Origin of the sequence: Pseudomonas sp. Irchel 3E19 (assembly GCF_900187585.1) — a bacterium.
Lineage (GTDB): Bacteria > Pseudomonadota > Gammaproteobacteria > Pseudomonadales > Pseudomonadaceae > Aquipseudomonas > Aquipseudomonas baetica.
This window is the reverse complement of sequence record NZ_FYDT01000003.1, coordinates 1-57,671: the sequence shown is the minus strand read 5'-3', so window position 1 is coordinate 57,671 and position 57,671 is coordinate 1. Positions and strand designations below refer to the sequence as shown.

50 protein-coding genes and 2 tRNA genes (1 of these 52 running past the window's edge) are annotated in these 57,671 nt (G+C 59.8%); 31 read left to right on the top strand and 21 right to left on the bottom strand.

The window, feature by feature from the left end; all coding sequences use genetic code 11:
• Window positions 1–125 carry the 5' portion of an AhpA/YtjB family protein gene (locus CKW18_RS02790; RefSeq protein WP_095187351.1) on the bottom strand. 1,381 nt of this gene lie to the left of the window's left edge, so the window shows 125 of its 1,506 coding nt (coding positions 1–125); its start codon is at window positions 123–125; its stop codon lies off the left edge, out of view.
• 134 nt (window positions 126–259) lie between these two features.
• Here CKW18_RS02790 and serB point away from each other — a divergent pair, with 134 nt between their 5' ends.
• Window positions 260–1,474, top strand: a complete 1,215-nt coding sequence (gene serB / locus CKW18_RS02785) for a phosphoserine phosphatase SerB (RefSeq protein WP_095187350.1) — start codon at window positions 260–262, stop codon at window positions 1,472–1,474.
• A gap of 103 nt (window positions 1,475–1,577) precedes the next feature.
• Here serB and CKW18_RS02780 read toward each other — a convergent pair whose 3' ends face one another.
• Entirely contained in the window at window positions 1,578–3,332 is a 1,755-nt protein-coding gene (locus CKW18_RS02780; protein ID WP_095187349.1) for a molecular chaperone, read from the bottom strand.
• Window positions 3,333–3,552: 220 nt separating this feature from the next.
• Between CKW18_RS02780 and CKW18_RS02775 the strand changes: the two genes are divergently transcribed.
• Complete coding sequence (locus CKW18_RS02775) at window positions 3,553–3,954, top strand: lectin OAA (RefSeq protein WP_095187348.1); 402 nt, start codon at window positions 3,553–3,555, stop codon at window positions 3,952–3,954.
• Window positions 3,955–4,014: 60 nt separating this feature from the next.
• Here the strand turns inward: CKW18_RS02775 and asd are convergent, their stop codons facing one another.
• From asd to CKW18_RS02760, 3 genes are read right to left on the bottom strand one after another with little or no spacing between them, the layout of a single operon-like run.
• Window positions 4,015–4,875 (bottom strand): archaetidylserine decarboxylase, encoded by an 861-nt coding sequence (gene asd / locus CKW18_RS02770; protein ID WP_095187347.1) that lies wholly within the window; start codon window positions 4,873–4,875, stop codon window positions 4,015–4,017.
• An 18-nt stretch (window positions 4,876–4,893) separates the two neighbouring features.
• Window positions 4,894–5,709, bottom strand: a complete 816-nt coding sequence (rhdA, locus tag CKW18_RS02765) for a thiosulfate sulfurtransferase (RefSeq protein WP_095187346.1) — start codon at window positions 5,707–5,709, stop codon at window positions 4,894–4,896.
• 42 nt (window positions 5,710–5,751) lie between these two features.
• The gene (locus CKW18_RS02760; protein WP_095187345.1) at window positions 5,752–7,290 is read right to left on the bottom strand and encodes an HDOD domain-containing protein; all 1,539 of its coding nucleotides are present in this window, start codon (window positions 7,288–7,290) and stop codon (window positions 5,752–5,754) included.
• 166 nt (window positions 7,291–7,456) lie between these two features.
• Here CKW18_RS02760 and motA point away from each other — a divergent pair, with 166 nt between their 5' ends.
• Window positions 7,457–8,308 (top strand): flagellar motor stator protein MotA, encoded by an 852-nt coding sequence (gene motA, locus CKW18_RS02755; RefSeq protein WP_095187344.1) that lies wholly within the window; start codon window positions 7,457–7,459, stop codon window positions 8,306–8,308.
• A gap of 3 nt (window positions 8,309–8,311) precedes the next feature.
• A complete protein-coding gene (gene motB, locus CKW18_RS02750) occupies window positions 8,312–9,385 on the top strand; it encodes a flagellar motor protein MotB (RefSeq protein ID WP_095187343.1) in 1,074 nt (357 codons plus the stop codon).
• A gap of 55 nt (window positions 9,386–9,440) precedes the next feature.
• On the opposite strand, the gene CKW18_RS02745 is transcribed toward motB, so the two are convergent.
• From CKW18_RS02745 to rsgA, 4 genes are all read right to left on the bottom strand, one after another.
• The gene (locus CKW18_RS02745; protein WP_095187342.1) at window positions 9,441–9,926 is read right to left on the bottom strand and encodes a toll/interleukin-1 receptor domain-containing protein; all 486 of its coding nucleotides are present in this window, start codon (window positions 9,924–9,926) and stop codon (window positions 9,441–9,443) included.
• Complete coding sequence (locus tag CKW18_RS02740; protein WP_095187341.1) at window positions 9,926–10,885, bottom strand: caspase family protein; 960 nt, start codon at window positions 10,883–10,885, stop codon at window positions 9,926–9,928. The genes CKW18_RS02745 and CKW18_RS02740 overlap by 1 nt, the downstream gene beginning before the upstream one ends.
• 2 nt (window positions 10,886–10,887) lie before the next feature.
• Window positions 10,888–11,031 carry a hypothetical protein gene (locus tag CKW18_RS30500; protein ID WP_167394874.1) on the bottom strand — a complete coding sequence of 48 codons (144 nt, stop codon included), beginning with the start codon at window positions 11,029–11,031 and terminating at the stop codon, window positions 10,888–10,890.
• 212 nt (window positions 11,032–11,243) lie between these two features.
• Complete coding sequence (gene rsgA, locus CKW18_RS02735) at window positions 11,244–12,275, bottom strand: small ribosomal subunit biogenesis GTPase RsgA (RefSeq protein WP_095187340.1); 1,032 nt, start codon at window positions 12,273–12,275, stop codon at window positions 11,244–11,246.
• 107 nt (window positions 12,276–12,382) lie between these two features.
• On the opposite strand from rsgA, the gene orn reads away from it, so the two are divergent.
• Both orn and CKW18_RS02725 read left to right on the top strand, forming a co-directional pair.
• Window positions 12,383–12,925 (top strand): oligoribonuclease, encoded by a 543-nt coding sequence (gene orn / locus CKW18_RS02730; RefSeq protein WP_095187339.1) that lies wholly within the window; start codon window positions 12,383–12,385, stop codon window positions 12,923–12,925.
• Window positions 12,926–13,129: 204 nt separating this feature from the next.
• The gene (locus CKW18_RS02725) at window positions 13,130–13,741 is read left to right on the top strand and encodes a trimeric intracellular cation channel family protein (RefSeq protein WP_003221099.1); all 612 of its coding nucleotides are present in this window, start codon (window positions 13,130–13,132) and stop codon (window positions 13,739–13,741) included.
• Here the strand turns inward: CKW18_RS02725 and queG are convergent.
• A complete protein-coding gene (gene queG / locus CKW18_RS02720; RefSeq protein WP_095187338.1) occupies window positions 13,723–14,802 on the bottom strand; it encodes a tRNA epoxyqueuosine(34) reductase QueG in 1,080 nt (359 codons plus the stop codon). The two genes, CKW18_RS02725 and queG, sit on opposite strands and share 19 nt — an antisense overlap.
• 63 nt (window positions 14,803–14,865) lie before the next feature.
• On the opposite strand from queG, the gene CKW18_RS02715 reads away from it, so the two are divergent.
• From CKW18_RS02715 to CKW18_RS02660, 12 genes are all read left to right on the top strand, one after another.
• Window positions 14,866–16,365 (top strand): NAD(P)H-hydrate dehydratase, encoded by a 1,500-nt coding sequence (locus CKW18_RS02715; protein WP_095187337.1) that lies wholly within the window; start codon window positions 14,866–14,868, stop codon window positions 16,363–16,365.
• Window positions 16,353–16,829: a tRNA (adenosine(37)-N6)-threonylcarbamoyltransferase complex ATPase subunit type 1 TsaE gene (gene tsaE, locus CKW18_RS02710; protein WP_095187336.1), complete on the top strand. Its 477-nt coding sequence runs from the start codon at window positions 16,353–16,355 to the stop codon at window positions 16,827–16,829. Before CKW18_RS02715 ends, tsaE begins: the two co-directional genes overlap by 13 nt.
• 51 nt (window positions 16,830–16,880) lie before the next feature.
• Window positions 16,881–18,260, top strand: coding sequence for an N-acetylmuramoyl-L-alanine amidase (locus CKW18_RS02705; RefSeq protein ID WP_371857604.1), 1,380 nt, complete (start codon window positions 16,881–16,883; stop codon window positions 18,258–18,260).
• Window positions 18,261–18,268: 8 nt separating this feature from the next.
• Complete coding sequence (gene mutL / locus CKW18_RS02700) at window positions 18,269–20,170, top strand: DNA mismatch repair endonuclease MutL (protein WP_170947211.1); 1,902 nt, start codon at window positions 18,269–18,271, stop codon at window positions 20,168–20,170.
• Window positions 20,170–21,141, top strand: a complete 972-nt coding sequence (miaA, locus tag CKW18_RS02695; RefSeq protein ID WP_095187333.1) for a tRNA (adenosine(37)-N6)-dimethylallyltransferase MiaA — start codon at window positions 20,170–20,172, stop codon at window positions 21,139–21,141. Before mutL ends, miaA begins: the two co-directional genes overlap by 1 nt.
• A 95-nt stretch (window positions 21,142–21,236) precedes the next feature.
• On the top strand, window positions 21,237–21,497 hold the full coding sequence (hfq, locus tag CKW18_RS02690) for an RNA chaperone Hfq (RefSeq protein ID WP_007902656.1): 261 nt from the start codon (window positions 21,237–21,239) through the stop codon (window positions 21,495–21,497).
• A gap of 12 nt (window positions 21,498–21,509) precedes the next feature.
• Entirely contained in the window at window positions 21,510–22,811 is a 1,302-nt protein-coding gene (hflX, locus tag CKW18_RS02685; RefSeq protein WP_095187332.1) for a ribosome rescue GTPase HflX, read from the top strand.
• Between the two features lie 96 nt (window positions 22,812–22,907).
• A complete protein-coding gene (gene hflK, locus CKW18_RS02680; protein WP_095187331.1) occupies window positions 22,908–24,080 on the top strand; it encodes an FtsH protease activity modulator HflK in 1,173 nt (390 codons plus the stop codon).
• Entirely contained in the window at window positions 24,080–24,949 is an 870-nt protein-coding gene (gene hflC / locus CKW18_RS02675; protein ID WP_042557389.1) for a protease modulator HflC, read from the top strand. Before hflK ends, hflC begins: the two co-directional genes overlap by 1 nt.
• 313 nt (window positions 24,950–25,262) lie before the next feature.
• Window positions 25,263–26,450, top strand: coding sequence for an ATP phosphoribosyltransferase regulatory subunit (locus CKW18_RS02670; RefSeq protein ID WP_095187330.1), 1,188 nt, complete (start codon window positions 25,263–25,265; stop codon window positions 26,448–26,450).
• A gap of 54 nt (window positions 26,451–26,504) precedes the next feature.
• Window positions 26,505–27,794 carry an adenylosuccinate synthase gene (locus tag CKW18_RS02665; RefSeq protein ID WP_027921980.1) on the top strand — a complete coding sequence of 430 codons (1,290 nt, stop codon included), beginning with the start codon at window positions 26,505–26,507 and terminating at the stop codon, window positions 27,792–27,794.
• Window positions 27,795–27,933: 139 nt separating this feature from the next.
• A complete protein-coding gene (locus CKW18_RS02660) occupies window positions 27,934–29,868 on the top strand; it encodes a methyl-accepting chemotaxis protein (protein ID WP_095187477.1) in 1,935 nt (644 codons plus the stop codon).
• A gap of 90 nt (window positions 29,869–29,958) precedes the next feature.
• Here the strand turns inward: CKW18_RS02660 and CKW18_RS02655 are convergent, their stop codons facing one another.
• From CKW18_RS02655 to CKW18_RS02640, 4 genes are all read right to left on the bottom strand, one after another.
• The gene (locus CKW18_RS02655; RefSeq protein ID WP_095187329.1) at window positions 29,959–31,524 is read right to left on the bottom strand and encodes an iron ABC transporter permease; all 1,566 of its coding nucleotides are present in this window, start codon (window positions 31,522–31,524) and stop codon (window positions 29,959–29,961) included.
• Window positions 31,524–32,534, bottom strand: coding sequence for an iron ABC transporter substrate-binding protein (locus CKW18_RS02650; protein ID WP_095187328.1), 1,011 nt, complete (start codon window positions 32,532–32,534; stop codon window positions 31,524–31,526). Before CKW18_RS02650 ends, CKW18_RS02655 begins: the two co-directional genes overlap by 1 nt.
• Window positions 32,535–32,721: 187 nt before the next feature.
• Window positions 32,722–32,808 (bottom strand) — tRNA-Leu (locus CKW18_RS02645).
• Between the two features lie 180 nt (window positions 32,809–32,988).
• Window positions 32,989–33,075, bottom strand: a tRNA-Leu gene (locus CKW18_RS02640).
• Window positions 33,076–33,300: 225 nt separating this feature from the next.
• Between CKW18_RS02640 and rnr the strand changes: the two genes are divergently transcribed.
• From rnr to CKW18_RS02585, 11 genes are all read left to right on the top strand, one after another.
• Entirely contained in the window at window positions 33,301–35,931 is a 2,631-nt protein-coding gene (rnr, locus tag CKW18_RS02635; protein WP_095187327.1) for a ribonuclease R, read from the top strand.
• Entirely contained in the window at window positions 35,928–36,695 is a 768-nt protein-coding gene (gene rlmB, locus CKW18_RS02630; RefSeq protein WP_095187326.1) for a 23S rRNA (guanosine(2251)-2'-O)-methyltransferase RlmB, read from the top strand. The genes rnr and rlmB overlap by 4 nt, the downstream gene beginning before the upstream one ends.
• A 307-nt stretch (window positions 36,696–37,002) precedes the next feature.
• On the top strand, window positions 37,003–37,425 hold the full coding sequence (rpsF, locus tag CKW18_RS02625) for a 30S ribosomal protein S6 (protein WP_095187325.1): 423 nt from the start codon (window positions 37,003–37,005) through the stop codon (window positions 37,423–37,425).
• A gap of 28 nt (window positions 37,426–37,453) precedes the next feature.
• Window positions 37,454–37,684 (top strand): 30S ribosomal protein S18, encoded by a 231-nt coding sequence (rpsR, locus tag CKW18_RS02620; protein WP_002551829.1) that lies wholly within the window; start codon window positions 37,454–37,456, stop codon window positions 37,682–37,684.
• A 36-nt stretch (window positions 37,685–37,720) separates the two neighbouring features.
• Entirely contained in the window at window positions 37,721–38,614 is an 894-nt protein-coding gene (locus tag CKW18_RS02615; RefSeq protein WP_095187324.1) for a hypothetical protein, read from the top strand.
• Window positions 38,615–38,633: 19 nt separating this feature from the next.
• On the top strand, window positions 38,634–39,080 hold the full coding sequence (rplI, locus tag CKW18_RS02610; RefSeq protein ID WP_003186385.1) for a 50S ribosomal protein L9: 447 nt from the start codon (window positions 38,634–38,636) through the stop codon (window positions 39,078–39,080).
• Window positions 39,081–39,201: 121 nt separating this feature from the next.
• On the top strand, window positions 39,202–40,599 hold the full coding sequence (dnaB, locus tag CKW18_RS02605; RefSeq protein ID WP_016983781.1) for a replicative DNA helicase: 1,398 nt from the start codon (window positions 39,202–39,204) through the stop codon (window positions 40,597–40,599).
• A gap of 191 nt (window positions 40,600–40,790) precedes the next feature.
• Window positions 40,791–43,103, top strand: coding sequence for a YgiQ family radical SAM protein (locus CKW18_RS02600; RefSeq protein WP_095187323.1), 2,313 nt, complete (start codon window positions 40,791–40,793; stop codon window positions 43,101–43,103).
• A 368-nt stretch (window positions 43,104–43,471) separates the two neighbouring features.
• On the top strand, window positions 43,472–46,747 hold the full coding sequence (locus CKW18_RS02595; protein ID WP_095187322.1) for a DUF2126 domain-containing protein: 3,276 nt from the start codon (window positions 43,472–43,474) through the stop codon (window positions 46,745–46,747).
• Between the two features lie 88 nt (window positions 46,748–46,835).
• On the top strand, window positions 46,836–49,322 hold the full coding sequence (locus CKW18_RS02590) for a circularly permuted type 2 ATP-grasp protein (protein WP_095187321.1): 2,487 nt from the start codon (window positions 46,836–46,838) through the stop codon (window positions 49,320–49,322).
• Window positions 49,322–50,215, top strand: coding sequence for a transglutaminase family protein (locus tag CKW18_RS02585; protein ID WP_095187320.1), 894 nt, complete (start codon window positions 49,322–49,324; stop codon window positions 50,213–50,215). Before CKW18_RS02590 ends, CKW18_RS02585 begins: the two co-directional genes overlap by 1 nt.
• Before the next feature lie 210 nt (window positions 50,216–50,425).
• Here the strand turns inward: CKW18_RS02585 and CKW18_RS02580 are convergent, their stop codons facing one another.
• Window positions 50,426–50,623 (bottom strand): hypothetical protein, encoded by a 198-nt coding sequence (locus CKW18_RS02580; protein WP_095187319.1) that lies wholly within the window; start codon window positions 50,621–50,623, stop codon window positions 50,426–50,428.
• Between the two features lie 68 nt (window positions 50,624–50,691).
• Window positions 50,692–51,279, bottom strand: a complete 588-nt coding sequence (locus CKW18_RS02575) for a TIGR00730 family Rossman fold protein (RefSeq protein WP_095187318.1) — start codon at window positions 51,277–51,279, stop codon at window positions 50,692–50,694.
• Between the two features lie 341 nt (window positions 51,280–51,620).
• Between CKW18_RS02575 and azu the strand changes: the two genes are divergently transcribed.
• Entirely contained in the window at window positions 51,621–52,064 is a 444-nt protein-coding gene (gene azu / locus CKW18_RS02570; RefSeq protein ID WP_095187317.1) for an azurin, read from the top strand.
• Between the two features lie 198 nt (window positions 52,065–52,262).
• Here azu and nadE read toward each other — a convergent pair whose 3' ends face one another.
• The 5 genes from nadE to CKW18_RS02545 all read right to left on the bottom strand — a co-directional run bounded on the left by nadE (window position 52,263) and on the right by CKW18_RS02545 (window position 56,487).
• Complete coding sequence (nadE, locus tag CKW18_RS02565) at window positions 52,263–53,090, bottom strand: ammonia-dependent NAD(+) synthetase (RefSeq protein ID WP_095187316.1); 828 nt, start codon at window positions 53,088–53,090, stop codon at window positions 52,263–52,265.
• Window positions 53,091–53,094: 4 nt separating this feature from the next.
• On the bottom strand, window positions 53,095–54,318 hold the full coding sequence (gene pncB, locus CKW18_RS02560) for a nicotinate phosphoribosyltransferase (RefSeq protein ID WP_095187315.1): 1,224 nt from the start codon (window positions 54,316–54,318) through the stop codon (window positions 53,095–53,097).
• Between the two features lie 50 nt (window positions 54,319–54,368).
• On the bottom strand, window positions 54,369–54,623 hold the full coding sequence (locus tag CKW18_RS02555) for a hypothetical protein (RefSeq protein WP_095187314.1): 255 nt from the start codon (window positions 54,621–54,623) through the stop codon (window positions 54,369–54,371).
• Window positions 54,616–54,885: a hypothetical protein gene (locus CKW18_RS02550; protein WP_095187313.1), complete on the bottom strand. Its 270-nt coding sequence runs from the start codon at window positions 54,883–54,885 to the stop codon at window positions 54,616–54,618. Before CKW18_RS02550 ends, CKW18_RS02555 begins: the two co-directional genes overlap by 8 nt.
• A gap of 135 nt (window positions 54,886–55,020) precedes the next feature.
• Window positions 55,021–56,487 carry a sodium:alanine symporter family protein gene (locus CKW18_RS02545; RefSeq protein ID WP_256586886.1) on the bottom strand — a complete coding sequence of 489 codons (1,467 nt, stop codon included), beginning with the start codon at window positions 56,485–56,487 and terminating at the stop codon, window positions 55,021–55,023.
• A 174-nt stretch (window positions 56,488–56,661) separates the two neighbouring features.
• Between CKW18_RS02545 and CKW18_RS02540 the strand changes: the two genes are divergently transcribed.
• Window positions 56,662–57,471 carry a helix-turn-helix transcriptional regulator gene (locus tag CKW18_RS02540; protein ID WP_095187312.1) on the top strand — a complete coding sequence of 270 codons (810 nt, stop codon included), beginning with the start codon at window positions 56,662–56,664 and terminating at the stop codon, window positions 57,469–57,471.
• Window positions 57,472–57,671: the final 200 nt, after the last annotated feature.

Below are 57,671 nucleotides of genomic sequence, written 5' to 3'. Positions count from 1 at the left end.
GCCAGAGCGACCAGGATCACGTTATGGCTGGCAATGCGCAATGCAATCGGTACACGGCGGTGGCGCAGTGCACGGAAGATCAGCAGGAAGAAGTTATCGGTTTTAACTGGCGTGGGCCGGTTCACTGAGCTCGGCTCTTTTGTCCGTGAAGTTGACGCGCAGTATAGCGACAGGCCCTAGACCGGCAAAGCGCTCACGGTGCCCGATGGTCACTGAAAGTGGGTAGAATGCGTTTTTTTTCCAGTTGCGGGGGTGCGCGTTGCGCGAAATCGTCCTGATTAACATCACGGGTGTCGACCGTCCGGGTCTGACGGCAGCCATTACCGGCGTTCTGGCACAAGGTGGTGTGAACATTCTCGACATCGGGCAAGCGGTGATCCACGACACCCTGTCGTTCGGCATCCTGGTGGAAATTCCCGACTCCGAGCAAGGCAAGTCCGTGCTCAAGGACATCCTGTTCAAGGGCTACGAGCTCGATCAGCAGGTGCGCTTCACCCCGGTGTCCGAAGAGGATTACCAGCAGTGGGTGGGCAATCAGGGCAAAAAACGTCATATCGTCACCCTGCTGACCCGCAAAGTAACGGCCGGCCAGTTGCAGTCGGTCAGTTCGATCACCGCCAAATACGGCCTGAACATCGACCATATCGACCGTCTGTCGGGTCGCATGCCGTTGGACACGCCAGCGGACAAGGGCAAGGGCTGCATCGAGTTCTCCGTGCGTGGCGAAGCGGCTGATCCGCAAGCGCTGCGTGCCGAATTCCTCGCCGTTGCCCAAGAACTGAATGTCGACATCGCCTTCCAGGAAGATTCGCTGTTCCGGCGCAACCGTCGTCTGGCGGTGTTCGACATGGACTCGACGCTAATCGAGGCTGAAGTCATCGATGAACTGGCCAAGGCTGCCGGCGTTGGTGAGCAGGTTTCGGCGATCACCGAACGGGCGATGGCTGGCGAACTGGATTTCCGGGCCTCTTTCAAGGAACGTCTGGCGCTGCTTAAAGGCCTGGACGTCAGCGTGCTTGATTCCATCGGCGCGTCGCTGCGTTTGACCGAAGGTGCTGAAACCCTGTTCGCTGAACTCAAGCGTCTGGGCTACAAGACCGCGATCCTGTCCGGCGGCTTCACTTATTTCGCCAAGCAGTTGCAAGCCAGGCTAGGCATTGATTACGTGTTCGCCAACGAGCTGGAAGTGGTCGACGGCAAGTGCACTGGCGTTGCGATCGAGCCGATTGTCGATGCGCAGCGCAAGGCTGATCTGTTGAAAGAGCTGGCGCACAAGGAAGGTTTGCGTCTGGAGCAGACCATTGCGGTGGGCGACGGTGCGAATGATTTGCCGATGCTGGCGATTGCCGGGCTGGGCGTGGCGTTCCGCGCCAAGCCGCTGGTCAAACAGTCGGCGAAGCAGGCGATTTCCACGTTGGGTCTGGATGGCGTGCTGTATCTGCTGGGTTTCCGTGATCGTGATGGACAGCTCTGAGATCTTTATCGCCTGACTGGCCTCTTCGCGAGCAGGCTCGCTCCCACATTTGAAATGCATTTCAATGTGGGAGCGAGCCTGCTCGCGAAGGTAGCGCCTCGGTCTATAGCGACTTCCACAACGAATCAAAATCCTCCTCGCTCCCGCCATTCTGCGCGGCCTCCAGCGAGCGATAGGCAAACTGATTGAAACTGTGTGTACTCGCCACCCGCCGATCCAGCCCGGCGCGGTGCTCCTCGCCGAGGGTGTTGATCAGCACCTTATTGCCTTCCTGAAACGGCAGTCGCGGCGCCAGCAAAGTCGCGGGTAAGTCGATCGCGCTGATCTCAGGCAGCAGCAATCCGCGTAAATAGTGACTGTGATCGTCTCGCGAACGCACCAGTTGCAGGCCGCAAGGCTGCGCATGCGGCGCCACCAGTTCGATGCCCATCTGCGTGCCGGCGCCACGCACCTGACGAATCCAGCGAATCACCGCGATGCTCCAGCCCTGACTTGCACTGTCTTGAATGCCGAGCATTTCGCCGGCCTGCAACTCGGCGGGCACCTCTGTGGGCCAGCCCAGGCAATAACCACCGGGGCTGTGATTGATAACCGGCAACGCGTAAGTCGGATAGTGTGGCGTGTTGTCCGTGCTGTTTTCGTCCTCGATCAGTTGGTCGTACTGGATTTCTTCGTAAGGCAGAAACTCATCCGCCTTGCTCTGCGGCGCGGCGTCGAATGCCTGGCTCCAGCTGTCCCTCTCCCCTTGGGCCACAGCGCTGCTGAAGTTCGCCGCGCGGGCGCCCGGGTGCTTGAGCATTTCGCTGAAGCTGCGTTCGCCACCGAGATAGAAGTGCAGGGCGCTCATGCCCACGCACACGGTCAGGTGGCCCTGACCCACAGTGCGCTGAAAGCTGCGCTCGGCGGCTTGGCCCCAAGTTGCGTGCAAGTGTTGCAAGGTATCGAAGCTCATTCCGGACGGGACTGGCAGCTGTGTGGAGGTGTCCTTGCGCAGCAAATGCGCTTCGATGACATTCACCAATGGCTGCGGATTGAACCCAAGCAATCCGGCCTTTTGCTCGCTGCGAAACATGTTGCGGTAGCGCGGCCCGGCATCGAGTTCGGCGCTGATCGCAAACAAGCCGTCGTCGGTGCTGCCAGGATGGAGTTTGAGTAATCCGCTCCATGGATCCAGCACTTCGGCGAGCCGGGCGATCTGGTTCTGGCGCAGTTGATTGCAGCGGGCACTGCCCAGCAGCAGGGCTGCGAGGTAAGTCTGTTCAAGGCTCAACTCGTTGGTCAGGCTGGCGAGATCGTCGCGCACCCGCCGCTGTTGCAGCTGCAATTGACCAGCGATGCGATACAGCTGATGCAACTCGAACCACAGCTGTTCCGGCGGCGAACTGTACAACTGCGTGGCGCGTACCAATTGGCCTTTGAGCGCGTGGGCCGCGCGTTGCAGGGCCTGACTGACCAGCGTCGCGCGATCCTTGCTGTACTTGGATGCAATCCGCAAGACGATCTGCTTGTAGCCGATGGCCAGATGGCTCTGCAGTGCCTGACACAAGTTACTGATCTTGCGCGAACGCTCATCGAGCATGATCGCCTGATGCAGAAAGTGTCGCTCCAGATGCTGGCAGACGAAATAAACCTCGGGCCGCATCAGCTCCAGCAGTTGCAGGCGATTGTCGCTGGGGGTGAGCAGTTGGTTGAGCTCGCCCAGGCCTTGGTACAACTGGCGGGCGGTTTCGCCGATGTTGGCCTTGGGCAGGCCGGCGATCCAGCGTTTGAGGTCGCGCGGGGAGGCTTCGCAGAACGACAGCCGCGACTGCGTCGGGATCGGCGCACGCAGGGAGGATTGGGGGCGTGACTCACTCATGCCGTGACGGGCTCCAGCGGCGAAATAGACAACTCCCAGAACTCTAGCAGTTGTGGTCTGTTTCGCCGTGTGGCGTCAGACTTTTTGACCGCTGGTCTGCTGGCTGGATGCCATTCAACAAGCCCTACTAGTCTCTCACTCGTGCGATCGGAAACGCACGGTTGCACGGCCTGCCGTCAACCTCGGGCAGGTCTCCCGAAACTTCAAGGAGATGAGGTTCATGTCTAAATATGCAGTGGCAAATCAATGGGGTGGCAGTTCTGCACCGTGGCATCCGGGTGGAACCTGGGTGCTGGGCGGGCGGGACAACCAGAATGTCGTCGCTATCGAGATCAAGTCGCACGATGACGGCAAAAGTTTCACCGGCACCATGACCTATGCCGGGGAAGGTCCCATTGGCTTCAAAGCGCAGCGCACCGGTCAGAATCAATACAACGTCGAGAACCAGTGGGGTGGCAATGATGCCCCATGGCATCCGGGCGGCAAGTGGGTGATCGGTGGTCGGGACAATCAGAACGTTGTCGCGTTGAGCGTCACGTCCAGTGACGGAGGGAAAAACCTCAGTGGCACCAATACCTACGCCAACGAAGGGCCGATTGGCTTCCGTGGGCAGATAGAGTAACGGCGCCTCCCAGGTCGTGTCCGCCCCTTCACAGACGTGTGAAAGGGCGGATCAGCCGACTCAGGCAGTCGGCAGGGCCAGGGCCTGACCCATTTGCACTGGCGAACCCGCCACCAGTTCTTGCGCCCACTTCACTTGATCCGGGCCAAACAGCACGATCGCCGTCGAACCCAGCTTGAAGCGACCCAGCTCCGCGCCTTTTTCCAGATGAATCGGCGCACGGGCGGCTTCGTCGTAGCGGAAGGTTTTCAGTTCGCGCTTCGGCGGCGTGACCAGACCGGCCCACACGGTTTCGATCGAAGCGACGATCATCGCGCCGACCAGCACCACGGCCATCGGGCCGCGTTCAGTGTCGAAAATGCACGCCACACGCTCGTTGCGGGCGAACAGTTCCGGAACGTTTTCAGCCGTGGTCTGGTTGACCGAGAAGATCCGGCCCGGGATGTAGACCATTTCGCGCAGGGTACCGGCCAGCGGCATGTGCACGCGGTGGTAATCCTTCGGCGACAGGTAAATAGTCGCGAAGTCGCCACCCATGAACGGTGCAGCATTCGCCGCGTCGCCACCTAACAGTTCCAGCACGCTGAAGCTGTGCCCCTTGGCCTGGAACACGCGACCGTGTTCGATCGGGCCGAGCTGGCTGACCGCACCGTCGGCCGGGCTGAGGATCGCGCCCGGGGTTTCGTCCAGCGGACGTGCGCCGTCTTTCAGGGCGCGGGTGAAGAAGGCGTTGAAGTGCTCGTAAGCGGTCAGGTCTTCAACCAGCGCTTGCGACATGTCCACCTGATAACGCTTGGCGAACCACTGGGTGAAGGCATTCTTGAACCAGCGCACACGACACTCGGCGATGCAGCCGGCCAGGCGCGACAGCAAGTGGTGAGGCAGCAGGTACTGGCTGAGGATAAACAGACGCTCTTTCATTAGTTGTCCTTAAAAACCTTAAATCTCGACAGGCGTGTCAGGGTGATTGCCCCACTCGCCCCAGGAACCAGCGTAGCCCTTGACCCGCGGATAACCGAGGGATTTGGCCAGCAGATAAGTGAAGCCCGACCGGTGATGGGTCTGGCAGTGGGTAATGATTTCTTTGTCCTTGGTGATCCCGAGGTCTTCGAGGATCTGCGGCATGTCCGTGCGGATGCGCAGGTTACGCGCCTTGTCCATACCTGCCGTCCATTCGAAATTGACCGCACCGGGAATATGCCCGCCCTTGGCTGCCAGCACTTTCTCGGCGCAATATTCCAGCGGCCCGCGCGCATCCCAGATCGCCAGATCGGCGGCGCCGAGACGGCTTTGCAGGTATTCGCGGGTGGCGGTCGGTTCATCGTGCAGCGTCAACGGCACCGGGCCACCGGCTGCCGGCGGCACCTGGATCGACATCGGCATGCCATCGGCCAGCCACGCCGGCAGACCGCCGTCGACATAGTGGTACTTGTCGTGACCAATCACGTCGAGCAGCCAGATGAAGCGCCCGGCCCAGCCACCGCCCTCATCGTCATAGACCACGTAGACCGCGTCTTTGCGATGGCCGAGTTCCCCGAACAACGCTTCCAGATCGGCTTTCGCCGGCAGCAGCCCCGGTGCCGGCGGCTGGCCGAGCTGGGTGCGCTTGGGGTCGACAAACCGCGCCCCGGGCAAATGACCCTCGGTATAGCGGGCGGTACTGGTCAGGTCCACCAGAATCAGTTCGCTGGACTCGAGCCGAGGGAGCAGGTCGCTCGGTTCGATAACGAGCGGCAAGCCAGAGAAGTCAGACATGTGAGGTCTCCAGAGCACAAAGGGGGGGATTGTAGCGCAGCCTCATCGGCCACGGCTGCTAAAGCTGTGCAGGGCTTTTTCGATGCACTGCGCGGTTTTGCCGAAGGCTTGCACAGTGATGTCGGCGAAGGGGCCGCCGCCCTGATCGGCGACGACGATCATGATCACCCGGCCATTGTTGACCAATGAGCGCAGGAACAGATGCTCGCCACGGAACAACGTTCTCAGGCTCGGCGGTAGCAGCGCGGAGAATTGCGCGTTGTTTTCCGGGGTGATCCGCACCTGCGCCTGCTGCGCGAGCAGCCGTTGCAGGACTTTGCTCTGACTGACGACAAAGTTCAGCGCCGCCGCTTCTTTCGGTAAACCAAAAGTTTGATGCACACGCAGATTGGACTGCGTGCGGTCGGCCATCAGAATCATCCCCCGGCGCAGGCCGCTGGCGACCAGCGCATCGCGGGCGGCAACGGTCAGGCTCATGGCATTGGTGAAGCGACTGGGTTCGGCCAGCAGTTCGGCGCACTGCCGGCGCCACTGGGTCAAATCCTCTGCATTCGGTGCCGCGGCCGGCAGCATTCCGGCCGGTAAACGAAGGGTGCCCCACGGCCACAGCAATGAAACCGCCGGGTGCCACAAGTCAGGCATCGCATGCTGGCGCGCACTGTTGGCGGCTTGCTGGTGCAACTGTTGCTGCACTTCGTCCATGGAAATCTGCAGATAAAGGCTGGTCAGGTACTGCCAGCGTTCACTGTGTGGACTGTCCCACGCCTGTTGCGCCGACAGCGCCAGCCCATTGGCCAGCAACACGGTATTGGCCGGCTGATTGAGCCAGCGGCGCAGGGTCGGGTCATCGTCGAGGCGGTTTTGCTGGCGCAATGGATGTTCGCTGTCGCGGGCGATGCGCAGCACTTTCACCAGTTCGCGCTGCTCGCTGAGCAACAATTTATAGCCTTGCTGCACCCAGATCGGCAGGTGCCAGACTTGCACCAGCGCCTCGGCGATTTTCAGCAGGCGCACGCCGAACAATTGCTTTTCGACGGTGCGCGCCGATTCGCCCTTGTGGATAACCCGCAGTTCCCACTCTTCAAGCAGTTGTGGGTAAGTCAGCGCCAACGGCCACAGCGGCGAAAGAAACAGCAAACTGCCCCAATGAATGTCCTGCCACAGCCGCGCCAGGCGACTGGCGAAAAAACCGTTGGCCTGTTGCGTGGCGTGCTGGCTGATCATTTGCAGTTGGCGCAGGGCCTTGGGGATCTGCATCTGCGGTTGGGCCGGCAGGCGCGCCAGTAGCTCTTCGGTGCGGGCCAGGCCCAGGCGGTTGATCGCGACTTCCAGATTCTCGGCCGGCGTGGCCATGGTGCCGTGGGTGTGACGATTTGCCTCACGAATGATGCTCAAGGCCAGCGCCGGGCTGTCCTGCATCAGGTCGGCGATGTCGCGCAGGGAACTGCGGTTGTCACGGATCGCCCGACAAACCTTGTCGTGAGCCTCTTGCGGCACGGGCAGGCGGACGCTGTCGAGCAGCTTGATCCAGCCCTCGAGTGTGGTCGGTTGTGCGTGTGGGACGTTCGTTTCATTAGCCATGTCTGGACGAGATCTTCACTGACTGTAGACGCGCCCGGCATGGGCTAAATTGGCTTTTCGCCTGAACTGGCTATAGTCTGGCGCAGTTTTGCCGATAAGTAGAAGAAGAGATTTTTTAACTTCCGAATATGACCTTGAACCCGACTTAAATAAGTACTTTCTACCTATGGCTAAAATTATCGGCATCATCGTCGTATTCGCGAGCGTGCTCGGCGGATACGTGCTCTCCCACGGCAAGATTGCCGCCCTGATCCAGCCCTTCGAGGTGTTGATCATCGGTGGTGCGGCACTGGGCGCTTTCCTCCAGGCCAACCCCAGCTATATGACGATGCACGTGCTCAAGAAATCCCTGAGCATGTTCAGTTCGCGTTTCAGCCACACGTTCTATCTGGAAGTGCTGGGGCTGATCTACGAGATCCTCAACAAGAGCCGCCGCGAAGGCATGATGGCCATCGAGGGCGACATCGAAGATGCCGCCGCGAGCCCGATCTTCGCCAAGTACCCGGCGGTGCTTAAAGATGAACGCATGACCGCGTTTATCTGTGATTACCTGCGCATCATGTCCTCCGGCAACATGGCGCCGCACGAGCTGGAAGGCTTGTTCGACATGGAGCTGTACAGCCTGAAAGAAGACCTCGAGCATCCATCCCATGCGGTGAACGGCATTGCCGACGCCATGCCCGGTTTCGGTATCGTCGCGGCGGTACTGGGTATCGTGGTGACCATGGCGTCCTTGGGTGAAGGCGATCAGAAGTCCATCGGTCTGCACGTCGGTGCGGCACTGGTCGGTACCTTCTTTGGTATTCTCGCAGCCTACGGTTTCTTCGGCCCATTGGCGCATTCCCTGGCCCACGATGCCAAAGAAGAGCTGAACGTCTACGAAGCCATCAAGGCCTCGCTGGTGGCTTCGGCTTCCGGCATGCCGCCATCGCTGGCGGTGGAGTTTGGTCGCAAAGTGCTGTACCCGGCTCACCGTCCAAGCTTTGCCGAGCTGGAACAAGCCGTTCGCGGTCGCTAAGACATGGAAAATAATCAGCCGATTATCATCAAGCGCGTCAAGCGCATAGCCGGCGGGCATCACGGCGGGGCGTGGAAAATCGCCTTCGCCGACTTCGCCACGGCGATGATGGCGTTCTTCCTGGTGCTGTGGCTGCTGTCCACCGCAACGCCTGAGCAGAAGATCGCCATCGCCGGCTATTTCAAAGACCCGGTCGGCTTCTCCGAAAGCGGCACGCCGTACATTATCGACTTGGGCGGTACGCCGACCCTGGCGCCGGAAAATACCCTCAACCCTGAGGTGAAATCCCAGCCACAACCGGACAAGGTTACCGTCGACACCGAACAGGTCGAAGGCATGGCCGAGCAGGTCGAGAAGGAACGTCTGGAACTGCTCCTGCAAGAATTGCAGAACAAGGTCGACGAGAATCCGCAACTGCAGAAATTCAAGGACCAGATCCTCTTCGAAATCACGCCGAACGGCTTGCGCATCCAGATCATGGACGCCGAGAACCGGCCGATGTTCGACTCCGGTTCTGCGCGTCTGAAGCCGTACTTCGAAGACATTCTGCTGGCCATGGCCGACACCATCAAAGCGGTGCCGAACAAGATCAGCATCAGCGGCCACACCGATGCCAAGCCCTATATCGGCACCGGTGATTACGGTAACTGGGAGCTTTCGGCCAACCGTGCCAACGCTGCCCGCCGTGCCTTGATTGCCGGCAGCTATCCGGATGCGCAAGTGGCGCGGGTCGTGGGCTACGCCTCGTCGGCACTGTTTGACAAGGAAACCCCGTTCAACCCGGTCAACCGCCGCATCGACATTGTGGTGCTGACCAAGAAGGCTCAAGCCGCCATCGAAGGTTCGCAAGGCGCCGATCCGTCGAAGCCGGCCGATGAAAGTCAGAACGGTGCTGCGCCGGCAACGCCGGTCGACCCGAACGCACTGCCGGCGGATCAGCAACCGGTACCGGCACATGAGCTGCGTGAACGGCTGAACCTGTTCGATGACGCGGTGCCCAAACCGGCCGCGCCGGGCAGTGCGCCGCCGGCGCCGACAGCTCCTCCGGCCACTGCCCCGGCCCCCGCGCCGAAGTAGTGATCCACAAAAAAGCCGCGAGATGATCGCGGCTTTTTTTATGTCTGACGAAGTTTCAGAACCCGCGCCGAATACGGTTTTTCAGTTGTTCATGGAAAATCTCGGCGTTGCGTTTGTAAGTGCCGCTAAAGGATTCATTACTCGAACCCAGCGCCATTGAGCGTTTGTTCGACACCTCCTCACGATACGCATCGATGAAGAAATTCAGATCACTGTCCGTGCTCAACTTCGGCCACTTGTCCAGATACAACGGCAACTCCGCCGGCCCGGTCTTGAACGAACAGATCCGTCGATTGCTGATCGTCGCTTCACCGATTTCAAACGGCACCCACCACGACAACGCGGTTTTCTCCGAGACCACCGCCAGCAGGTGCGTGCATTCGGTGATGTTGCGGGTGATGACGCCGGTGATGTCGTCGGTGGTCTGCGATTCGGGGTCCAGCACGTCGAGGTAGGTCTTGATGTTGGCCTGCATCAGGCGGGTGTTGATGGCCATGGCGTGGGCGCGATCCATGTGGCGGTAGCTGATAAAGACTGGCATCAGAAGTGTCCTTTGATAGCGAGTTCGCGGTAGTAGGCGCCGAGGGCGGTGAGGCGGCAGCCGGTGGAGTTGATGGCTGCGTAATACATGTGTTCGGCGTTCACCGGTTCGATCAGGCTGTGGCGGTTGCACTTTTGCAGTTGAGCGAAGACTTCGCCGTGTTCCGGGTTAAAGGAGGATTCGGTGGGTTCGTAGCTGGGATCGAGCGGGAATGTTGACTCGGCTTCGGCAAACCATTCCGGCAGTTTGCGCAGAATTTCCTTGGGGATCAGCGGCGAGACTTCGCGTAGGGAAATGAACTGCGAAACATTGGTCTTGAACACAGGGCGCTGCTCCCAGGCGTCGAGTGCGTTGTCGACGAAGGAATAAAGACTGCCGGGGGTAATCTTGCCGAGAATATTGGCTGCGCCACCATGCAACGCCTGCAACAGCAGCCCGGTGAATACACCGTGTTGCGCGCCCTCCATGGCCGGCTCTTCCTTTTTGCACGCGGTCAGGATTGTCATGCCTTCGCCGACCACGCTGCTTTCACTGCGCAAGGCGCGCACCTCGCCGGCCGCGCCGCTTTGGCAGCAGTCGAGGATGATCACCTTGTTCTTTATCTTGGTCGCTTTGGCGGCCCAGTTGAGGATGTCGCTGATGCGGATGCCGTCCTTGGGGTTACGGAAATCCTGAGGCAGCAGCATGCCTTCATCATTGTCAGTGTCGAAGCCGCCATGCCCGGCGAAGTACAGCAGCGCGACGTTGCAGTCGCCGGAAAACAGTTCGCGAATCTGGTCTTCGAGTTTCTCCCTGCTCAAGTGATCCTCGGCGGACGTCAGCACCACGTTCTTGAAGTTGGGGTCGCCATTGGCGTCGGTTTTCAGTACGGACGCCATGGCCATGGCGTCATTGCTGCACCCGCTCAAGCGCGAGATGTGTTTGTAGTCGTTGATCCCGATAAACAGTCCCTTGCGCATGATTACACCGCCGTATGCAGGCGAATGGCGCTGACGATGCTGTTGGTGTTCCACGCACACTCGGCATGTGCGGCGTTGCGCACCAGATTGTCGTGGGCGTGGGAGTAGTTCCACGAATGGCTGATGAACAAATGATAGGTTTGCATGGGGTTCCTCGGAGGTCGCGAACGTGCGAAGGAGGAACCGAATGTAGGCATCTGCGCGATGCCTACAAGATGTGCGCGGCAAAAGAGAAATATCCTGCAAGCAGGGGTGCGCAGGCCTTACAGAAAAATCTGATGTTTAAAAAAACAGGGGATTTGTAAGGGCCGATCCGACAACCGGCAGCACCTGAGACAGGCGCTGCCGGCTTGGCTGTTTAATAGCCGTTTTCAGGCAGACTGGCGATGATCGAGCGGTAGCTGTTCATCCGTTGCTGCTGCACACGGCCATCTTCCAGGGCCTTGAGCAGTGCGCAACCCGGTTCGCGATCGTGCTTGCAGTCGCGGAAACGGCAGGTGCCGAGCAGGTCGTTGAATTCGATGAAACCGGCTTCGACGTCGGCGCGGCTGACGTGGCCGAGGCCGAATTCGCGGATGCCCGGGGAGTCGATCAGCTCACCGCCGCCGGGGAAGTGGAACAGCCGTGCGGTCGTCGTCGTGTGCGTGCCCTGGCCGGACAGTTCGGACAACGGCCCGACGCGGGTTTCAACCTCAGGCAGCAAGCTGTTGACCAGCGACGATTTGCCGACACCGGACTGGCCGACGAACACGCTGATGCGTCCGTCGAGCTGCTTTTGCAGTTGCTCCATGCCGTCACCGTGGTGCGCCGACACTTCCAGCACCGGATAACCGAGCGTGCGGTAGACCGCCAGCAGGGCGTTGAGCGCCGGGGCGTTCTGCTCGTCGATCAGGTCGAATTTGTTCAGCAGCAACAGCGGACGGATGCCGGCGTGTTCGGCGGCTACAAGGTAGCGGTCGATCAGGTTGGCATGCGGCTCGGGCAGCGGGGCGAAGACGATGACGATCATGTCAACGTTGGCGGCCACAGGCTTGAGCTGGCCGCGGCTGTCCGGACGGCACAGTTCGGTGGTGCGCGGCAATTGCGCGACGATCACACCGATGCCCTGGTTGCCGGCGCGCCAGACAACCTGATCACCGGTCACCAGTGCTGGCAGGTTGGCGCGCAAGTGACAGCGGAACACTTGGCCGGCGAGTTCGCCGTCCTTGGCTTCAACCTCGACCTGCACACCGAAGTGAGCGATGACCAGACCGTGTTGCTCAGGGCCGAGGTCGCCGCCCTCCAGGGCTTCGACAGCCGAGGACTCGCGTTTGGCGGCGCGTGCGGCGCGCTCGCCTTGAATCTTTTCGATGCGCCAGTTTTGACGACGATTGAGTTGGCGTTTGGCCATGGGTGTTCCGTCTGAAGAATGCAGCGATTAGGTAAAACGGCCGCGAGTTTAGCACGCCCCGGCCCCGGCCTAGGCTAAACTGCGCAGCATTGCCTAGGAGCCCAAATATGCAAAACCCGCAGAACTTGATCTGGATCGACCTGGAAATGACCGGTCTTGATCCGGATAACGACGTCATCATCGAAATGGCCACTATCGTCACCGACAGTGACCTCAATACGCTGGCCGAAGGCCCGGTGATCGCCATCCACCACAGCGACGAAGTGCTCGCGCGCATGGACGAGTGGAACACCCGCACCCACGGCAACTCCGGCCTGACCCAGCGCGTGCGCGACAGTCGTGTCAGCATGGCCGAAGCTGAAGCCGAAACCATCGCCTTCCTGGAACAGTGGGTGCCGAAGGGCAAGTCGCCGATCTGCGGCAACAGCATCTGCCAGGATCGTCGCTTCCTTTATACCCACATGAAAGCGCTGGAAAGCTACTTCCTCTACCGCAACCTTGATGTCTCCACGCTCAAGGAGCTGGCCGCACGCTGGGCACCGGACGTGCGCGACAGCTTCAAGAAGGGCAGCACCCACCTGGCGCTGGACGACATTCGCGAATCCATCGCCGAACTGCAGCACTACCGCAAGCATTTCATCAAGTTCTGATTGAGGGGTGTCTGCCCTGACGTCTTCGCGAGCATGCCCGCCCCCACAATTTGGAATGCGTTCCCCCTGTGGGAGCGGGCTTGCTCGCGAAGAGGGCGTCAGAGTCGCGTAAGATTCAAGTCAGAAATGCATCCCGGAGCGCGCGCCCTTCTGGTGCGGCGCTGAAATGGCTAGACTGCGCGCCTTCCTGCCAGGATCGCCACCATGCTGCTGATGCTCTATCTGATCGCCATTACCGCTGAAGCCATGACTGGCGCCCTGTCTGCCGGACGGCGAGGCATGGACTGGTTTGGCGTGGTGCTGATCGCCTGCGTCACGGCGTTGGGCGGCGGGTCGGTGCGCGATGTGTTGCTCGGGCATTACCCGCTGACCTGGGTCAAACACCCTGAATACCTGGTGCTGACATCGGCGGCGGCAATGCTCACCGTCTTCACCGCGCGCTGGATGCGGCATTTGCGTTCATTGTTTCTGGTGCTCGACGCCGTCGGCCTGGTGGCGTTCACCCTGATCGGCTGCATGACGGCTCTGGAAATGGGCCACGGCATGCTGGTGGCTTCGGTCAGCGGGGTAATTACCGGCGTGTTCGGCGGCATTCTGCGCGATATCTTCTGCAACGACATCCCGCTGATCTTCCGCCGTGAGCTCTACGCCAGCGTGTCGTTCGCGGCGGCGTGGTGCTACATGCTGTGCCTGTATCTCAATGTGCCGAGTGAGCAGGCGATTTTGATCACTCTGTTCGGCGGCTTTCTATTGCGTCTGCTGGCGATCCGGTTTCATTGGGAAATGCCCAAGTTCGTCTATAACGACGCGCCTTGACGCTCGGCATGTTGTTTCAGCGCCCACTCGACATGTTCGCGTACCAGCTCTGAAGGGTAGTCACGGCGCGCCTTCAAGGCTTCCAGCACCGGAATGCTCGACGGCGCATTTCCCAGCCCTACCGCCAGATTGCGCAACCAGCGCTCATAACCGGCGCGGCGCAGCGGGGAACCTTCGGTGCTGCTGAGAAACTTGTCCTCGTCCCACAGGAACAGTTCGGCCAGTTCGGCGTTGTCCAGATTGTGCCGTGGCTTGAAGTCGCTTTCCCCGGTCGGCCGGGCGAAGCGGTTCCATGGGCAGACGATCTGGCAGTCATCACAGCCGAATACTCGGTTGCCGATCAGCGGACGCAGGTCTTCGGGAATCGCATTTTTCAGCTCGATGGTCAGGTAGGAGATGCAGCGCCGCGCGTCCAGCACATAGGGGCCGACGAAGGCGTTGGTCGGGCAGATATCCAGGCACGCCGTACAGCGGCCGCAATGTTCGGTGCTGTGCGGTTCATCCACCGGCAGCGGCAGGTCGACGAACAGTTCGCTGAGAAAGAAGTAGCTGCCGGCCTTGCGGTTCAACACCAGGGTGTTTTTACCGATCCAGCCCAGCCCGGCCTGTTCGGCGATGGCTTTTTCCAGCACCGGGGCGCTGTCGACGAACGCGCGAAAACCGAACGGACCGATCTCGGCTTGAATCCTGTCGGCCAATTGTTGAACACGTTTACGGATCAATTTGTGGTAATCGCGGCCCAAGGCATAACGCGACACGTATGCTTTTTCCGGTTCGGCCAGACGTTTGGCCATTTCGGTGTCGCCTGGCAGGTAGTCCATGCGCAGGGACACCACGCGCAACGTGCCCGGCACCAGTTCATCCGGATGCGAGCGTTTGCTGCCATGGGCGCCCATGTAATCCATTTCGCCGTGGTAGCCGGCGGCGAGCCAGCGCTCCAGGTGCTGCTCATGCTCGGCCAGATCGAGGCCGCTGATGCCGACTTGCTGAAAGCCCAGCTCGCGGCCCCAATCCTTGATCGATTGGGCGAGGGCGGGCAGGTCTGTGGTAATGGCGGACATGAGGCGAGAGAAACCGGAGCTGAGGTGCGTATAATTCTGCCAGACATCGGAGCCCGAAGACGCATGCCGCACACGAAAGATGAATTACCCGACGCGCTGTACGGCGCCGCGCAGGTGCGTGAGCTCGACGCGCGGCTGATTGCCGCCGGTACGCCGGGCTTCGAATTGATGCAGCGCGCCGCACACGCGACGTGGCGAGCGTTGGTGCGGCAATGGCCTGCGGCGAATGAAATGACGGTGTTCGCCGGGCATGGCAACAATGCGGGCGATGGTTATCTGGTTGCGGCGTTGGCGCAGCGTGCGGGTTGGACTGTGCGCGTCTTGGCCGTCGGCGATCCGCAGCGTTTGCAGGGGGATGCGACGCTGGCCCATGCCGAGGCACTGGCGGAAAAAGTTGTCGTCCAGACCTGGAATGCCGCCAGTGAGCTGCGCGGTGTGATCCTCGACGCCTTGCTCGGCACCGGCCTGAGCGGCGATGTGCGCGAGCCCTATGCCGCTGCCATCGATGCGATCAACGCCAGCGGCTTGCCGGTGGCGGCGGTGGATATCCCTTCCGGACTGTGCGCCGACACCGGGCGCGTGTTGGGAGTTGCGGTTCATGCCGATCTGACCGTGACCTTTATTGCACTGAAAGTCGGCCTGTTCACTGGCGACGCGGCGGATCACGTCGGCGACCTGGTATTCAACGAGTTGCAAGCCACTGCCGAAACCGGTCACGACATTTCCGTCCGCGCTCGGCGCCTCAATGCGGCCAATCTGCCGCGGCCTGCCCCGCGTGCCCCGGCGTCCCACAAGGGATGCTTGGGGCATGTATTGCTGATCGGCGGCGATCACGGTTTTGGCGGGGCGATTCTGCTCGGCAGCGAAAGCGCGCTACGCTGCGGCGCGGGAATGGTTTCGCTGGCGACGCGCCCGGAGCACGTGCCGGCGGCGCTGACCCGAGTGCCGGAAGTCATGGCGCTGGGCACTTCCTCGGCCAACCAACTGATGGGGCTGCTGGAAAAAGTCTCGGTGCTGATCGTCGGGCCGGGGCTGGGGCAGGCGAGTTGGGGGCGGGCGCTGTTGTCGGCTGCGGCCAATGCGCCGTTGCCGCAGGTGTGGGACGCCGATGCCTTGAATCTGCTGGCCAGCGGTTTTGTCAGCTTGCCCAAGGATTGCGTAATCACCCCGCATCCGGGCGAAGCCGCGCGTTTGCTGGGTATCAGCACCGCTGAAGTTCAAGCCGATCGTCCAGCGGCCGCTTTGGCTTTGAGCGAAAAATATACAGCGGTGGTGGTGCTCAAAGGGTCCGGCAGCCTGATCGCGCATCCCGACGGACGTCTGGCGCTGTGTCATCAGGGCCATCCGGCCATGGCCACCGCTGGGCTCGGCGATGTGCTTGCTGGCTTGACCGGCGCGCTGTTGGCGCAAGGTATGGACGCATTCGATGCAGCGTGCCTGGCGGTCTGGCTGCACGCCAATGCCGGGGCGCAACAAGGCAAATTTGGCCGTGGGCTGGCGGCCAGTGATTTGATTCCAGCCATTCGTCAGTTGTTGGAGGAGCATGCACCGTGTCTGAAGTAACCCTGTACCTGGCCGATGAGCAGGCGATGAGCGACTTTGGCGCACGGATCGCCCGCATTACCCAAGGCCACGGCCTGATTTTTCTCGAAGGCAACCTGGGCATGGGCAAAACCACGCTTTCCCGGGGGATCATTCGTGGTCTGGGCCACGTCGGCGCGGTGAAAAGTCCGACCTTCACCTTGGTCGAGCCCTACGAGATCGGTGATGTTCGCGCCTTCCACTTTGACCTGTACCGACTGGTCGATCCGGAAGAACTGGAGTTTCTCGGCATCCGCGACTATTTCGAAGACGACGCCCTGTGCCTGATCGAATGGCCCGATAAAGGTGCAGGCTTTTTGCCAAAGCCTGACCTGACCATTACCATTACCATTAGCCCGCAAGACAGCGGGCGTTCGCTGAAAATTTTATCCCAGGGCTCGCGTGGCGAGGCCTGGTGTGCCGCTTTGGCATTGGAATCCAATTAAATGATGGGGTTAGGTATGCGCTTTCGCGCGTTGGTGGCTGCCGCTGGACTGATGTTGATGGCAGTAACCGTCAACGCTGTGGCCGATTCGAAGGTCAACAGCGTGCGCCTGTGGCGCGCACCGGACAACACGCGACTGGTCTTCGACCTGAGCGGCCCGGTGCAGCACAGCGTCTTCACCCTGACCGCGCCGGATCGGCTGGTGATCGACATCAATGGCGCCACCTTGGGCGCGCCGTTGAATGTGCAGACTGCGAACACGCCGATCACGGCGATGCGTTCGGCTCAGCGCACGCCGACCGACTTGCGTGTGGTCATCGACCTGAAAAAAGCCGTCACCCCGAAAAGCTTCTCGCTGGCGCCGAACGCGCAGTACGGCAATCGTCTGGTGGTTGACCTGTTCGATAACCCGGCCGATGCCGCACCGCCACCTGCACCGACACCGAAAGTTGCGACCATGCCCGCGGTGCCGGTCACACCTTCCGAACCTGCGATCAAGCTGCCGCCAGCGCCGGCCGGCAAGCGCGACATCATTGTCGTGATCGACGCCGGCCACGGTGGTGAGGACCCGGGCGCGTCCGGCTCGCGCGGCCAGCGTGAGAAAGACGTGGTATTGCAGATCGCTCGTGAGCTGCAACGTCAGGTCAACGGCATGAAAGGCTTCCGCGCCGAGTTGACCCGCACCGGCGACTACTTCATCCCGCTACGCGGCCGTACCGAAATCGCCCGCAAGAAGGGCGCCGACCTGTTCGTCTCGATCCACGCCGACGCCGCGCCGTCTGCGGCGGCATTCGGGGCTTCGGTGTTCGCCCTGTCTGATCGCGGCGCTACGTCGGAGACCGCCCGTTGGCTGGCCGACAGCGAAAACCGTTCCGACCTGATCGGTGGTGCCGGCAACGTCAGCCTCGATGACAAGGACCGTATGCTCGCCGGCGTACTGCTCGACCTGTCGATGACCGCCTCGCTGACCTCCAGCCTCAACGTCGGCCAGAAAGTCCTGACCAACATCGGCCGGGTCACGCCGTTGCACAAACAGCGCGTGGAACAGGCCGGCTTCATGGTGCTGAAGTCGCCGGACATCCCGTCGATCCTGGTCGAAACCGGCTTCATCTCCAACGCCAACGAAGCGAACAAACTCTCGGCGTCGAGCCACCAGCAAGCGCTGGCGCGGTCGATCAGCAGTGGCGTGCGCCAGTTCTTCCAGCAGAACCCGCCACCGGGCACCTACATTGCCTGGCTGCGTGATTCCGGCAAAATCGCCCAAGGCCCGCGCGATCACCGCGTCGGCCCGGGTGAGACGCTGGCGATGATCGGCGTGCGCTATCAAGTGTCCCCGGCGACGTTGCGCAGCGCGAATAACCTGAAAAGTGATGAGCTGAAAGTCGGCCAGCACCTGACCATTCCAGGCACCGAACTGGCGTCCAAAGAATGAACGAAGTGCTGAACGCCGCTGCCCGCATCGAACTGCTCAGCCCACGGCTGGCGAACCAGATTGCCGCCGGTGAGGTGGTTGAACGCCCGGCCTCGGTGATCAAGGAGTTGCTGGAAAACAGCCTCGACTCTGGCGCCAAGCGCATTGATGTCGATGTCGAACAGGGCGGGGTCAAGCTGCTGCGCGTGCGTGACGACGGCAGCGGGATTTCCGCCGATGACCTGCCGCTGGCGCTGGCCCGTCACGCCACCAGCAAGATTCGCAACCTCGAAGACCTTGAGCAAGTGATGAGCCTCGGTTTCCGTGGTGAAGCACTGGCGTCGATCAGTTCCGTGGCGCGCTTGACCCTGACCTCGCGCACGCGCGATGCCGATCAAGCCTGGCAAGTTGAAACCGAAGGCCGTGACATGGCGCCTCGGGTTCAACCGGCAGCGCATCCGGTTGGCACCTCGGTGGAAGTCCGCGACCTGTTCTTCAACACCCCGGCGCGGCGCAAATTCCTCAAGACCGAAAAAACCGAATTCGACCACCTGCAAGAAGTGATCAAGCGTCTGGCATTGGCGCGTTTCGATGTCGCCTTCCATCTGCGTCACAACGGCAAGACCATCCTGAGCCTGCACGAGGCCCACGATGACGCGGCTCGTGCCCGGCGTGTGGCGGCCATCTGTGGATCGGGATTCCTTGAGCAGGCGCTGCCGATCGAGATCGAGCGAAACGGCTTGCACCTGTGGGGCTGGGTCGGCTTGCCGACCTTCAACCGCAGCCAGGCGGACTTGCAGTATTTCTTTGTGAACGGCCGTGCGGTGCGCGACAAACTGGTGGCTCATGCGGTGCGCCAGGCCTATCGCGACGTGCTGTTCAATGGCCGCCACCCGACCTTTGCGCTGTTTTTCGAGGTTGATCCGGCAGCCGTAGACGTCAACGTTCACCCGACCAAACACGAAGTACGCTTCCGTGACGGGCGCATGGTGCATGACTTCCTTTACGGCACGCTGCACCGCGCTTTAGGTGATGTGCGGCCGGAAGACCAACTTGCCGGTTCGGTCACTACCGCCATCGTCCGCCCGACCGGCCTTGATGCCGGTGAGTTCGGCCCGCAGGGTGAAATGCGTCTGGCGGCCAATGCGTTGCTTGAGCAACCACAGGCACAGCCGGCGTTCAATACGTCGTCGGGTGCCAGCGCGGGCGGTGCTTATCAGTATCAATACACGCCGCGTCCGCAATCGGCGATGCCGGCGGCGGCTGAGGCACAGGCTGCGTATCGTGAGTTTTTTGCGCCGCTGCCGGAGGCCAATGCCAACGCGCTGCCGGCGGGTCAGGAAGACATTCCGCCGCTCGGCTACGCGCTCGCGCAGCTTAAGGGTATCTACATTCTGTCCGAGAATGCCCAAGGGCTGGTGCTGGTCGACATGCATGCTGCCCACGAGCGGATCATGTATGAGCGCCTGAAGATCGCCATGGCTAGCGAAGGTCTGAGCGGTCAGCCGCTGTTGGTGCCGGAATCGCTGGCGGTCAGTCAGCGTGAAGCCGATTGCGCGGAAGAACATGCGGCGTGGTTCCAGCGTCTGGGCTTCGAACTTCAACGTCTTGGCCCTGAAACGCTGGCGATCCGACAAATTCCGGCACTATTGAAACAGGCTGAGGCCAACCGGCTGGTCGGCGACGTGTTGTCGGACTTGATGGAATACGGCACCAGCGACCGGATTCAGGCACACCTGAACGAACTGCTCGGCACCATGGCCTGCCACGGCGCGATCCGCGCCAATCGGCGCCTGGCCCTGCCGGAAATGAACGGCCTGCTGCGTGACATGGAAAACACCGAGCGCAGCGGTCAATGCAACCATGGCCGACCGACCTGGACCCAACTGGGCCTGGACGATCTGGACAAACTGTTCCTGCGCGGTCGTTGATGAGCCAGCTCCCTCCAGCGATTTTTCTGATGGGCCCGACCGCTGCGGGCAAGACCGATCTGGCCATCGAGCTGACCAAGGTGCTGCCGTGTGAGCTGATCAGTGTCGATTCGGCGCTGGTCTATCGCGGCATGGACATCGGCACTGCCAAGCCTTCCAAAGAGCTGCTGGCTGAATATCCGCACCGTTTGATCGACATTCTTGACCCGGCTGATGCCTATTCGGCTGCGGATTTCCGTCGCGATGCCCTGCAAGCCATGGCTGAAATCACCGCGCGCGGAAAAATTCCGCTGCTGGTCGGCGGGACGATGCTCTATTACAAGGCTTTGGTTGAAGGTCTGGCGGATATGCCGGCAGCCGATCCCGAGGTGCGCGCGCAGATTGAAGAAGAGGCTGCACGCCTTGGCTGGCAAGCCCTTCACGATCAACTGGCGCTCGTCGACCCGGTGTCGGCAGCGCGGATTCATCCGAACGATCCGCAACGTCTGAGTCGTGCGCTGGAAGTTTATCGCGTCAGCGGTCAGAGCATGACTGCCCTGCGCCAGCAACAATCTGCGCAAAGTACTGAAGCAGCCGCTTCGGGACTGCAACAATTGCCCTATACTGTCGCGAACTTGGCCATTGCCCCGGCGAATCGTCAGGTACTGCACGAGCGCATTAAACAAAGATTCACAAATATGTTGGAACAGGGATTCATCGACGAGGTCGTAGCCCTGCGTAAAAGAAGTGACCTGCATTCAGGGTTGCCGTCTATACGTGCAGTAGGTTACCGCCAAGTCTGGGATTACCTGGATGGCAAGCTGACGTTGGCCGAAATGCAGGAGCGCGGTGTCATCGCCACGCGCCAATTGGCCAAGCGCCAGTTCACCTGGCTGCGCAGCTGGGAAGATTTACACTGGCTGGACAGTCTTGATTGCGACAATCTGCCACGCGCCTTGAAATACCTTGGGACCATCTCCATATTGAGCTGAGTCCTTGCAATTGCCGTCTATCCTTGGGGGTGTGGCGGCTAAAGCCACCTGAATTACCTATTTTTTATTATTGAATCCTTAAAGGAGTGCGGCACATGTCAAAAGGGCATTCGCTACAAGACCCTTACTTGAATACTTTACGTAAAGAGAAAGTTGGGGTTTCCATCTACCTGGTCAACGGTATCAAACTGCAAGGCACGATCGAGTCGTTCGACCAGTTCGTGATCCTGCTGAAAAACACCGTGAGCCAGATGGTTTACAAACACGCTATCTCGACAGTGGTGCCGGTTCGTCCAATTCGTCTGCCTAGCGCAACCGAATCCGAAGCTGGTGACGCTGAGCCAGGTAACGCCTGATAGGAGTCTCCTTTGTTCTTTGAGCGCCACGGTGGTGGTGAGCGAGTCATCCTCGTTCACTTGGATGGACAGGACCCTGAGGCGCGCGAAGATCCGCAGGAGTTTCAGGAACTGGCTAATTCGGCGGGCGCCGAGACCGTTGCGTTTTTTAACGTACCGCGTCATCGGCCAACCGCCAAATTCCTGATTGGCAGTGGCAAGGTCGAGGAGCTGCGCGACCTGGTTCATGCCGAAAAGGCCGATCTGGTGATTTTCAATCACATCCTCACGCCCAGTCAGGAACGTAACCTCGAACGCGTTTTCGAGTGTCGCGTGATCGACCGTACCGGTCTGATCCTCGATATTTTCGCCCAGCGCGCCCGTACCCATGAAGGCAAGCTCCAGGTAGAACTGGCTCAGCTTGACCACATGAGCACCCGGCTGGTTCGCGGCTGGACTCACCTTGAGCGTCAGGGTGGCGGCATCGGCATGCGCGGTCCGGGTGAAACCCAGCTGGAAACCGACCGTCGTTTGCTGCGGGTTCGCCTGCGCCAGATCAAGGGCCGACTGGAAAAAGTACGCAGCCAGCGCGAGCAATCGCGGCGCGGCCGCTCCCGTGCCGATATTCCTACCGTGTCTTTGGTGGGGTATACCAACGCCGGTAAATCCACACTCTTCAATAACGTGACGAAATCCGACGTGTACGCGGCGGATCAGTTGTTCGCCACGCTGGACCCGACCCTGCGCCGTCTGGAGCTGGACGACCTCGGGCCGATTGTCCTGGCCGACACCGTGGGTTTCATCCGCCACTTGCCCCACAAGCTGGTAGAAGCATTTCGGTCTACGCTCGAAGAGTCGAGCAACTCCGATCTGCTGTTGCACGTGATCGATGCGGCTGAACCGGATCGCATGTTGCAGATCGAGCAGGTGATGGTGGTGCTGGGCGAGATTGGGGCCCAGGACTTGCCGATCCTTGAGGTATACAACAAACTCGATTTGCTCGAAGGCGTCGAGCCACAGATCCAGCGCGATGCCGATGGCAAGCCGCAACGGGTCTGGTTATCGGCACGTGATGGCAGCGGTCTGGAGTTGCTTGAGCAAGCCATCGCCGAGTTGCTGGGCAGTGATTTGTTTGTGGGTACCTTGCGCTTGCCGCAACGATTCGCTCGACTGCGTGCGCAGTTTTTCGAACTCGGTGCGGTGCAGAAAGAAGAACACGACGAAGAAGGCATCAGTTTGCTGGCCGTTCGTTTGCCCCGGGTCGAGTTGAATCGACTGGTAAGCCGCGAAGGATTGCAGCCGATGGAATTCATCGAGCAACACACTTTGCAATAAAAGCCTGACAAAGCGGTTGTGCCGCAACGGCAGGCATTCTGTAGCATTGGTCGGCGCGCCGTGGGTGCGTCTTTGCTTTATCAGATGGAGAGCGCTATGGCTTGGAATGAGCCGGGTGGCAACTCGAACAATCAGGATCCTTGGGGTGGCAAGCGCCGCAATAATGGCGACCGCAAGGGGCCACCGGATCTCGACGAGGCCTTCCGAAAGCTGCAGGAAAGCCTGAACGGGTTGTTCGGTGGTGGTAAGAAACGCGGTGGTGATGACGGCGGTGGTTCGGGCAGGAGTGGTGGCGGCTTCGGCGGCCTGCTCGGCATCGGCCTCGTTGTGCTGGCGGCTGTCTGGCTGTACAGCGCGGTCTACGTGGTCGACGAGCAGGAGCAGGCCGTGGTGCTGCGCTTCGGCAAGTACTATGAGACTGTCGGCCCGGGCCTGAACATCTACTTCCCGCCGATCGATAAAAAGTACATGGAAAACGTCACGCGTGAGCGTGCCTACACCAAGCAGGGCCAGATGCTGACCGAGGACGAGAACATCGTCGAAGTGCCGCTGACCGTGCAGTACAAGATCAGCAACCTGCAAGATTTCGTGCTGAACGTCGATCAGCCGGAAATCAGCCTGCAACATGCGACTGAAAGTGCGCTGCGTCACGTCGTAGGTTCGACCGCGATGGATCAGGTGCTGACCGAAGGTCGTGAACTGATGGCCAGCGAAATCAAAGAGCGCCTGCAGCGTTTCCTCGATACCTATCGCACCGGTATCACCGTTACTCAGGTCAACGTACAGAGCGCCGCTGCACCGCGTGAAGTGCAGGAAGCCTTTGACGACGTGATCCGCGCCCGTGAAGACGAGCAGCGTTCGCGCAACCAGGCGGAAACCTACGCCAACGGTGTAGTACCGGAAGCCCGTGGTCAGGCGCAGCGCATCCTTGAGGATGCCAACGGTTACCGCGACGAAACGGTCTCGCGCGCCAAGGGTGAAGCTGACCGCTTTACCAAACTGGTCGCCGAGTATCGCAAGGCGCCTGAAGTCACCCGCCAGCGTCTGTATCTGGACACCATGCAGGAAGTCTTCAGCAACACCAGCAAGGTGCTCGTGACCGGCAACAAGGATGGTCAGAGCAATCTGCTTTACTTGCCGTTGGACAAAATGATCCAGAACAGTTCGGGCAGCGCACCGGTTACCGGTTCGGCCGCCGCCAGCAGTAACACGGACGTCACGCCGCATGTCACTGACGTGCCGCAGTCGCGCACAAGGGAGACCCGCTGATGAGCAATAAATCGCTGATCGCCCTGATCGTTGGCGTTGTCGTGGTACTGGTTGGCTGGAACTGCTTCTACATCGTGGCTCAGACCGAGCGTGCGGTGTTGCTGCAATTCGGTCGTGTGGTTCAAGCCGATGTCCAGCCAGGTCTGCATGTGAAAGTGCCTTACGTCAACCAGGTGCGCAAGTTCGACGCCCGCCTGCTGACGCTGGATGCACCGACGCAGCGCTTCCTGACCCTGGAAAAGAAAGCCGTGATGGTTGATGCCTACGCCAAGTGGCGCGTGAAAGATGCCGAACGCTTCTACACCGCGACTTCCGGCCTCAAGCAAATCGCCGACGAGCGTCTTTCCCGTCGACTGGAATCCGGCCTGCGTGACCAGTTCGGTAAGCGCACCCTGCACGAAGTCGTGTCGGGTGAGCGTGATGCGTTGATGGCTGACATCACCGCGTCGCTGAACAAAATGGCGGAAAAAGAGCTGGGTATCGAAGTGGTCGATGTCCGGGTCAAGGCCATCGATCTGCCCAAAGAAGTGAACCGCAGTGTGTTCGAGCGTATGAGCACCGAGCGTGAGCGTGAAGCTCGCGAGCACCGCGCCAAGGGTAACGAGCTGGCCGAAGGCATCCGTGCCGACGCCGATCGTCAACGCCGCGTGTTGCTGGCCGAAGCCTATCGTGAATCCGAAGAGGTTCGTGGTGATGGTGATGCCCAGGCCGCTGCGATCTACTCCAAGGCCTACGGCCAGGATCAGGAGTTCTACGGTTTCTACCGTAGCCTGCGCGCCTACCGTGAAAGCTTCGCGAACAAATCCGACGTCCTGGTCCTCGACCCAAGCAGCGACTTTTTCCGTTATCTGGAAAAGTCCAAGCCTTGATACGACGTTGACCTGAATCATTCCGCCCGGCGGCTAAAACCTCGGGCGGGGTGATCCTTTGGGAAAACGTGTGTATGATGCGGCAGCCGGGAAATTCCCGGCTTTTTTGCGTCTGCACGTTTGATTGCTGTTTTTGCTGCAGGACATCGGGCCAATGGCTCGAACAGTTTTTCGAGGAAAGTGATGGGCGAAGCCGGTATCAGGCCTTTCGCTGTGTCGTTCATGCGCGTGCGTTTTGAATGGACCGGTCATTTTCTGCTTCACTCAAGGCTCGCCCTAGTGCTGGCCGCCCGGATCAAAGGGGAATGGCGTAATGGCAACGGTAGACCGCTGGCTGCTGCCAGATGGCATCGAAGAAGTACTGCCACCGGAAGCGGCGCGCATTGAAGTCGCGCGTCGTCAGGTGTTGGATCTGTTCCAGAGCTGGGGTTACGAGTTTGTCGTGACTCCCCATATCGAGTACCTGGAATCCCTGCTGACCGGTGCAGGCTCGGACCTCGATCTGCGTACCTTCAAGGTCATTGACCCGCAGTCGGGCCGGCAGATGGGTTTCCGTGCCGACATCACGCCGCAAGTGGCGCGCATTGATGCGCATACCCTGCGTCGCGAAGGTCCGAGCCGTCTGTGTTACGCCGGCAGCGTGCTGCACGCCCAGCCGCGTGCACTGTCGTCCTCGCGCAGCCCGATCCAGCTGGGTGCCGAGTTGTACGGCGATGCCAGCCCGAGCAGCGACGTCGAAGTGATCAGCCTGATGCTGGCCATGCTGCAACTGGCCGATGTGCCGGATGTGCACATGGATCTCGGTCACGTTGGTATCTACCGTGGTCTGGCGCGTGCCGCCGGTCTGTCCGGTGAAGTCGAGCAGCAGTTGTTCGATGCATTGCAACGCAAGGCCATCGATGAGGTCATTACCTTGACCGAAGGCTTGCCGGCGGATCTGTCCGGCATGCTGCGTGCGCTCGTCGATCTGTGTGGCGGTCGCGAAGTGCTGGCGGCTGCCCGCGAGCGTCTGGCCAATGCGCCGGCGCCGGTACTGGCGGCACTGGAAGACTTGCTGGCGATCGCCGAGCGTCTGTCGGCGCGCTTCCCGCAGTTGCCGCTGTACTTTGATCTGGGCGAGCTGCGCGGTTACCACTACCACACCGGTGTGGTGTTCGCGGTGTTCGTACCGGGCGTTGGCCAGTCCATCGCTCAGGGCGGCCGTTACGACGACATCGGCGCCGACTTCGGTCGCGCGCGTCCGGCGACTGGCTTCTCTACCGATTTGAAAACCCTGGTGACCCTGGGGCGTGCTGAGATCGAGCTACCGTCTGGCGGTATCTGGATGCCTGACAGTACGGATGCGGCACTCTGGCAGCAGGTTTGCCAGTTGCGCAGTGAGGGTCAGCGTGTCGTTCAGGCATTGCCTGGGCAACCTTTGGCCGCCGCCCGTGATGCGGACTGCGACCGGCAATTGATTCAGCAGAACGGGCTTTGGCAAGTATCGCCACTGGCTTCTTGAGTTTTCCTGCCGGCCATCGCCGGCACCAAGTTTGCGCGAATGAGGACAAGTGTTATGGGTAAGAATGTCGTAGTCCTGGGCACCCAATGGGGTGATGAGGGCAAAGGCAAGATCGTTGATCTGCTGACCGAACATGCTGCCGCCGTAGTGCGCTACCAAGGTGGCCACAACGCTGGTCACACCCTGGTGATCGACGGCGAAAAAACCGTCTTGCACCTGATCCCGTCGGGCGTGCTGCGCGAAGGCGTGCAGTGCCTGATCGGCAATGGCGTGGTGGTTGCACCTGACGCCCTGCTGCGTGAGATCACCAAGCTGGAAGAGAAAGGCGTACCGGTGCGCGAGCGTCTGCGTATCAGCCCGTCCTGCCCGCTGATCCTGTCCTTCCACGTGGCGCTGGACCAGGCCCGTGAAAAGGCCCGTGGCGAGCTGAAGATCGGTACTACCGGTCGCGGCATCGGCCCGGCGTACGAAGACAAGGTTGCACGTCGTGGCCTGCGTGTGGGCGACCTGCTCAACATGCCGCGCTTTGAAGACAAGCTGCGTGAACTGGTGGATTACCACAACTTCATGCTGGTGGGTTACTACAAAGAGCCTGCCATCGAGTTCGAAAAAACCCTGGCCGAGTGCAAGGAATACGCTGAGCTGCTCAAGCCGCTGATGCTGGACGTGACGGCCGAGCTGCATGATCTGCGCCGCGCTGGCAAAGACATCATGTTCGAAGGCGCCCAGGGTTCGTTGCTCGACATCGACCACGGTACCTACCCGTACGTGACCAGCTCCAACACCACTGCCGGTGGCGTGGCGACCGGTTCGGGCGTTGGCCCGATGTTCCTGGACTACATCCTGGGCATCACCAAGGCTTACACCACTCGCGTAGGTTCGGGTCCATTCCCGACTGAGCTGTTTGACGAAGTGGGTGCGCACCTGGCCAAGCAAGGTCACGAATTCGGCGCTACCACCGGCCGTGCCCGTCGTTGCGGCTGGTTCGACGCCGTTATCCTGCGTCGCGCTATCGATGTGAACAGCATTTCGGGCATCTGCCTGACCAAGCTGGACGTCCTCGACGGTCTGGAAACCATCAACATCTGCGTCGGCTACAAAGATGCGCAAGGCAACGCCGTTGCTCCGACTGACGCTGACAGCTACGTGGGCCTCCAGCCTGTGTACGAAGAAGTGCCGGGCTGGACCGAGTCGACCGTGGGTGCCAAAACCCTGGAAGAGCTGCCAGCTAATGCTCGTGCCTACATCAAGCGCGTTGAAGAGTTGATCGGCGCACCGATCGACATTATTTCGACGGGCCCGGATCGCAACGAAACTATCGTTCTGCGTCATCCGTTCGCTTGATAAGTCGTTGATGTAAAAAACAAAGGCCCCTTAATCGGGGCCTTTGTCGTTTATGCCTGTTGGACGGCATGACCTTTGCTGTGAATCTGTCTACAAGAATGCCATCAAATTAATGGCGTCAGAAGTAGAGGGATTCATCGTGTCAGCCGTTCTCTCACTGTTACAAAGCCGTTTGTTGCGGCCCGTGTTCGTTACCCTTGGTATCGCCCTTTTGGTGCAGGTGCTGGTGGCGGTTGCTCTGACACGGAGCACGGTCACCGCGCTGGAAGCCGATTTGGCGGTGCGCCTGGGTGCCGACAGCCAGAAGCTCTCAGGCGAACTGGAGCAGGCCGGGCGTGAAGTCACGTCGAGCCTCGACGCCTTGTCCGCCAGCACCCGCCAGCGTCTGACGGCCGGTTTGTCCACGCGACTGAAGGACGAGCAGGCGCAACTGCGCGCGACACTGGAAAAGGGTCTGAAGGACTCGGCCAACGACATGGCCCAGTTGCTCGCCTCCGTTGCGCCCCGCGCCATGTGGGACAGCGATGTGCCCACCCTGTCGGAATTTGCCCGTCGCGCCCAGCGCAATCCCAATGTGTTGTTTGTGGTCTACGACGACGCCACCGGCCAGCACCTGACGCGCTATCTCAATCGCGAAAATCCGATCAACAAGGCCTTGCTGGAAAAGGGCCAGGGCGAGCGTGCGCTGGATAAAGTGCTGGATGCGGCGAAGAACGATCCATCGGTCTACTACCTCGAAGCCTCGATCAACCCGAATGGCGTGGAGATCGGCAAAGTGTTGATGGGCGTTTCCACTGCTTCGGTAGAAACTGACCTGGCGGCCCTCGACAAGCGCTTCTCGGCGCTGATCGCCAGCAGTGATCAACTGGTCGGCGACAGCCTCAAAGGCGCCGCAGCCGACAGTGCGACGGCGATGCGCGCGCGCCTGCAATCGGCGCAAACCACCGCCACCGAAATGAAAGCCAACACCGCCAGCACTGTGCAGGACGCCGCCGCGACCTTGCGCTGGCGGATCGGCATGGGTCTGGCGCTGGTCGGCTGCGGCGTGCTGCTGTTGCTCGCCGTTGTCCTCGGCCGTCGCGTGGTCAATCGTTTGAAGATGCTCAATGCTGCCATGGATGATCTGGCGGCGGGCGAGGGCGATCTGACCAAGCGCGTGCAGATCAACAGCAAGGACGAGATCGGCGACATGGCTGCGGCAGTCAATCGCTTTGTGGATAAGTTGCAGCCGATCGTGCGCGAGGCAGGTGATGTGGCTCAGCGTACCGGCGTGGAGATCGGCGCCATGACTTTGCGCAACGCCGGCGCCGATGCGGCGGCGGGGATGCAGCGGGATGAGGTGGCGGAAAGTCTGCGCGCGCTGTCGCAAATGGCTGACGAGGCACAATCAGAAAGTCATGCCATGCAAGCGGCGTTGAAACAGGTTGTGGATATCCGCCAGGCGACGGACGAAAACACCCGTACCTCGGCCAAGGTCGGCAGCTTGATCGAGGCGCTGGCCGGGCAGGTCGATACCGGGGCGAAAGTCATCGAGCGGCTGGCGCAGCAAAGCGAGCAGATTGAAGTGGTGTTGACGGTGATTCACGGGATCGCCGAGCAGACCAACCTGCTGGCACTCAATGCGGCCATCGAGGCGGCGCGGGCCGGTGAAACCGGGCGTGGGTTCGCAGTGGTAGCTGATGAGGTCCGGGCGCTGGCGAGCAAAACGCAAAGCTCTACCGGCGACATTCAGGCGCATATCGTTGCCTTGCAACAGGGTGCGCGTGAGGCGGTGGAGGCGATCGGTCAGGCCGGACGTCAGGCCAGCGAAGGTTTGCTGGTGCTGCGTGACAGCGCGCGGTTGCAGCAGTCAGTGCAGGCTTCGGTCGAGCAGGTGCATGCGGCGATTGGTCTGGCGACGCAGGCGGCGGCGCATCAGGCGCAAGGTGCGCAGGCGGTGCGTGGGCGGGTTGAAACGATTCATGCCCAGGCCGAGAAAGCGGCGCAGGCAGTGGTGGAAACCACGGCTAGCGGCAAGGTGCTGGATGGTTTGGCGGCGCAGTTGAAGGCGAGTCTGGGGCAGTTCCGGGCTTGATGTTGTTTTAGCAGGCCCCTTCGCGAGCAGGCTCGCTCCCACATTGGAATGCATTTCCCTGTGGGAGCGAGCCTGCTCGCGAAAGCTATTTCAGCGGCTCAGATACATCCGCGTCGTCAGCAAATAAACCGGTAGCCCGGATACCAAAATCAACAACGCCGCATAAGGCGCCGCTGCCGCGAACTCGACATTCGCCGTGTGCGCCCACACCTCGGTCGCCAAGGTATTTAGCCCTGTCGGACTCAGCAGCAGCGTCGCTGTCAGCTCCTTCATCGCATCCAGAAACACCAGCGCAAACGCTGCGCCCAGTGCCGGAAAGATGATCGGCAGCGTCACCCGGCAAAACGCCGTGAACGACGATGCGCCCAGCGTGCGTGCAGCCTCTTCCAGCTGCGGCGCAGCCTTGTTCAGCGCTGTGCGAATCGGTGCCTGCGCCAGCGGCAGAAACAGCAGCGCATAGGCGATCAGCAGCAGCCCGGACGTCTGATACAGCACCGGTACGTAATGCAGGGCGAAATACACCAGCGTCAGCGCAATCACCAGCCCCGGCAGCGCATGCAGCAGGTAAGGCAGGCGCTCGGCCCAGATCGCCAGTTGGCCTTTGTAACGCACCACCAACAGTCCGACCGGCACCGCCAGTATCAGGCACAACGCCGCGCCACCCAGCGACAACGCCAGCGACGACAACAAGGCTTCGGTAATCGCTGCAACCGGGAACGCCGCTGACGATCCTACCGCCAGCCAGTACGCCAGCATGCCCAGTGGAATACCGCTGCCGACAATCGCCAGCATCAGGCAATACAGTTGGCCTGCAGTGGCCCACGGCCCGAGACGAACCTGTTCAGCCTGGCGCGCCGCACCTTGCCCGGTGCGCACATGCCGGCCTTTGCCACGCACGCGCAGCTCCAGCCACAACAGCACCAGACATAGCGCCAGCAACACCGCAGAGAGCATCGCCGCATTGGCATTGCTAAACTCCAGTTCGAACTGCTGATAGATCGCCGTGGTGAAGGTTTGCAGGCCGATAATCGACAGTGCGCCGAACTCGACCAGCATGTGCAGGGCAATCAATAGCGATCCGGCAAGCAGTGACGGCCAGAGCAGCGGCAGGGTGACGCGAAAGAACACGCCCCAACGATTCTGCCCAAGCGTACGGGCAGACTCTTCCAGGGAAGGGTCGAGATTGCGCAGGGTCGCCGCAACCGGCAAAAAGATCAGCGGGTATTTTGACAGGCTCATCACCAGAATCGCCCCGCCGAGGCCTTCGAACTGCGCACTCAATGAAACCCAGGTGAAGCTGCTGACAAACGCCGGCACCGCGAACGGCAGGCACAAAATCACGCCCCACAGGCGTCGGCCGGGCAAATTGCTGCGCTCCAGCAACCAGGCCAGCGACAGGCCGATCACGCCGCAAGTGATGGTCACGCCGACCATCAATGCCAGGGTGTTACGCAGTAGCCCGAACACATACGGGCGCCACAGCAAGTGCAGCGCCTCGGCCCAGCCGGCCTGCCAGGCCTTCAGTCCGACATAGGCCAGCGGCAACAGGCTCATGACCACCAGCATTAAAACCGGCAGCACCAGCCAGATCGACGGCCGCTTGCGTCGTGGCACGTAACCCCCGCGCGCGGCGGGGGCGGTTAACGATGCGGCCATCAGTTCAAGCCAACTTCACGTTCCAGATCCAGCGCTTCTTCAGCATTGCCCAGATCGGCCGGGGTGACGTTTGGCGCTTGCAGCTCGCTGAACGGCTTGAGGCCACGATCCGATTGCATGCCGTTGTGCAGTGGGTATTCGGCGGTGGTCTGGGTGATTACGCGCTGACCTTCTTCGCTGGCCATAAAGGCGAGGAATTGCTGGGCTTCTTTAGGGTGTTTGCTGGATTTAAGTACGGCTGCGCTGGACACGGTGATCAAGCCGCCGACGTCGCCGCCGCTGAAGTAATGCAGTTTCGAATCCAGTTGGCCTTTTTCGCGCTGCAGGGCGAACCAGTAGTAGTTGTTCACCAGCACGGTCGCGACTTCGCCGTTTTCCACGGCTTTGAGCGCAACCATGTTGTTGCTGTAGGTTTTGCCGAAAGCGCGCAGGCCGGTCAGCCATTCTTCGGCGGCGTCGCGACCGTGCATCTTGATGATCGCCACGGCCTGCTCCTGGAACGCGCCGCTGGTTGGCACGAAGCCGACCTTGCCTTGCCATTGCGGATCGGAGAACTCCATCACCGATTTCGGCAGGTCTTTTTCATCGATCAGTTTCGGGTTGTAAGCGACCACGCGAACCCGCGCGGTGACGCCGATCCAGGTGCCATTACCTGCCACGTATTTTTTCGGCAGAACCGCCAGGGTGGCGTCATCCGCCTTGGCCAGCAGGCCTTGTTCGCCGAGTTTATTCAGCGGCGGAGATTCTTCGGTGTAAATCACGTCGGCAGGGGAGCGGTCGCCTTCTTCGACGATCTGGCTGGCGAGCTGATTGCTGCTACCTTTGCGAACGTTGACGTGAATACCGGTCTTGGCTTCGAAGGCTTTGGCGATCGCGTCGCCGACTTCCTTGTGTTGGCCGTTGTAGAGAGTCAGGGAAACCGCATCGGCAGCCTGGGTGAGGGGGGTGGCGAGTGCCAGGCCGAGGAGGGTGAAGGTCAGGCTTCGGCGCAGGGTATTTCGAAACGTCATTCGCAGGGTTCCTCACTGTCGCATTGCAAAAACTTGCAACAATGATAAACGATATTGTTTCTCAAGTGCGCCTTGCGGGGCGAGGCAGGGTCTGGTACGGCGGTCGATGTTTTTCGGATGCCAGAAACGCAAAAACCCGCTTTCGCGGGTTTCTGTGAAATACAAGGTCGTGACCTTGCATTTGAATTGGTGCCCAGAAGAAGACTCGAACTTCCACGACCGTAAGGTCACCAGCACCTGAAGCTGGCGTGTCTACCAATTTCACCATCTGGGCAATCATCGCAAGCGTTGCCGCTGTTGATGTGGCGCACTATACGGAGCGCTTTTTGATCTGTAAACCCCTGATTTAATTTTAATAAATCGGTTTTAACAAATGCGTTCCTTAGAATGCAAAAAACCCGCTTTCGCGGGTTTTGTGTGAGTCTTGAAACTGATCTAGTCTCAAACTCGAAATTGGTGCCCAGAAGAAGACTCGAACTTCCACGACCGTAAGGTCACCAGCACCTGAAGCTGGCGTGTCTACCAATTTCACCATCTGGGCAGTATCGGCAGCGCTTGTGCGTCGTCGATGGCGCGCACTATACGGAGCACCTTTTTAACTGTAAACCCCTGCTGCGATTTTTTTTGAGTTTTTTTTACCCGCGGTGCTCAAAAGCCCTGCAAAGCGTCGATACAAGGCTTTAGATGGGCCTTGATAGTCTGAAATTTCCCGTTTGATGGCGCCTATGCCAAACTAACCGTATATAGACAAGGTGAAAACTCTCTAATGGCCGATTGGCAGTCCCTCGATCCCGAGGCCGCTCGTGAAGCGGAAAAATACGAAAACCCTATTCCTAGCCGCGAACTGATCCTAGCGCATCTCGCCGATCGGGGTTCGCCTGCTGCCCGTGAGCAACTGGTCGAAGAGTTTGGTCTGACCACTGAAGACCAGATCGAAGCCCTGCGCCGCCGCCTGCGCGCCATGGAGCGCGACGCTCAACTGATCTACACCCGTCGTGGTACATATGCCCCGGTGGATAAGCTCGACCTGATCCTCGGCCGCATCAGCGGTCACCGTGACGGCTTCGGCTTCCTGGTGCCGGACGACGGCAGCGATGACCTGTTCATGAGCCCGGCGCAAATGCGTCTGGTGTTCGACGGTGACCGTGCGCTGGCCCGAGTTTCCGGTCTCGACCGTCGTGGTCGCCGTGAAGGCGTGATCGTTGAAGTGGTGTCCCGTGCCCACGAAACCATCGTCGGTCGCTACTTTGAAGAAGGCGGTATCGGCTTCGTCGTTGCGGATAACCCGAAGATTCAGCAAGAAGTGCTGGTCACTCCGGGCCGCAACGCCAACGCCCAGATCGGTCAGTTCGTCGAGGTGAAAATCACCCACTGGCCGACACCGCGCTTCCAGCCGCAAGGCGACGTGGTCGAAGTGGTCGGCAACTACATGGCGCCGGGCATGGAAATCGATGTCGCGCTGCGTACTTACGACATTCCGCACGTCTGGCCTGAAGCCGTGCTGAAAGAAGCTGCCAAGCTCAAGCCGGAAGTCGAAGAGAAAGACAAGGAAAAGCGCGTCGATCTGCGCCATCTGCCGTTCGTCACCATCGACGGCGAAGATGCCCGCGACTTCGACGATGCGGTTTATTGCGAAGCCAAGCCGGGCAAGCTGCGCCTGTTCTCCGGCGGCTGGAAGTTGTACGTGGCGATTGCCGACGTTTCCAGCTACGTGAAGATTGGTTCGGCGCTGGACAACGAAGCCCAAGTGCGCGGCAACTCGGTGTACTTCCCTGAGCGCGTCGTGCCGATGCTGCCTGAGCAACTGTCCAACGGCCTGTGCTCGCTGAACCCGCACGTCGATCGTCTGGCCATGGTTTGCGAGATGACCATCTCCAAGTCCGGCGAAATGACCGACTACTGCTTCTATGAAGCGGTTATCCACTCCCACGCCCGTCTGACCTATAACAAGGTCAGTGCGATGCTGGAGACGCCGAAGGTCGCCGAAGCACGCAAACTGCGTGGCGAATACACCGACGTCGTGCCGCATCTCAAGCAGCTTTATTCGCTGTACAAAGTGCTGCTGGCCGCTCGTCACGTGCGTGGCGCGATCGATTTTGAAACGCAGGAAACCCGGATCATCTTCGGCTCCGAGCGCAAGATTGCCGAAATCCGCCCGACCATCCGTAACGATGCGCACAAGCTGATCGAGGAATGCATGCTGGCGGCCAACGTGGCCACTGCCGAATTCCTGAAAAAACACGAAATCCCTGCGCTGTACCGCGTTCACGCCGGTCCGCCGCCGGAGCGCCTGGAAAAACTGCGTGCCTTCCTTGGCGAGCTCGGCCTGTCCCTGCACAAAGGCAAGGACGGCCCGTCGCCGAAGGACTATCAGGCCCTGCTGGCAAGCATCAAGGATCGTCCGGATTTCCACCTGATTCAGACCGTGATGCTGCGTTCGTTGAGCCAGGCGGTGTACAGCGCTGAAAACGATGGCCACTTCGGTCTGAATTACGAAGCCTATACCCACTTCACTTCGCCGATCCGTCGTTACCCGGACTTGCTCACGCACCGCGCTATCCGCAGCGTGATCCATTCGAAACAGGACACCCCGCACGTTCGCCGTGCCGGTGCGATGACCATTCCGAAGGCGCGCATCTATCCGTACGACGAAGCGGCCCTGGAGCAGCTCGGCGAGCAGTGCTCGATGAGCGAGCGTCGTGCCGACGAGGCGACCCGCGACGTAGTGAACTGGCTCAAGTGCGAGTTCATGAAAGATCGCGTGGGCGAGTCGTTCCCCGGCGTGATCACCGCCGTGACCGGTTTCGGCCTGTTCGTCGAGCTGACTGATATCTACGTCGAAGGTCTGGTGCACGTTACTGCGTTGCCGGGCGACTACTACCACTTCGATCCCGTGCATCACCGCTTGGCGGGCGAACGCACCGGTCGTAGCTTCCGTCTCGGCGATACCGTTGAAGTGCGCGTCATGCGCGTTGACCTCGACGAGCGCAAGATTGACTTCGAGATGGCGGAAAAAACCATCAGCGCGCCGATCGGTCGCAAAAAACGCGGTACCGAAACCGCCGCTCCACCGGCCAAGGCTTCGGAAGAAAAGGCTCCGGCAAAAACCGCCAGCCGTCGTCCGGCCAAAGAGAAGGCTGCAGAAGCCTATCGCCCGAGCGATGCCGTGGCGAAAAACGCCGAGCTGCGCAAAAGCCGTGAAATGAAGAAAGCGCTGCTTTCCGACGCTAAAAACGGTGGTAAAGCGGCGTCCGGGGGAAAGACCGGACGGTCGGCGCCTGAAAATGCGACCGGCGGCAAGCCAGCCAAACCGAGCAAACACCGTAAAGGCCCGCCGAAAGCGGGTTCTACTCCAGCCAAAAGTGGCGGGGCGCGTAAACCGAAGGCGAAGTCATGAGTCAGTTGGAAAAAATCTACGGCGTTCACGCGGTAGAAGCGTTGCTGCGTCACCACCCCAAGCGCGTCAAGCAGATCTGGCTGGCTGAAAGCCGCAACGATCCGCGCGTGCAGACCCTGATCGAGCTGGCCAACGAGAATCGTGTCCAGGTCGGTCAGGCCGAGCGCCGTGAAATGGACGCCTGGGTTGAGGGCGTGCACCAGGGCGTGGTCGCGGACGTGAGTCCGAGCCAGGTCTGGGGCGAAGCGATGCTCGACGAGCTGCTTGATCGCACCGAAGGCGCGCCGCTGTTGCTGGTGCTCGACGGCGTGACCGATCCGCATAACCTCGGCGCCTGCCTGCGTTCGGCGGATGCTGCCGGTGCGCTGGCGGTGATCGTGCCGAAGGACAAGTCGGCGACCCTGACACCTGTGGTACGTAAAGTCGCCTGCGGCGCGGCTGAAGTGATTCCGCTGGTGGCCGTGACCAACCTTGCGCGCACCCTGGAAAAGCTTCAGCAGCGCGGTCTGTGGGTTGTCGGTACGGCGGGTGAGGCCGAGGTCAGCATTTATGACCAGGACCTGACTGGCCCGACCATCCTGATCATGGGTGCCGAAGGTAAAGGCATGCGTCGCCTGACCCGCGAGCACTGCGACTATCTGGTGAACCTGCCGATGGCCGGTAGTGTCAGCAGTCTTAACGTGTCCGTGGCGACGGGCGTGTGCCTGTTCGAAGCACAGCGTCAGCGCGGTGCGAAAGCCAAGGCTGCCGCGAAGAAGTCCTGAGTCGAACACGGTGCAAATGTGGGAGCGAGCCTGCTCGCGAAAGGGGAGTGTCAGTCGACGTAAATGTTGCCTGACAGACCGCATTCGCGAGCAAGCCCGCTCCCACAGTGTTTTGTGGGAAGGCGAAGATTGGTGATTGTTCAAATAATCACCAATTGCCTTGCGCCTCTTCAGTCCCTTCTCTACAATTGCGCCCCTTGCTGTGACGGCAGGCACGCATGTGCCCCGCGCCGGCAAGTCCATAAGTGTCATTCACTCCTTGTCTGACCGTTTTTGAGCGGCAGGCTACAACCCGTAAGGAGCATTCATGCGTCATTACGAAATCATCTTTTTGGTCCACCCGGATCAAAGCGAGCAAGTCGGCGGCATGGTTGAGCGTTACACCAAGCTGATCGAAGAAGACGGCGGCAAAATCCACCGTCTGGAAGATTGGGGCCGTCGTCAACTGGCCTACGCAATCAACAATGTTCACAAGGCTCACTACGTGATGCTGAACGTTGAGTGCACTGGCAAGGCCCTGGCCGAGCTGGAAGACAACTTCCGCTACAACGATGCAGTGATCCGTAACCTGGTCATCCGTCGCGAAGAAGCCGTTACCGGCCAATCCGAGATGCTCAAGGCTGAAGAAAACCGCAGTGAGCGCCGTGAGCGTCGCGACCGTCCTGAGCACGAAGGCGCTGAAGGCGCTGATAGTGATGACAGCGACAACAGCGATAACGCTGACGAGTAATCCACGGACCTTTTAAGGAGCCTATCAAATGGCACGTTTCTTCCGTCGTCGTAAATTCTGCCGCTTCACCGCTGAAGACGTGAAAGAGATCGATTACAAAGATCTCAACACTCTGAAAGCCTACGTATCCGAGACCGGCAAAATCGTTCCAAGCCGTATCACTGGTACCAAAGCTCGTTATCAGCGTCAGCTGGCCACCGCTATCAAGCGCGCCCGCTTCCTGGCCCTGCTGGCCTACACCGACAGCCACGGCCGCTGAGACCGGGCAGTCGACAAGTAGCAAAGGATTGAATGCATGCGTGCCTTAGCTGAGTTCATCATGCGAGGCCGTATGCAGGCCACTCTCGTGGTGGCCGGATGTGCAACATTGCCGTTGCTGTATTGGTTGGGTGCTGCCGCCGGGAGCCTTGTGCTTCTGCGGCGCGGATTGACGGACGCCCTTGGCGTTCTGTCCCTGGGGCTGCTGCCGGCATTGATCTGGTGGCTGTATGCCGATGACCCACGGGCACTTCTGGTGCTGCTGGGGTCTTCGGGGCTTGCGTTGGTTTTGCGCGCAAGTGAATCCTGGGTCCGCACGCTGCTGGTCAGCGTAGCAATAGGCGTGGTGTTTTCAGTGGTGCTCGGGGCGGCGTTTGCGGCCCAGATCGAGATGCTCGCGCAGGCCCTTATAAAGGTCATGCCCGCGCTTCTCGGTGAGACCTACAAGCAATTGTCGGTCGATGAGCAAGCGCGTTTCGCGTCCCTGATTGCACCCGTCCTGACCGGACTGATTGCGGCTTTGTTGCAGATCGTCAGCGTGCTGAGCCTGATTGTCGGGCGTCATTGGCAGGCGTTGTTGTACAACCCGGGTGGTTTTGGTCGCGAGTTTCGCGCCATCCGGATCCCGCTGGGGCCGGCGATGTTACTGCTGGCGTTGATGCTTCTGGGCCCGAATCTCGGTGCACAGATGGCCATGTTGACGCCGTTGTGCAGTGTACCGCTGGTGTTCGCCGGACTGGCCCTGATTCATGGGCTGGTCGGGCAGAAGCGACTGGCCGGTTTCTGGCTGGTGGGGTTGTACGTAACGCTGTTGCTGTTCATGCAGCTGATCTATCCGTTGCTCGTGGTTCTGGCCATTGTCGACAGCCTGATTGATTTTCGCGGTCGTCACGTGTCGAAAGACACCGACAGCGCGAACGGTGAAGGTTAAAAGTTAAGAGGATTTCCACATGCAACTGATCCTTCTGGAAAAAATCGCCAACCTGGGCAACCTGGGCGACAAAGTAAACGTTAAGGCCGGTTACGGCCGTAACTACCTGCTGCCTTTCGGCAAAGCTACCGCTGCGACCGCTGCCAACCTGGCTGCGTTCGAAGAGCGTCGTGCTGAGCTGGAAAAAGCCGCTGCAGACCGTAAAGCATCGGCTGAAAGCCGTGCTGCCCAACTGGCCGAGCTGGAAGTGACCATCACTGCCACCGCTGGCGACGAAGGCAAGCTGTTCGGTTCGATCGGTACTCACGACATCGCTGACGCACTGACCGCCTCCGGCGTTGAAGTGGCGAAGAGCGAAGTTCGTCTGCCGAACGGCACCATCCGCAACGTAGGCGAATTCGACGTAGCTGTGCACCTGCACGCCGAAGTTGAAGCCACCGTACGCGTTGTCGTGGTAGCAGCTTAAGCAACACCAGATCGGCTGGCGGCTTGTCCGTCAGACGGTTAACATCGGGCACGATCCTGTTTACAGGTCGTGCCCTTTGTCTTTCTGCAATCCCTGCTTTTACTAAACAACACAAGTGGCCATGAACGATATCTCCGCTCCCGAGCAATACGATCTGCAAACCGCCGCCCTGAAGGTGCCGCCGCATTCCATCGAGGCCGAACAGGCTGTACTCGGTGGTCTGATGCTGGACAACAACGCCTGGGAACGCGTGCTCGATCAAGTCTCCGACGGCGATTTCTATCGACATGACCACCGTCTGATTTTCCGTGCGATCGCCAAACTGGCCGATCAGAACTCGCCGATCGACGTCGTGACCCTTGCCGAGCAATTGGACAAGGAAGGTCAGACGTCCCAGGTCGGCGGCCTCGGTTATCTCGGTGAACTGGCGAAAAACACGCCGTCCGTCGCCAACATCAAGGCCTATGCGCAGATCGTCCGTGAGCGGGCAACCCTGCGCCAACTGATCGGCATCAGCACCGAAATTGCCGACAGCGCCTTCAACCCCGAAGGCCGCACTGCCGCCGAGATTCTTGACGAAGCGGAACGTCAGATCTTCCAGATCGCCGAGGCCCGGCCTAAAACCGGCGGCCCGGTCGGCGTCAACGATTTGCTGACCAAAGCCATCGACCGCATCGACACCTTGTTCAACACCGACAACGCCATCACTGGCCTGTCCACCGGTTATACCGACCTCGACGAGAAGACCAGCGGCCTGCAACCGTCCGACTTGATCATTGTCGCCGGCCGTCCGTCGATGGGTAAAACCACCTTCGCAATGAACCTGGTGGAGAACGCTGTGTTGCGCAGCGAGAAGGCAGTGCTGGTGTACTCCCTCGAGATGCCAGGCGAATCGCTGATCATGCGTATGCTGTCCTCGCTGGGCCGCATCGACCAGACCAAGGTGCGTTCTGGCCAACTGGAAGACGACGACTGGCCACGCCTTACGTCGGCGGTCAACCTGCTCAATGACCGCAAGCTGTTCATCGACGATACAGCGGGCATCAGCCCGTCGGAGATGCGTGCCCGGACTCGACGTCTGGTGCGTGAGCACGGTGACGTCGGCCTGATCATGATCGACTACCTGCAACTGATGCAGATCCCGGGTTCGAGCGGTGACAACCGCACTAACGAAATTTCCGAGATTTCGCGATCCCTGAAAGCCCTGGCCAAGGAATTCAACTGCCCGGTGGTTGCCCTGTCGCAGCTCAACCGTTCCCTGGAGCAGCGCCCGAACAAACGCCCGGTGAACTCCGACTTGCGCGAATCCGGAGCGATCGAGCAGGACGCCGACGTCATCATGTTCGTGTACCGGGACGAGGTGTATCACCCGGAAACCGAGCACAAAGGCATCGCCGAAATCATCATTGGCAAGCAGCGGAACGGCCCGATCGGCTTTATCCGCCTGGCCTTCATCGGCAAGTACACCCGTTTCGAAAACCTTGCGCCGGGCAGTTACAACTTCGACGACGATGAATAATTTTCTCATCGTCTGAGCTGACGCCTTCGCGAGCAGGCTCGCTCCCACTCTGGAATGCGTTCCTTTGTGGGAGCGAGCCTGCTCGCGAATGGGCGTGGCGCAATTTCCGACCATAGCCGTCGGAATTGGTCAAAATTTGTGCTATATTCCGCGGCCGCGAAATTCAATGAAAGCCAACACCGGTTATCGACATGCAAGCAGCCAAGCCGTTATTTGACTATCCAAAGTACTGGGCCGAATGTTTCGGGCCAGCGCCATTCCTGCCGATGAGCAGGGAGGAGATGGATCAGCTCGGCTGGGATTCCTGCGACATCATCATCGTTACCGGTGATGCCTACGTCGATCACCCGTCGTTCGGTATGGCGATCATCGGCCGGCTGCTGGAGTCCCAGGGCTTCCGCGTCGGGATCATTGCCCAGCCAAACTGGCAGTCCAAAGACGACTTCATGAAGCTCGGCGAGCCGAACCTGTTTTTCGGCGTCGCGGCCGGCAACATGGACTCGATGATCAACCGCTACACCGCCGACAAGAAAATCCGTTCCGACGACGCCTACACGCCCGGCGGCATGGCCGGCAAGCGTCCGGATCGCGCGAGCCTGGTTTACAGCCAGCGTTGCAAGGAAGCCTACAAGCACGTGCCGATCGTGCTTGGCGGCATCGAAGCCTCCCTGCGCCGCATTGCGCACTACGATTACTGGCAGGATCGCGTGCGTAACTCGATCCTGATCGACGCCAGCGCTGACATTCTGCTGTACGGCAACGCCGAGCGAGCGATTGTCGAGGTGGCTCAGCGTCTGTCTTATGGCCACAAGATCGAAGACATCACCGATGTGCGCGGCACCGCGTTCATTCGTCGCGATACGCCGAAAGACTGGTATGAAGTCGACTCGACGCGTATCGACCGTCCGGGCAAGGTCGACAAGATCATCAACCCGTACGTGAATACCCAGGACACCCAGGCCTGCGCCATCGAGCAGGAAAAGGGTCCGGTCGAAGATCCGCAGGAAGCCAAGGTCGTGCAGATCCTGGCCAGCCCGCGCATGACCCGCGACAAGACCGTGATTCGTCTGCCGTCGGTTGAAAAGGTCCGTGGCGACGCCGTTCTGTATGCCCACGCCAACCGCGTGCTGCACCTGGAAACCAACCCGGGCAACGCCCGTGCGCTGGTGCAGAAGCATGGCGAAGTCGACGTCTGGTTCAACCCGCCGCCGATTCCGATGACCACTGAAGAAATGGACTACGTGTTCGGGATGCCTTACGCACGTGTTCCGCATCCTGCGTACGGCAAGGAAAAGATCCCGGCCTACGACATGATCCGTTTCTCGGTGAACATCATGCGTGGCTGCTTCGGTGGCTGCACCTTCTGCTCGATCACCGAGCACGAAGGCCGGATCATCCAGAACCGTTCCGAAGAGTCGATCATTCGCGAAATCGAAGAGATCCGCGACAAGGTCCCAGGCTTTACCGGGGTCATTTCCGACCTCGGCGGCCCGACCGCGAACATGTACCGCATCGCCTGCAAAACGCCGGAAATCGAATCCGCGTGCCGCAAGCCGTCCTGCGTATTCCCGGGCATCTGCCCGAACCTGAACACCGACCACTCGTCGCTGATTCAGCTGTACCGCAGCGCCCGTGCATTGCCGGGTGTGAAGAAAATCCTGATTGCCTCCGGCCTGCGTTACGACCTCGCGGTCGAGTCGCCGGAGTACGTCAAAGAGCTGGTGACCCACCACGTTGGCGGTTACCTGAAGATCGCCCCGGAACACACCGAGGAAGGTCCGCTCAACCAGATGATGAAACCGGGCATTGGCAGCTATGACAAGTTCAAGCGCATGTTCGAGAAGTACACCAAGGAAGCGGGCAAAGAGCAGTACCTGATTCCGTACTTCATCGCCGCGCACCCGGGCACCACCGACGAAGACATGATGAACCTGGCCCTGTGGCTCAAGGGCAATGGCTTCCGCGCCGACCAGGTGCAGGCGTTCTACCCGTCGCCGATGGCCACCGCCACCGCGATGTACCACTCGGGCAAGAACCCGCTGCGCAAGGTCACTTACAAGAGTGACGGCGTGACCATCGTCAAGAGCGAGGAGCAGCGTCGTCTGCACAAGGCGTTCCTGCGTTACCACGACCCGAAAGGCTGGCCGATGCTGCGTGAAGCGTTGATCCGCATGGGCCGTGGCGACCTGATCGGGCCGGGCAAGGATCAACTGATTCCGCTGCATCAGCCGTCCACCGACAGCTACCAGAGCGCCCGTCGCAAGAACTCGACGCCGGCTGGCAGCCATAAAGTGGCGAAAGAAGGCAAAGAGAAGACCACCAAGATCCTCACCCAGCACACCGGTCTGCCGCCGCGTGCCAGTGATGGCGGTAATCCGTGGGACAAGCGTGAGCAGGCCAAGGCAGCAGCGTTCGCCCGCAACCAGCAGGCCGCCAAGGAGCGCAAAGACGCGGCCAAGGGCAAGGGGCCGAAGCCGGCGCGCAAACCGGTGGTGCCACGCTAAGCCGTTTTCAGCTCAACAGAACGCCAACCTTCGGGTTGGCGTTCTGCATTTCAGGGCTCAAGGAAATGTGGTGAGGCTACTGACGCCTTCGCGAGCAAGCCCGCTCCCACATTTGATCGGCGGTGATTCGCCTATTGGTGTCTAGCTCGAACCCCCTGTGGGAGCGGGCTTGCTCGCGAAGAGGCCAGTTCAGACACTCCACCTACAACTGCCCGCCACATTTAGGCGCAACTTCGCGAAAGCATTTCCCCGCATCGCCCGATTTTGGTGCTGTACTGCCCTGAGCATTCCGGGAAAGCGCCCCAGCCTGTGCATGGCATAAGTCTTGCGCGCTTTCCAATACGCTTAGGGCTCGCAGGAGGCACGCCGTGTCGATTCATGTCGCATTGCATCACGTCACGCATTACCGCTACGACCGCGCTGTCGAACTCGGCCCGCAGATCGTTCGCCTGCGCCCGGCTGCCCACAGCCGCACGCGAATTCTCTCGTATTCGCTGAAAGTCTCGCCCGAGCAGCACTTCATCAACTGGCAGCAAGACCCGCAGGGCAACTACCTCGCGCGGCTGGTTTTCCCCGAGAAGACCGACGAGTTACGCATCGAAGTCGATCTGCTGGCGGAAATGGCTGTATTCAATCCGTTCGACTTCTTCCTCGAACCCTACGCCGAGAAAATCCCCTTCGCCTACGCCGCCGATGAGCGCAAAGAGCTGGCGCCGTACCTCGAAACGCTGCCGCTGACGCCGAAGTTTCAGGCCTACCTGGACGGCATCGATCGCACGCCGCTGCCCGCCGTGGACTTTCTCGTGGCGCTGAATCAGCGCCTGAGCGAAGACATTGGTTACCTGATTCGCATGGAGCCGGGCGTACAAACCCCTGAGCACACCCTCGAACACGCCTCCGGCTCGTGCCGTGACTCGGCGTGGTTGCTGGTGCAACTGCTGCGCAACCTTGGGCTGGCAGCTCGGTTCGTCTCCGGTTACCTGATTCAACTGACCGCCGATGTGAAAAGCCTCGACGGTCCCTCGGGCACAGATGTTGATTTCACTGACCTGCACGCCTGGTGCGAAGTGTACCTGCCGGGCGCCGGCTGGATCGGTCTCGATGCCACTTCCGGGCTGTTTGCCGGTGAAGGACATATTCCGTTGGCGTGTAGTCCTGATCCCTCTTCGGCAGCGCCGATCAGCGGCATGGTCGAGCCGTGCGAAACACAGTTCAGCCACGAAATGTCGGTTGAGCGAATCTGGGAAGCGCCACGGGTCACCAAGCCGTACACCGATGAGCAGTGGCTGGCGATTCAGGCACTGGGCCGGCAGATCGATGCCGACCTGCTGGAGGGCGATGTACGCCTGACCATGGGCGGCGAGCCGACCTTCGTCTCCATCGATGACCCGGATGGCGCCGAGTGGAACACCGCGGCCCTTGGCGAAGGCAAGCGCCGGCTCTCCGTCGAACTGTTTCAGCGCATGCGCAAACATTACGCGCCAAAAGGGCTGGTGCATTTTGGTCAGGGCAAGTGGTATCCGGGCGAGCAACTGCCGCGCTGGTCGCTCAACTGTTACTGGCGCCGCGATGGCGTGCCGATCTGGCAAAACGACGCGCTGATCGCCGGCGAGCAGCAGGATTACGGCGCCAATGGCGAGCTGGCCGGACGTTTCCTGGCCAGCGTCGCCGAACGCCTGAAACTGCCTGCGCGCTTTGTGTTTGCAGCCTACGAGGACAATTTCTATTACCTCTGGCGCGAAGGTTCGTTGCCGAGCAACGTCAGCGCGCAAGACTCGCGTCTAGAGGAACCGCTGGAGCGTGCGCGACTGCGCAAGGTCTTTAGCCAAGGCCTCGATAAAGTCATCGGTCAGGTGCTGCCGCTGGCGCGCACCGCCAAGGGTGATCAATGGCAGAGCGGGCGCTGGTATCTGCGCGACGAGCATTGCCGACTGGTGCCGGGTGACTCGCCGCTGGGCTATCGCTTGCCGCTTGGTTCGCAGCCGTGGGTGAACGCCGCCGAATATCCGTTCATCCATCCGCAGGACCCGAATCAGGATTTCCCGGCGCTGCCGGACACCGCGCAACTCAACAGTCACGGCGAGCCGGCCAAGGCTGACGAGCGTCTGCCGAAAATCGACGAATCCGCCGACTGGCTGACCCGCACCGCGTTTTGCGCCGAGGCCCGCGAAGGGCGCTTGTATCTGTTCATGCCGCCGCTGGAGCGGGTCGAGGATTACCTGGAACTGGTGGCGGCCATTGAGGCCACTGCCGAAGAATTGCATTGCCCGGTGTTGCTGGAAGGCTATGAGCCGCCGAGCGATCCGCGCCTGAGCAATTTCCGTATTACCCCGGACCCCGGCGTGATCGAGGTCAACGTGCAGCCTTCGGCGACGTGGGACGAGTTGGTCGAGCGCACCGAGTTTCTCTATGAAGAGGCACGCCAGACTCGCCTGACCACCGAGAAATTCATGATCGATGGCCGTCACACCGGCACTGGCGGCGGAAACCATTTCGTCCTTGGTGGCGCTACACCTGCCGACTCACCGTTCCTGCGTCGCCCGGATTTGCTGCGCAGCCTGATCAGTTACTGGCACAACCACCCATCGCTGTCGTACCTGTTTTCCGGGTTGTTCATCGGCCCGACCTCCCAGGCACCACGAGTCGACGAGGCGCGTAACGACGCCTTGTATGAGCTGGAAATTGCCTTCGCGCAAATGCCTGAACCGGGCGAGGAGTGCGCACCGTGGCTGGTGGATCGTCTGCTGCGCAACTTGCTGATCGACGTCACCGGCAACACCCATCGCGCCGAATTCTGCATCGACAAACTGTATTCGCCGGACGGCGCCACCGGGCGCCTCGGGTTGCTGGAACTGCGCGCCTTTGAAATGCCGCCGCACGCACGCATGAGCCTGGCCCAGCAATTGTTGCTGCGGGCGCTGGTCGCACGTTTTTGGCGCGAGCCTTATGCGCCGCCGAAACTGGCGCGCTGGGGCACCGAACTGCACGACCGTTTTCTGTTGCCGCACTTTATCGAGCAGGATTTCGCCGACGTCATTGTCGAACTCAACAACGCCGGCTATCCGTTGCGTACAGAGTGGTTTGCGGCGCATCTGGAGTTTCGTTTCCCCAAGGTCGGCGACTACGCGGTCAACGGCATCGAGCTGGAGCTGCGTCAGGCGCTCGAGCCGTGGCATGTGCTGGGCGAGGAGGGCGCGGCGGGCGGCGCGGTGCGTTACGTCGATTCATCGCTGGAGCGTTTGCAGGTCAAGCTCAAGGGCTTGCCACCGCAGCGTTATCTGCTGACCTGCAACGGCATCCCCGTGCCGTTGCATCCGACCGGGCGGGTCGGCGAGTTTGTCGCCGGTGTGCGTTACCGCGCCTGGCAACCGGCCAACTGTCTGCAACCGACCATCCCGGTACACGCGCCGCTGGTATTCGACCTGCTCGATACCTGGATGGCGCGTTCGCTGGGTGGCTGCCAGTACCACGTCGCCCATCCGGGCGGGCGTAATTACCAAACGTTGCCGGTCAACGCTAACGAAGCGGAGAGCCGGCGCATGGCGCGCTTCTTCCGGATCGGACACACACCGGGGAAACTTCCCATACCCGATCTGACAATCTCCGACGAGCTACCGATGACACTCGATTTACGACGTTTCTAAGTCCTGCGCGACGCGCGGATTTTTCGTATATCCGCGCGTCATGTGCCTGCGTTAGTCTGACCGTTCACTGCTGTCTGCCGAGCTTTCCATGCCTGACCTGCTAGACCGCTACCCGCTGACGGCGGGCACTTATCACGAACTGCTCAACGACAGCGGCGAAGTGCGTGCGCACTGGCGGCGGCTGTTCGATCAACTGCAGCGCAGCACCCCGGCGCAACTGCTGCAGCGTCAGGCGTTGCTGGCCCGGCAGATTCAGGAAAACGGCGTTACTTACAACGTCTATGCCGACCCCAAGGGCGCCGATCGACCATGGGAGCTGGACTTGCTGCCGCATGTGATTGCAGCAGATGAGTGGCAGCAATTGTCGGCGGGGATTGCTCAGCGTGCGCGCCTGCTCAATGCCGTGCTGGCGGATCTGTACGGGCCGCAACGTTTGATCAGAGAAGGCCTGCTGCCGGCAGAACTGGTCTTCGGCCACAACAACTTCCTCTGGCCCTGTCAGGGCATCGCTCCGCCGGAAGAGGCGTTTCTGCATCTGTACGCGGTGGATCTTGCGCGCACGCCGGACGGCCGCTGGTGGGTGACGGCCGATCGCACGCAAGCCCCTTCGGGCGCCGGTTATGCGCTGGAAAACCGCACCATCGTGTCCCGCGCCTTCCCGGAGTTGTACCGTGATCTGAAGGTGCAGCATCTGGCCGGCTTCTTCCGCACGTTGCAGGAAACCCTCGCCCGGCAGGCACCCAGCGATGGCGACGCGCCGCTGGTGGTGTTGCTGACGCCGGGGCGCTTCAACGAAAGCTATTTCGAACATCTTTATCTCGCCCGTCAGCTCGGTTATCCGCTGGTGGAGGGTGGCGACCTCACGGTGCGCGATGCCACGGTCTATCTGAAAACCCTCAGTGGCCTGCGCCGGGTGCACGCGATCATGCGCCGGCTCGACGACGACTTCTGCGATCCACTGGAGCTGCGCACCGATTCCGCACTCGGCGTGCCAGGCTTGCTTGATGCGGTGCGGCAGGGCCGGGTGCTGGTGGCCAACGCACTCGGCAGTGGCGTGCTCGAATCACCCGGTTTGCTGGGCTTTTTACCGAAGATCAACCAGTTTCTGTTTGGCGAAGAGCTGATCCTGCCGTCCATTGCAACCTGGTGGTGTGGTGAGGCGCCAGTGCTGGCTCAGGCGCTGGAAAAATTGCCGGAGTTGTTGATCAAACCCGCTTTCCCCTCGCAAAGCTTTGCGCCGGTGTTTGGCCGTGATTTGAGTGAAAACCAGCGCCAATCGCTTGCCGAACGCATGCAGGCGCGACCGTATGCGTATGTCGCGCAAGAATTGGCCCAGCTGTCCCAGGCGCCGATCTGGCAGGCCGAGGACGGTCAACTGCAACCCCGGGCCATCGGTATGCGTATGTACGCGGTGGCCAGCCGTGACGGCTATCGGGTGCTGCCCGGCGGGCTGACCCGGGTGGCCGCCGAAGCCGATGCCGAGGTGGTCTCGATGCAGCGCGGCGGGGCGAGCAAAGACACCTGGGTATTGGGCGATCGGCCGCCGAGTGGCGAGCAATGGAAGGCGCAACGCAATGTCGGTGTACACGATCTGGTGCGGCGCGATCCTTACCTGCCTTCGCGGGTGGTGGAAAACCTGTTCTGGTTCGGTCGTTATTGCGAGCGTTGCGACGACAGCGCGCGGCTGCTGCGGATCATGCTCACGCGCTATGTCGATGGTGATGATCCGCAAGCGCTGTTGGCGGCTGTCGATCTTGGCGAGCGGCTGGCGCTGTTGCCGGACGAGGGTGAGCTACCGGAGCGCCTGCTGGCGGCGCTGCTCGGCGAAGACTGGTCGTTCAGCCTGCGCTCCAACCTGCAACGCTTGCAGTGGGCAGCCTCGCAGGTGCGCGGCAAACTCTCCCGGGAGAACTGGCAGGCCCTGGTGGAGTTGCAACGCGAAGCCACGGAACTGGACACCGACGAGCCGGATTTCGGCGAGTTGCTGGATTTTCTCAACCGTCTGGTGATGTCGCTGGCGGCGCTGTCCGGGTTTGCCCTGGACGACATGACCCGCGACGAAGGCTGGCGCTTTCTGATGATCGGTCGCCGTATCGAGCGTCTGCAATTTCTCAGCAGCAGTCTTGCGGCGTTTCTGCGCGGCGCGGGCGCGTTCGACCAGGCTGGCCTGGAATGGCTGCTGGAACTGGGTAACAGCAGCATTACCTACCGCTCGCGCTATCTGGCGGTGGCGCAATTGATTCCGGTACTCGACCTGTTACTGCTTGATGAGCAGAACCCGCATGCGGTGTTGTTCCAGTTGAAACTGGTCACGCGCACGTTGAAACGCTTGAACGATGATTTCGGCGTGCCTCGTGAGGCCGGACTGGCGCATCTGGTCGAGCGTCTGGCGCGGTTCGATCTGGGGTGTCTGGAGAACCCGTTGTTCGGCGAATCCAGCGTGCGTGCGGCCCTTGATGGTCTGGCGGACCTGCTGCAAGAGATCGCCGAGGCCAGCGGCCAGGTGTCCGATCGCCTGGCCCTGCGCCATTTCGCCCACGTCGATGATGTCAGCCAGCGCACGGTGTCCGTCTGATGAACGCGCATTACCAGATCCTCCACGACACCTGTTACCACTACGACAGCCCGGTTTCCCTGGCGCAGCAATTGGCGCATCTGTGGCCGCGTGAATGCAGTTGGCAGCGCTGCACCGAGCAGCAGTTGCTGATCAGCCCGGAGCCAACGGCGCGTCGCGATGAACTGGATGTGTTCGGCAATCCGCTGACCCGACTTGCGTTCGAGCGTCCGCATGATGAGTTGCAGGTCAACGCCCGACTCACTGTTGAAGTGCTGGCGCGACCGCAGCTGGATTTCAACCAGTCCCCCGCGTGGGAACTGACGCGCAATGCGCTGACCTACAGCAGTCAGCCGCTCGGCGCTGAATTGCTTGAGGCTTGCCGCTATCGATTCCAGTCACCCTACGTGCATTTGAAGCGTAGCTTCGTCGAGTTCTCGCAAAGCTGTTTCCCACCCGGCCGGCCGTTACTACTGGGTGTGCAGGCGTTGATGCAGAAGATCTTCAGCGAATTCACCTTCGATGCCGAGGCGACCCAAGTGGCGACACCGTTGGTAGAAGTGCTGGAGCGGCGGCGTGGAGTGTGTCAGGACTTCGCGCACTTGATGCTGGCGTGCGTGCGCTCGCGAGGGCTGGCGGCGCGTTATGTCAGCGGTTATCTGCTGACCCAGCCACCACCGGGGCAGCCACGGCTGATCGGCGCTGATGCGTCACATGCCTGGGTGTCGGTGTTTTGCCCGGTGCTGGGCTGGGTGGATTTCGATCCGACCAACAATGTGCAGCCGGGGCTGGAGCACATTACGTTGGCGTGGGGGCGGGATTTTTCCGATGTGTCGCCGTTGCGCGGGGTGATTCTTGGCGGCGGCAGTCATGATCCCGAAGTGCGGGTCACGGTGATGCCACTGGACGAATAGAGATCAAATGTGGGAGCGAGCCTGCTCGCGAAAGCGTCAGGTCAGTCAAATCATGTGTGGCTAAATACACTGCCTTCGCGAGCAGGCTCGCTCCCACATGGGAATTTGGGTGTGCTTGGGAAGGGGGAAGGTCTGTGAGGGCCGGCAGTGAAACTGCCAGCCCCGTCACAAATCCGCAGGGTCTGATTCGATCATCAAACCCGGTGGGGTTCAGGCGTCGGGCGCCTGATCTTTCGGTGTTTCAGTCGCATCGGTTGCATCAACATCATCTTGCGTCGCCACTTCACCGTCAGGGTTCAGTGCCGCTTCTTCAGCTACTTGTTTCTTGCGCTGAAGCTTTTCCTCTTTCTTCTTTTCCTTTTCCAGGTCTCGTTGACGTTTGGCGAAGGAGTAATTGGGTTTGGCCATGGGCGATCCTCTTGGGTCGAAGGTGAGGTTGAGCGGCGCGTATTCTGCCCTGTATCGGTGCCCGGCAGTTAGCCGGGTTTTTGGTCGACCCACTTTGGCGTGACGGTCGGCTTCCAGTTATCGAGGGACTCGAGCAGGGTTTGCGGTGATTCGCTCACTTGCAGCATGTCACGGTGTGGCGCGCGAACGAAGCCTTCGCCGACGATATGGTCAAGAAAAGCTGTGAGTTTGCTGTAAAAGCCATTCACTTCCAGCAGGCCCAGCGGCTTGCCGTGGTAGCCGAGCTGGCCCCAGGTCCAGACTTCGAACAACTCTTCCAGCGTGCCAAGGCCGCCGGGCAACGCGATAAACGCATCGCTGAGTTCGGCCATCCGCGCCTTGCGGGCGTGCATGCCGTCGACCACTTCCAGGCGCGTCAGGCTCTTATGGCCGATTTCCTTGTCCATCAGGCTTTGCGGGATGATGCCGATCACTTCCCCGCCAGCGGTCAGTGCGGCATCGGCAACGATGCCCATCAAACCCACGGCGCCACCGCCGTAAACGAGCGTCAACTTGCGCTCGGCCAGCGCCCGGCCAAGGGCTTTGGCGGCTTCGGTATAAGCCGGATCAGTGCCGGCGTTGGCACCGCAAAATACACAAACGGATTTCAGAGACATGCCTTCCTCCTGGGTCAATCCGTCACAGGGTAACGGCTGGCAGGCCTCGATCCAAGGTCTAGACTTCGCGTTCTGGCGATTCAAAGGTTCCGCTGGCGCCACAGGCGTAGGCGGCGAGCAAACTGCACAACAGACCGTTAAAGAACATGACAGGCACTCCGTCTCAATGGGATGGCTCGATCATAGGTTCAGCCGCGTGATCTGACCGTTAGATTGTGTCGATGAGTGTCATAGCCTGAAAGTTGTATACAATTTTTGACTCAAGTCATAGGAACTTGCGAAGAATTCAGGCAGTCTTTCCACCATTCGTGATTTTGTTAACCCTGCCTTGGAGATTCACCATGTTTTCCAAAGTTGTTGCGGTATCCCTACTGGCGCTGGCCAGCAGCCAATTAATGGCTGCCGAGTGCAAAACCACCGTTGACTCCACCGATCAGATGTCCTTTAACACCAAGGAAATCGTGATCGACAAGAGCTGTAAGACTTTCACCGTCGAACTGACCCACTCCGGCAGCCTGCCGAAGAACGTCATGGGCCATAACCTGGTGATCAGCAAAGAAGCTGACATGCAGCCGATCGCCACCGATGGCCTGGCTGCCGGTATCGACAAGAACTACCTGAAGGAAGGTGACGCACGTGTCATCGCCCACACCAAAATCATCGGCGCCAAGGAAACCGACTCGGTGACCTTCGACGTGTCCAAGGTAGCGGACGGCGGCTACGGTTTCTTCTGCTCGTTCCCGGGCCACATTTCGATGATGAAAGGCACCATTACGGTCAAGTAAGCAGGTTCACCGCGTCATCGTTCTTCGCGAGCAGGCTCGCTCCCATCGTGTCCCGGTTGCCCACAAAATGTGTGACCGACACAAAACCTGTGGGAGCGAGCCTGCTCGCGAAGGGGCCATCAGCATCAATCAATGCAATGGCCAAAGAAAAGCCCGCTGAGGATCACTCCTCAGCGGGCTTTTTCATTCCATCGCCAATCAAGGCGCGAACGGCATGACGCGCTTGTGATGGGTTTTGTTGTAGGTGTTCACGATGATGTCGAACGCTTCCTGACGCACCGGCTCGCCGTGCAGGAAGGCATCAATCTCGGCATAGGTCACGCCGTGGGAGGCTTCGTCGGGCTTGCCCGGGGAAAGGTCCTCAAGGTCGGCAGTCGGGACTTTTTCCACCAGCGACTCGGGCGCGCCGAAGCTGCGGGCAATTGCGCGAACCTGGTTTTTCACCAGACCGCTGAGCGGGGCCAGGTCGCAAGCGCCGTCACCGAATTTGGTGAAGAACCCCATCACCGCTTCTGCCGCATGATCAGTGCCGATCACCAAACCGCCAGCCGCGCCGGCAATCGTGTACTGGGCCACCATACGCATCCGCGCCTTGGTGTTGCCGAGCACGAAATCCACCGACACTGCATGCTTGCCTTCAAACGCCGCCACTTCTGCGGCCAGCGATTTCACCGCCGGGCCGATATTGACCGTGTGGCGTTCGTCCGGGGCGATGAAGTCCACCGAGGCTTGGGCGTCGTGTTCGTCAAACTGGGTTTCGTACGGCAGGCGCACGGCGATGAACTTGTAGCTTTGGTCGCCCGTTTGATCACGCAGTTCGCGCATCGCGCGCTGGGCCAACAGGCCTGCGGTCAGCGAGTCGACGCCGCCGCTGATACCGAGCACCAGCGTCTTGAGCCCGGAATTGACCAGGCAATCCTGAATAAAGCGGATACGTCGGGCGACTTCCGCTTCGAGTGCCTTGTAGTCGGCAAACGGCGGTTGCACCTTGAGCTGTTCAGCAATCTCACGCTGTACGGCTTGCATGAATTCACTCCTTGCTAGATAGACTGGAATCGGCAGGAACCTGGAAAACGTGTCGCAAATAGGCAACAAAATTCGGGTCTTTGCAGTGGGTCTTGCCTGGCTCGTCGGAGATCTTCGCCACCGCTTGGCCGTTGCAGGCGGTCATTTTAAGCACGATGCTCATCGGTTCGACACCCGGAATATCACAAGTGAGGTTGGTGCCGATGCCGAAGCTCACGTTGATCCGACCGTGCAGCGCGCGGAATATTTCCAGCGACTTGGGCAGGGTCAGGCTGTCGGAGAACACCAGGGTCTTGCTCATCGGATCGATGCCGAGCTTGTGATAGTGGGCGATGCATTTTTCACCCCAGGCCACAGGGTCACCGGAATCGTGGCGCAAGCCATCGAAAAGCTTGGCGAAGAACAGGTCGAAATCACCGAGGAAGGCATCGGTGGTGATGCAGTCGGTCAGGGCGATGCCCAGCAAACCCCGGTACTCGCGCACCCAGCAGTCAAGTGCGGCGATCTGGCTGTCGATCAGCCGTGGGCCAAGTTGCTGATGCGCCATGATCCACTCGTGGGCCATGGTGCCCAGCGGTTTCATGTCCAGCTCGCGGGACAAGTGCACGTTGCTGGTGCCGACGAAGCGCCCGGGGAAATCGTGCTTGAGCACGTTGACCACTTCTTCCTGCACGCGGTAGGAAAACCTGCGGCGGGTGCCGAAATCGGCGACCTGCAATTGCGATAACTCATCGGCCGAGGCGTTAGCGGTCAGCCAGTCGAACTTGCGATAGAGTTGCTCACGTGCCTGCTCAAGCACGGTTTCGCGGTAGCGATAGCGGTTGCGCACCTCGCTGACGATCGCCAGCAGCGGCACTTCGTAGAGAATCACGTGCAACCATGGCCCACGCAGGCGGATAAACAACTCGCCGTTCTCGATGCCCGTATGCAGGTAGCGCAGGTTGAAGCGGAACAGGCCGAGGAAACGCAGGAAGTCCGGTTTGAGGAAGCTGATGCGCTCAAGAAAACTCAACTGGTCGGCGCTCAGGCTTAGTTCCGCCAGGCGCTCGATCTGATAGCGGATCTCGGCCAGATACGGGCGCAGATCCTCGCTGTTACGGCAACGAAACTCCCATTCGACTTCGACGTTGGGGTAGTTGTGCAGCACCGCCTGCATCATCGTCAGCTTGTAGAAGTCGGTGTCGAGCAGGTTCTGCACGATGCGATCGGCAAACACGCTCTCGCTCATAACGGGGTCTCCAGGTGCGCCGCGCCGTTGCGCGGTCTCAATCAATGGCGCTAGTGGCGCATATCAGCGGTGGGGATTGCCAGCGCTTTTTTGCTTTCAGGCGAAAGATCCTCTGATGGTATACATCTCAGCCCACAGAACTTATATGTTTTCGGTTGCACCTCCAGCGCGGCTTGAATGACCTGTTCAAGTCGGTCGTCGCTTTTTAAGTAGTCAGCCAATAGAGAGTGTTTTGGTATTAAATTGATTTCAACTGCTTTAATCAATGCGGCTCTGAGCATTTCGTGGGTGACGATTTTATACATGAATGACACCTCCTTTGAAGGTGATCTGTTCCAGCGTGTCGACGCCGTCCTGAAGTAATACGTAAGCCGGAAGTATCAGTCTATAAAAGTCAGAATCATTGGTGCCTTTAATGGTAACTAAAGTGAATGACTCCAAGAGACCGGTGGCGGCGCGAATTCTGAAGCAGGCATCTTCAAATAATTGGTTAGGCGTGGCGTGTGAGTCTATGAAGTATGTAGGGGTATTGGTTGCGTTTGCTTTTAGGGGGTAAAAACGATTCATGAGATAAAGTCCTTCCATTTGTTTTAGGCGTGACAGATCGAAGAATGCATTGTTCTTTAAGTTTGATGTTTGCAGTGTGTTGGTGTAGTTGCTGCAAAGCCATTAATTGTCTTAATGGCTTCACACCTGCCCGGTCTAAGCCTGAATGGGCTGTTTGCTTACGCTTGAGGAAAGAGCGGGTTCGCTACGAATCATTGTGCCTGAGCCGTCGTGCTGCGGTGGCCACGCTAAAGGATCAAGATCCAGATCAAGGAAATTTCTTGAGTCGAACACAGGCGTCTTGATGCCAGCACGGCGTTGTTCGTCGTAGTCGCGCAGAACACGCATGCTGATGTTGAAGAGCATGAACATGGCTACCAGGTTGACAAGCGCCAGCAGCGTCATGGTGATGTCTGCAAAAGCCAGAACAGTCGACAGATCTTCGACGGAGCCCCAGAACACTAATATCAACACCAGCACACGATAGAAAATCAGCATTTTTCGAGGTTCACCCAACATGAACCGCAGGCTGTTTTCTCCCAAGTAATAGTTGTAAAGCATTGCCGTGAATACGAATAAGGCAAGCACCAAGCTGATAAACATCCGTCCCCATTCCCCGACGATGGCTGCCAGCGAGTTTTGTGCCAGAGCAATCCCGTCACCTTCAAATCCCGGGGTGTAAAACCCTGATAGCAAAATCAGGAGCGCAGTACAGGTGCAGATTACGAATGTATCGATGAACACACTCAGTGCTTGTACCGCGCCTTGGGCAACCGGGTGGTCGATCTTCGCGACTGAGGCGACATTGGGAGCACTGCCCAGTCCTGCCTCGTTGGAAAAAACACCGCGTCTGACACCCATGATGATTGCGCTGCCCACCAGTCCACCAAACGCCTGATCCAGACCGAATGCGCTTTTGATGATTGTCATCAGCATTGCCGGAACCTGATCGAACTGCAGAACGATCACATAGGCCGTTACGCCGACATAGGCGAGAACTTTCAGAGGAACCAGGAGGTCGGCTACTGCCGCGATACGTTTTATCCCGCCAACGAAGACAGCTCCCAGCATGAAAGAAATTGCGAGCCCCGACCACATGGGCGGCAGACCAAACGCATCTTTTAGCGAGTGTGATACGGCATGGGACTCGAGACCATTGATTGCAAAACCAAAGGTCACCAGCAATAACATGGCCGCGACCATCCCGAGCCAGCGCTTGCCCAGACCGTGCTGGATGTACCAGGACGGCCCGCCTCGATACAGGCCTTTGCCATCGCTCCGTTTATAGAGTTGTCCCAACGTGCATTCGAAGAAGCTGCTCGACATGCCCAGAAGAGCGGTCATCCACATCCAGAACACTGCACCGGGTCCACCCATGCTCACTGCAATCCCCACCCCGACGATATTGCCGGTACCGACACGTCCGGCAAGGCTGAGTGTCAGCGCCTGAAATGAACTCAATTGATGGCTGTCGGCATGCCAACTGCCCCGTAAAATACCGAACATATGGGGGAAGTATCTGAGCTGGACAAATCCTGAGCGGACAGTGAAATAGACTCCCAGTCCAAGAACCAAAGGTATCAATACCTTGCTCGACAGAAAGTCGTTGATGACGTCTAGCATTCAAAGCTCCTTGCTATTTAGAGTGCTGGCGAATTAATGGTGTTGTCAGTCCTGAAGCCTTTCAGGAGTCGTAATATCCAGCCATATTTCAATTGATGCAATTTCGCAAGTTGCTTAAATGTGATGCGAGTTGCTGCTATGGTTGCTGCCTCTTGATTTTTGTTGAGGCGATGTATGTGCGAGTTTTTTCCTGCTAACTTGAGGCTGCTGTGTAGTCACTACAGATCTGTCGCGGAAGTTTGTAGGAAACTTCGAATTAATCGTGGGCAATTCAATAAGTATCTGTGTGGGAAAAGTATTCCCACACCTTTCAATCTCAAGCGAATCTGCGACTTTTTTGGCGTGGAAGCGTTTGAAATAGCGCTGCCATCGGAGCAATTTGTTGCCTTGATTGGCGTTAGGGCCAATAAAAATCAGGCCTCGGGGGAGGTGACAGCATCACGGATCATGCATGAACACCTGCGCGAACAGTCCTCACCTGAGCTGAAAGCCCACAGCGGTTATTACTACGAGTATTACAACGCAATGACTGAGCCCGGCTCTATTCTGTGTTCGCTTGTGCATGTACGGGAGGAGGGTGATGACGTTGTCTATGAGCGAAACGAGCGCTTACAGATCGCCGGGGTTGGCGATGATTTTGAGACGTATCGATATTTGGGTGTTGCCTATTACCTGCGCGATCGTTTGTTTTTCGTCGATTATGAATCGCTGACGTCAAACGAGATCAGCCAAACCATCCTCATCCCAAGTTTCAAAAGCTGCATCACTCGGCTCAATGGTTTGAAGCTTGGGGTTTCTGCAGCCGATCATCGTGCTCCTTCATGTTCAAGGGTTGTCTGGGAGTATCTTGGGCAGGAAATCAATCGGGCCGATGCCTATCGGCGCGTAAGGTTGTACAAGGCCAATGATTGCGCTATCGACGCCGATTTGCGCGCACGCCTTGCTCAAGCTCAGGTTGTGGACGGTCTGTTTGTTATTGCCTGACCCCGTCCGTGAGCTACCGCAGGCTGCGATCTTTTGATCTTTTAAAGCAAGATCAAAAGATCGCAGCCTGCGGCAGCTCTTATCAAACAAAAAATAACGCATTGTTTTTGCTCTAAATTCTATCCAGCCATCACCAACTGCATCCCCAGCTTGCGTGCCTTGCGTTCCAAGGCGCGCAGTTGCCGGCTGCGGCTTTTTTC

Bases quoted from the DNA above. Each gene is read 5' to 3' on its own strand.
- CKW18_RS02715 (WP_095187337.1), top strand. From the start codon at position 14,866: ATGCCGCACACGAAAGATGAATTACCCGACGCGCTGTACGGCGCCGCG.
- miaA (WP_095187333.1), top strand. From the start codon at position 20,170: ATGAGCCAGCTCCCTCCAGCGATTTTTCTGATGGGCCCGACCGCTGCG.
- rsgA (WP_095187340.1), bottom strand. From the start codon at position 12,275: ATGGCCAAACGCCAACTCAATCGTCGTCAAAACTGGCGCATCGAAAAG.
- dnaB (WP_016983781.1), top strand. From the start codon at position 39,202: ATGAACGATATCTCCGCTCCCGAGCAATACGATCTGCAAACCGCCGCC.
- nadE (WP_095187316.1), bottom strand. From the start codon at position 53,090: ATGCAAGCCGTACAGCGTGAGATTGCTGAACAGCTCAAGGTGCAACCG.
- motA (WP_095187344.1), top strand. From the start codon at position 7,457: ATGGCTAAAATTATCGGCATCATCGTCGTATTCGCGAGCGTGCTCGGC.
- rpsR (WP_002551829.1), top strand. From the start codon at position 37,454: ATGGCACGTTTCTTCCGTCGTCGTAAATTCTGCCGCTTCACCGCTGAA.
- CKW18_RS02585 (WP_095187320.1), top strand. From the start codon at position 49,322: ATGAACGCGCATTACCAGATCCTCCACGACACCTGTTACCACTACGAC.
- CKW18_RS02780 (WP_095187349.1), bottom strand. From the start codon at position 3,332: ATGAGTGAGTCACGCCCCCAATCCTCCCTGCGTGCGCCGATCCCGACG.
- CKW18_RS02615 (WP_095187324.1), top strand. From the start codon at position 37,721: ATGCGTGCCTTAGCTGAGTTCATCATGCGAGGCCGTATGCAGGCCACT.
- rhdA (WP_095187346.1), bottom strand. From the start codon at position 5,709: ATGTCTGACTTCTCTGGCTTGCCGCTCGTTATCGAACCGAGCGACCTG.
- motB (WP_095187343.1), top strand. From the start codon at position 8,312: ATGGAAAATAATCAGCCGATTATCATCAAGCGCGTCAAGCGCATAGCC.
- rnr (WP_095187327.1), top strand. From the start codon at position 33,301: ATGGCCGATTGGCAGTCCCTCGATCCCGAGGCCGCTCGTGAAGCGGAA.
- hflC (WP_042557389.1), top strand. From the start codon at position 24,080: ATGAGCAATAAATCGCTGATCGCCCTGATCGTTGGCGTTGTCGTGGTA.
- hflK (WP_095187331.1), top strand. From the start codon at position 22,908: ATGGCTTGGAATGAGCCGGGTGGCAACTCGAACAATCAGGATCCTTGG.
- pncB (WP_095187315.1), bottom strand. From the start codon at position 54,318: ATGAGCGAGAGCGTGTTTGCCGATCGCATCGTGCAGAACCTGCTCGAC.
- rplI (WP_003186385.1), top strand. From the start codon at position 38,634: ATGCAACTGATCCTTCTGGAAAAAATCGCCAACCTGGGCAACCTGGGC.
- CKW18_RS02705 (WP_371857604.1), top strand. From the start codon at position 16,881: ATGTTGATGGCAGTAACCGTCAACGCTGTGGCCGATTCGAAGGTCAAC.
- queG (WP_095187338.1), bottom strand. From the start codon at position 14,802: ATGTCCGCCATTACCACAGACCTGCCCGCCCTCGCCCAATCGATCAAG.
- CKW18_RS02650 (WP_095187328.1), bottom strand. From the start codon at position 32,534: ATGACGTTTCGAAATACCCTGCGCCGAAGCCTGACCTTCACCCTCCTC.
- CKW18_RS02665 (WP_027921980.1), top strand. From the start codon at position 26,505: ATGGGTAAGAATGTCGTAGTCCTGGGCACCCAATGGGGTGATGAGGGC.
- CKW18_RS02550 (WP_095187313.1), bottom strand. From the start codon at position 54,885: ATGAATCGTTTTTACCCCCTAAAAGCAAACGCAACCAATACCCCTACA.
- orn (WP_095187339.1), top strand. From the start codon at position 12,383: ATGCAAAACCCGCAGAACTTGATCTGGATCGACCTGGAAATGACCGGT.
- CKW18_RS30500 (WP_167394874.1), bottom strand. From the start codon at position 11,031: ATGCAAACCTATCATTTGTTCATCAGCCATTCGTGGAACTACTCCCAC.
- rpsF (WP_095187325.1), top strand. From the start codon at position 37,003: ATGCGTCATTACGAAATCATCTTTTTGGTCCACCCGGATCAAAGCGAG.
- CKW18_RS02540 (WP_095187312.1), top strand. From the start codon at position 56,662: ATGTGCGAGTTTTTTCCTGCTAACTTGAGGCTGCTGTGTAGTCACTAC.
- CKW18_RS02590 (WP_095187321.1), top strand. From the start codon at position 46,836: ATGCCTGACCTGCTAGACCGCTACCCGCTGACGGCGGGCACTTATCAC.
- CKW18_RS02575 (WP_095187318.1), bottom strand. From the start codon at position 51,279: ATGTCTCTGAAATCCGTTTGTGTATTTTGCGGTGCCAACGCCGGCACT.
- CKW18_RS02745 (WP_095187342.1), bottom strand. From the start codon at position 9,926: ATGCCAGTCTTTATCAGCTACCGCCACATGGATCGCGCCCACGCCATG.
- CKW18_RS02545 (WP_256586886.1), bottom strand. From the start codon at position 56,487: ATGCTAGACGTCATCAACGACTTTCTGTCGAGCAAGGTATTGATACCT.
- azu (WP_095187317.1), top strand. From the start codon at position 51,621: ATGTTTTCCAAAGTTGTTGCGGTATCCCTACTGGCGCTGGCCAGCAGC.
- hfq (WP_007902656.1), top strand. From the start codon at position 21,237: ATGTCAAAAGGGCATTCGCTACAAGACCCTTACTTGAATACTTTACGT.
- CKW18_RS02760 (WP_095187345.1), bottom strand. From the start codon at position 7,290: ATGGCTAATGAAACGAACGTCCCACACGCACAACCGACCACACTCGAG.
- asd (WP_095187347.1), bottom strand. From the start codon at position 4,875: ATGAAAGAGCGTCTGTTTATCCTCAGCCAGTACCTGCTGCCTCACCAC.
- CKW18_RS02655 (WP_095187329.1), bottom strand. From the start codon at position 31,524: ATGGCCGCATCGTTAACCGCCCCCGCCGCGCGCGGGGGTTACGTGCCA.
- CKW18_RS02600 (WP_095187323.1), top strand. From the start codon at position 40,791: ATGCAAGCAGCCAAGCCGTTATTTGACTATCCAAAGTACTGGGCCGAA.
- CKW18_RS02670 (WP_095187330.1), top strand. From the start codon at position 25,263: ATGGCAACGGTAGACCGCTGGCTGCTGCCAGATGGCATCGAAGAAGTA.
- CKW18_RS02740 (WP_095187341.1), bottom strand. From the start codon at position 10,885: ATGCGCAAGGGACTGTTTATCGGGATCAACGACTACAAACACATCTCG.
- CKW18_RS02555 (WP_095187314.1), bottom strand. From the start codon at position 54,623: ATGTATAAAATCGTCACCCACGAAATGCTCAGAGCCGCATTGATTAAA.
- CKW18_RS02775 (WP_095187348.1), top strand. From the start codon at position 3,553: ATGTCTAAATATGCAGTGGCAAATCAATGGGGTGGCAGTTCTGCACCG.
- CKW18_RS02725 (WP_003221099.1), top strand. From the start codon at position 13,130: ATGCTGCTGATGCTCTATCTGATCGCCATTACCGCTGAAGCCATGACT.
- rlmB (WP_095187326.1), top strand. From the start codon at position 35,928: ATGAGTCAGTTGGAAAAAATCTACGGCGTTCACGCGGTAGAAGCGTTG.
- CKW18_RS02580 (WP_095187319.1), bottom strand. From the start codon at position 50,623: ATGGCCAAACCCAATTACTCCTTCGCCAAACGTCAACGAGACCTGGAA.